Here is a 57671-nt window from a genome sequence, read left to right on the forward strand (position 1 = left end):
CCGCGCGGCTCGCGTCGCTGCCCGTTGCGGACGCACCCGTCTGGGACGTGCGCGCGTCCGACGGCACGATCCGCGGCGTCTTGTTGCGATGGGCGCGCACGGCGGGCTGGCAGCTCGTCTGGGATGCGCCGGTCGATTTCAGCATCGACGCGCAGGCGACGCTGCGCGGCTCGTTCGAGGACGCGCTGCAAGTGCTCGTCGCGAGCCTCGGCCGCACGGCGACGCCGATCCAGGCGATTCTCTATCAAGGCAATCACGTGTTGCGCGTCGTCGCGCAGGGAGCGGGCTGATGCGCGTCTTTTTCGTTATTTCATTACTGGCCGCCGCGCTGCTGAGCGGCTGCACCGGGCTGCGCAGCGACATCGAGCGGGACGTGCGACGCGATTCGGATGAATCCGGCGCGCTCCTCAAGCGCGCCGCAGACGGCGACAACAGCGTGTACGCGCTGTCGCCTGTCGTCGTCGACAACGGGCTGTGGGTGTCGGCGGGCGCCGTGAAACTGGAGCGCCGCGAACAGCTCCCCGCGCTATTCGGCGAGCCGGCGTCGTTCGACCGCGCGGTTTCTTCGTTATCCGAATTCGCCGAGCAGATCACGCGGCTCACGCAGGTTCCGACGCAGGTCGCCGCGAGCGCGCAGCAGGCGGCCGCGCGTTCGCAGCAAGGCGGCGGCGCGGAGAGCGTCGCGCGCGGCGCACCCGCGTTCCTCGACGCGGCGGGCGCTCGCTCGGTGCCGCCGCTGCCGCCCGGCATGCCGGGCGGCGGGCCGTCCGGCGGCGGCAAGGCGGGCAGCGGCGCGGACGGCGGCGGCGCCGGCACGTCGTTCGCGCCGGCGCGCATCCTGTACACGGGCGGCACGCTGCGCGGCCTGCTCGACGCGGCCTGTGCGCGCTTCGGCGTATTCTGGAAATACGAGCAGGGGACGATCCGCTTCTTCTTCACCGATACCCGCACGTTCCAGGTCAGCGCGATACCCGGCGACTCGTCGCTGAACGCGTCGGTGGTGAGCGGCGCGACGAGCGACGGCACGTCGGGCGGCTCGCAGTCCGGCGGCTCGGGCGGCGGCGCGGGCGGCTCGGGCTCCGGCACGACGGGCCTCACCGCGAACAATACGGCGAACACCGCGGTGAATTCGCAGCTGTCCGTGTTCAACGGGCTGCAGAGCGCGATCCAGTCGATGCTGTCGCGCTACGGCAGCTCGGTCGCGTCGCCCGCGACCGGCTCGATCTCGGTGACCGATACGCCCGACGTGATCGAGCGCGTCGCCGAGTTCATGGCGCAGCAGAACCGCTCGCTGTCGCGGCAGGTGATGCTCAACGTGACGGTGCTCAGCGTGTCGCTGAAGGCGGGCGACGCATACGGGATCGACTGGAGCCTCGTCTACAAGACGGTGTCGGCGCAATTCGGGATCTCCAACCCGTTCATGCCGGCCGCGGTGACGCCCGGCGACCTGTCCGCGACGGTGCTCAGCCCGACGAGCCGCTTCAACGGCACCAAGCTGCTGATTCGCGCGTTGTCGCAGCAGGGGACGGTGCGGCGCAAGACGTCGGCGTCGGTCACCACGCTCAACAACCAGCCGGTGCCCGTGCAGGTCGCGACGCAGACGGGCTATCTCGCGTCGGTGTCGACGACGAACACCGCGAACGTCGGCTCGTCGACCGCGCTTACGCCGGGCACGGTGACGACGGGCTTCAACATGACGCTGTTGCCGCACGTGCTCGACGACGGCACCGTGATGCTGCAGTTCTCGACGAACATCTCGTCGCTGCTCCAGCTGAAGGAAGTGTCGAGCGGCACGGGCCGCGGCGCGACGCGGATCCAGACGCCCGACGTCGACATGCGCAACTCCCTGCAGCGGGTCGCGATGAAGTCGGGCGAGACGCTCGTCATCAGCGGCTACGAGGGCACGAACGATTCGCTCGACGAGCGCGGCATCGGCACGCCGAAGATGTTCGCGCTCGGCGGCGGCTACGAGGCGCAACGCTCGCGCGAGGTGATCGTGATCCTGATCACGCCCGTTACGCAGCGCGGCGGCGCCTGACGGAGCCGGCAATGAGCGCGCAGGTGATTCAAATCGGCCGCCAGCGTTTCGTCGGCGGCTTGTTCTGGCAGTCGCTGTCGAGGCGCAACGAGCTGCGTGCCGAAGCGGTCGAACTCGCGAAGAAGCTGAAGTTCGACCTGATGGTGCTGCGGATCGATCGCGGCGGCGCGGCGGCGGGCTATGCGAACACGCGCGACGGCTTCGCGCCCGGGCATCTGTCGCTCGGCGCGATGGTGTCGCGCGCGATCGCGCTCGAAGGCGCGTTCTACAACGGCCGCCGGCAGCCCGCGCCGAACTGGCTCGGCGCGTTCGCGCTGCCCGACGGACGCTGGGCGTACTTCGCGGTGCGCGATCACGCGTTCATGCCGAACGGCGACTGGGTCGGCACTCGCGAAGAAGCGTTGGAACGGCTGCATACCGATTACGCGTGGGGCGGCTGGAACGTCGTGATCGGCGAGCTGGAGCTCGAGAAGCAGGGCTTCCAGAATTTTCAGCCGAAGCGGCTCGACGATCTGCTGCCGCGCCGCGGCGGCCGGCCGCGTACCGAGCGCGGGTGGGCGTTGCGGCCCATCGAGCGGCGCTTGTCGCCGCGCGCCGCGCTGGCCGCCGCGGCGCTCGTGTGCGTCGCGGGCGGCGGTGCGTTCGCCTATTGGCATCATCGCGCGAAGGTCGAGGACGAGCAACGCGAGGCGGCGCTCGAACGCGTGCGCGCGGAGCTCGCCGCGCGGCAGGCGAAGCGCGGCCCCGTCGTTCCGCCGTGGGCGGCGCTGCCCGACGCGGTCGGGTTCGCGCGCGCATGCGCGACGCGCTTCGGCCGGCTCGCGCCGGGCGGCTGGCGGCTCGATCGCTACGAATGCACACCGGACGCGGCGCACTACACGTGGGCGCGCAACGGCTCGAACGTGCGCTACCTGCTCGCCGCGGAGCCCGACGCGATCGTCGACACCGACGGCGAACGCGCGACGCTCGAGGTGCCGCTCGCCGCGCCGACGGCGGGGGACACGCCGCTCGTCGACGATTCGGTTGTCAGGACGCAACTTCTGTCGCGGCTCCAATGGCTCGATGCCGTGGCTAAACTGGACCCGCTGCTTCCCGATCAGGCGGCGCGGGCCCCGCTCGCGAATCTCGCGCAGCAGGCGGCCGCCGCGGTCGGGTGGCGCGCGTACCGGCTGAACGCGAGCCTCGGCGGCGTCGCGCCGCCCGAGTTCGTGCGCGCGATCGACGTGCCGGGGCTACGCGTGCAGCGCCTCGCTTACCAGAACAATCAGTGGACTCTCGAAGGAGTGCTCTATGCGAAATAGTCGCGTCCGATGGATGTGCGCACTTGGCCTGACGGTGCTCGCCGGCGCCGTGCGCGCGGCGGGGCCGGTGTCGTCCGGCGACGACGGCGCGACCGCCGCGCGGCTCACGCAGTTGCAAAGCGAGACGGTGCTACTGCAGGCGCAGTTGAAGAAGCTCGAGACCGAGCAACAGGTTGCCGAGCGATCCGCGCAGCTCGCGCGCGTGCGCGGCGGCGCGCCGGCCGGGCAGTTCGCGGTGACGGCGATCGAAGGCGTCGGCAAGCGCGCGTTCGCGACGCTGCGGATGAACGGCGGCGCCGAATTCGAAGTGCAGCGCGGCGACGCGCTGCCGGACGGTGGACGCGTCGTCGCGATCGAGCCGCGTGCGGTCGTCGTGTCGAATCGCGGGCGCACCACGAGGCTGTCGACGGCGTCGCCGTCGTACGCCGGCAATCCGCCGCTGCCGGCCGACCCGGCCGCGCTGCCGCCGATGCTGCCCGCACTGCCGGCGAGCGGATCATGAGCCACGCCGCGCAACGACCCGACGCGCCGCCCGTGCGCGCGGCGCTGCCCGCCGGCGGCGATGCCGCGCCGCCGCGCGGCCCGCGCGCCGTCAGCGAAGCGGGCGACTTTGCCGCGAGCGTCGAGGAACGCAAGTTCGTCTGCCTGTTCGACGACGGGCGTCTCCTGATTGCCGACGGCCACGAGATGAATCCGTTCGTGCTGTCGTATCGCGCGCGGCTCGACCGGATGGGCCGGCCGTACCGGCCGACGCCCGCGACGCTGATGCAGGTGCGCGAGGCGTACCGGCAGAACGCCGCGGGCGGCGGCGAGCGGCTCGATCACACGGTGATGCAGGTGCTCGCGAAGGAGTTGATCGGCCGCGCGTGCCGCGATCGCGCATCGGACATCCATATCCGCGTGCGCCGCTTCAGCACCGAGGTCTACTTCCGGATCCACAACGAGCTCATGCGCGTGAACGAGCACACGCGCGAGCACGGCGAGCGGCTGCTTGCGACGCTGTACGGCGCGATGACGACCGTGTCGGACAACAGCTACCGGCCGAGCGAACGCCAGGACGCGAGCATCGGCGATCGCGACAAGCTGCCGGACGATCTGTACGGCGTGCGGATCGCGACGACGCCGACCAACGAAGGCAGCCTGATGGTGCTGCGGCTCCTGTACAACGATGCGGGCGACGCGACCGATCTCGCGGCGCTCGGCTTCGCGCCCGAGCACGTCGCGGCGTTCCGTGCGCTGCGCGCACAGCCGCACGGGATGAACATCATCAGTGGCCCGACGGGTTCCGGCAAATCGACGACGCTGCAGCGGATGCTCGCCGCGCAGATCGACGAGTCGGGCGGCAGCCGGCACGTGATCACGGTCGAGGACCCGATCGAATATCCGATCGACGGCGCGGTACAGACGCCCGTCGCGAACGCGCCGACCGAGGATGCGCGCGCGCTCGCGTTCGCGGCGGCGATCACGAACGCGATGCGGCTCGATCCGGACACGATCATGATCGGCGAGGTCCGCGACCGCGCGTCCGGGCAGACGGCGCTGCGCGCGTCGATGACGGGCCACCAGGTGTGGACGACGGTGCACGCGAACAGCGCGCTCGCGATCGCCGACCGCCTGATCGATCTCGGCCTGCACGCGCGGATGGTCACCGATCACACGGTGATCTCCGGGCTCATCAGCCAGCGTCTCGTGAAGCTGCTGTGTCCGCATTGCAAGCTGCGGCTCGTGGATCATCCGGACCGGATCGAGCCGGGCCTGTTCGCGCGGCTGCGGCTCGCGCTCGACAGCCGGATGCACGACGTGTGCATCGCGGGCGACGGCTGCGAGCACTGCCGCACGGTCGGCACGATCGGCCGCACCGTCGTCGCCGAAGTGATCCTGCCCGATGCGCGGCTGTTCGAATTCCTGCGCGACGGCGACAAGGTCGGCGCGCTCGAGTACTGGACCGGCACGCGCGGCGGGATGACGCTTGGCGAGCACGCGCTGCGCAAGGTTGCGGCGGGGCTCGTCGATCCGCGAGGCGTCGAGCGCGTCGTCGGCACGCTCGCCCCGGTTGCGGGCGAAGCGCGACAGCAACTGTCGCTCGTCGGATTCAGCTATGGCACTTGAGCTGAATCGCCGCTGGGCGAGGTTCTGCCTGAATGCCGACGAGCGGCTGCGCGTCTATCGGAAGATCGCGAAGATGCTCGGCAACGGGCTGCCGCTTCTCAAGGTGCTGGAGGAGCTCGAATGGCGCGCGTCGCGCGAGGGGCACAAGCCGCGCGAGCCGCTCGCGATCGTGCTGTCCGACTGGCGGCTCGCCGTGCAGAACGGCCGGATGCTGTCGGAGGCGATGGAGGCATGGGTGCCCGCGACGGAGCAGATGATCGTCGCGGCGGGCGAGCAGGCGGGGCGCATCGAGGACGCGCTCGTGTCGGTCGCCGCAATCGTGCAGTCGGGCCGCAAGATCCGCAGCGCGGTCACGGGCGGCGTCGCGTATCCGGTCGGGCTCGTCGTGATGGTGATCGGCTATCTGTATCTGTTCGGCACGCACGTGATCCCGAAGTTCGCGCAGATCGCCGATCCGGCGCACTGGCGTGGCGCCGCTCGCTCGCTGTACCTGATGTCGCTGTTCGTGCAGGGCTGGATGCTCGTCGTCGTCGCGGCGCTTGTCGCGGTGCTCGCCGCGCTCGCGTGGTCGCTGTCGCGCTGGCGCGGGCCGCTGCGCATCTACGCGGATCGCGTGCCGCCGTATTCGATCTACCGGCTCGTCACGGGCAGCGGCTTCCTGATCGCGTTCGCGGCGCTGCAGGCGTCGGGCGTCACGGTCGAGCGGGCGCTGCTCAAGATCGGCGCGGTCGCGGAGCCGTGGCTGCGCGAGCGGATCGACGACACGCTGGTCGGCGTGAAGTCGGGCCTCAACGCCGGCGAGGCGCTGCTCAACGCCGGTTATCAGTTTCCGTCGCGCGAGATCGTCGAGGATTTGTGCATCTATGCCGAATACGGCGGGTTCGACGCGGCGCTCAAGATGCTCGCCGACGAATGGCTCGAAGAGGGCGTCGCGCGGATTACCGCGCAGATGCGCGTGCTGAACGGCGTCGCGATCGTCGCGCTCGCGATGGTGATCGGCTGGCTCGTGACGGGTTTCTTCGGCATCCAGCAGGAAATCGCCACGATGACGCGCGCGATGCATTGACGTCGCGCATTTTCAATTCAGGAGAACACACTATGAAACCACTCGCCATCCCTCCCGCCTATCGACACCTACCGGCGTTCTGCCGGAGGCACCGCAAGGAGCGCGGTGCGTCGCTGCTCGAAAGCATCGCGTATCTCGGCGTCGCGGCGATCGTGATCGTCGGCGCGATCGCGCTGCTCGGGTCGGCGTTTTCGAGCGCGAATACGAATCGGCTGACTGAAGATCTGAATGCGATTCAGACGGGCACCAAAAAGCTTTACATGGGGCAGGTGAACAACTACGGCTCGGATTCGATGAACGCGAATTTGAGTGCGGCGAAGGTGTTTCCGGGGACGCTGACACAGGACGGCAACGGCGGTGTTTCGAATACGTGGGGAGGGACCGTGACTGTGACCGGTGCGGGCCAGACTTTCACAGTCGCTTACACGCGGGTGCCGAGAGAAGTCTGCGTCAACACGTTGACGGCCGGCGGAAACTGGAAATCGGCGAAGATTGGCGAAAAGTCCGTCGATTATCCGGTCTCGCCGAACACTGCGACGGGCGCTTGCACCGACAACGCCACCATTGTCTGGACGTCGAACTGACACCACCAGACTCATTCGCCATCACCCACGTCATTCATGTACGCCCTCGCCGCCGCACTGGCCTTCGCGTCGATCGCCGCTGTCTATGCGACGCTGCAAGACCCGTCCGCCATTTCCGCGCTGCAACCGGCGCGCACCGCGCAAGCGCTTGCCGAAAACCTCGCCATCTACCGGCAGGCGACGCTTGACTACGCACGCGTGCATCCCGGCACGCGCGGCGCGGTGCCGAATACGCGGCTGCCGTTTCCGGCGTGGTATCCGGGCGCGAACCCGCTATGGCGCAACTACGTCATGGACGGCACCGTGGTCGCGTATGCGTCGGCGGCGCCGTCCGTCAACATCACCGGCGAAATCGCGACGCTCGCCGACGGTTCGCTGTTCGCGGGCGTCGCGTATCGCAATGCGGTCGTGCGCCCCGGCAACGCGAATCCGAACGCGCCGGTGAGCGGCGTGCCGCTGCCCGCCGGGTTGCAGATTGCGAACGGCATGCCGGTCTGGATGGGGCAAGCGTACTGATGCATTTCAAGTCTTCCCGTCGCCGCGCGCGCGGCATCGCGCTGATCGAGGTGCTCGGCGCGCTGGCGATCGCCGCAGTGATGCTCGCCGGCATCGCGATGATGATCGATTCGTCGCTGGACGACGTGCGTGCGGAGCAGGCCGCGCAATACCAGGCGCAGGTGACGGCCGCCGCCACGCGGGCGTTGAAGCGCGATTACGATGCCTGGCTGCAGCGCGCGAACCAGCAGACGCCCATCGTGATGAAGCTCGCCGATCTGCAGGCGACGAATGATCTGCCTGCAGCGCTTCGGCCGACGAATGCATACGGCCAGAACACGTGCGTACTCGTCAAGCGGAGCGCGCTCGGCACCGGGCTCGACGCGCTGGTCGTGACGACCGGCGGCGAGACGATCGGCGACAAGGAACTCGGGCTCGTCGCCGCGAGTGCGGGGCCGGGCGGCGGTTCGATCAGCAGGGCGCTTCCGAATGAGGCGCGCGGCGCATTCGACGCGTGGCGGATGCCGCTCGGCACGTTTCTCGGCGGCAGTTCGCCAACCTGCGGTCCGAACGGCGCCACGCCGCCGAATGCGGGACACCTCGCGAACGAGATCTTCTTCAACGGCCCGGGCCAGCAGATCAACAGCGATTACCTGTACCGCGTCGGCGTCGGCGGCCATCCGGAGGCGAACGCGATGCAGGTGCCGATCTGGCTCACGCACACGTTCACGGACGGCAACCCCGACGCGGCGAACTGCGGAACGGCCGGCAACTTCACGAACGGCAAGCTTGGCGCGGACGCATTCGGCAATCTTCTGAGCTGCAAGAGCGGCGTGTGGCGCGGCGCTGGCGGCCACTGGAAGGATCCTGTCGAAAAAACCAACGATCTCCCCACCGATGCATCGAACGAGAAAGGCGACGTGCGCCTCACGCTCGACACATTCCGCGCCTATGCGTGGACGGGCGCCGCCTGGCAGGCGCTTGCGGTCGATCGGAACGACAACCTGATCGTGCCCGGCGTCGTTTCCGCGAACCAGTACGAGATCACCGGGCGTGTCGTCGTCAACACGCCGTGCGCGCCCGACGCAGATCGTCCAACTGCCGGCCTCATATCGATGGGCCAGGACGGACAAGTGCTGTCATGCCAGGACGGCAAGTGGCTGCCGCAGTCAGGGATCAAGATCGGCGGCACCGACACGGCATGCGCGATCCTGATGGAGACGCCTGGCGCGAGCGATTTTTCGTGCGGGTTCACCTACCGTGGCGGGTATCCGAATCCGCCGCTCATCACCTACGAACGGGACGGCACGTACACGTACACGATCGAGCGGCCGGTGAAGCTCACCAACAACGGGCTGATCGCGGTGAGCGCATACATGCACATGAGCTATGCGACCTGCGACCTGAAGGGGCGGGAAGGGCAGATGCGCCTGGTCGTCGAAGTCATCGACCGTCAGGGCGACAAGGTGATCGCGCACAACGAGGCGCAGTCGCCGAAATTGCGCGAAGACGCCGCGACGATCAACGTCACGCTGAACGTGGCCGCCGAGCCGCGCGGCGGATACACGGTCAGGCTTTCGAGCAAATGGGCGACGTACGACGGCTATGCGAAGACGCCGTGGACGTCCTCCTATTGCGGCGGCGGCCAGACCTTCCTCCAGACGCCGCTCGCAACCGGCTGGACCATCAATTCGTTCTATTGAACGGACCTTCGCCGCGCGCGGCCGCCGCCGCGCCCGGATGCGGTTAACTGCACGGGTCTCCCATTCGCGGCGCGCGCCTGTCCGACCGACGGCCGCGCGTCCTCACCGGACGGACCCATGAAGGCCACGATTTCCATTTTGCTGTCCCTGATGTGCTCGCTCGCGAGCCTTTCCGCCGATGCCGCGCCGATCCGCTGGCGCAGCACCGAAATCCAGTACGCGGCGGAAGGCAAGGACGTGAAGGACGTGCTGCGCGACCTCTCCGCGAGCCAGAACATCGCGGCGAACGTCGCGCCCGGCGTAAGCGGCGCCGTCAGCGGCAAGATGAAGATGTCGCCGCAGCGCTTCCTCGACACGCTCTCCGCGTCGTTCGGCTTCGTCTGGTACTACGACGGCACCGTGCTGTACGTGACGCCCGCGAGCGACATGAAGAGCACGCTCGTCAAGCTCGATCACGCGAACATGGGCGACCTGCGGGATCTGCTCGAGCAGATGAAGGTCGCCGATCCGCGCTATCCGGTCACCTACAACGCGCAGCAGCGCACCGCGCTCGTCGCGGGGCCGCCGCGTTACGTCGAGCTCGTGACGAGCGTCGCCGCGCGGCTCGACGAAAATTCCGCGCGCACGGGCGGCACGACGATCCGCGTGTTCTCGCTGAAGCACGCGTGGGCCGCCGACCGCGACGTCAACGTCGACGGCAAGACGGTGACGATGCCGGGCGTCGCGTCGTTGCTGAACCGGATGTATCACCCGGGCGACGGCAAGCACGCAGCGCAGACGACGGTCGGCAAGCCGATCAGCCGCGCCGTGCCGATGACGGATCTCGGCGGCGGGCGCGGCGGCGTGCCGCAATTGCCGCCGCTGCCGCCGTACATGCAGGGCGCGCAGCCGGGCGATGGCGCGGGCATGCCGGTCGGCGGCCTCGGCGGTCAGGGCGCCGATCCGCGTCCGAGCGGCATGGTTGCCGCCGCGATCGCCAATCCGGGCGCGGCGCGCATGGGGGGCGCCGGCTGGCCCGACGCGAGCGGCGGTGCGAACGGCGTACCGGTGGGCGCGAGCGAGTCGACCGACCTGCCGGTGATCCAGGCGGATCCGCGCACGAACTCGATTCTCGTGCGCGACGTGCCGGAACACATGGCGCAGTATCCGGACCTCATCGCGCTCCTCGACGTGAAGCCGCGCTTGATCGAGATCGAGGCGCGCATCATCCAGATCGACGAAGGCGCGCTCAAGCAGATCGGCGTCGACTGGCGCGCGCACAACAGCCATATCGATCTGCAGACGGGCACGGGGCTCACGTCGCAGAACTCGTATGCGAACGGTTCGCTGAATCCGACATTCGGTTCGATCACGCTGCCCGGCAACGATTCGGTTGGCCTGCCGGCGAGCCCGCTCGGTTTGTCGCTGACGGCCGTGCTCGGCGACGCGGGCCGCTATCTGCTCGCGCGGATCAACGCGCTCGAATCGTCGAACCAGGCGCGCACCGACGCGAGCCCGAAAGTCACGACGCTCGACAACGTCGAAGCGGTGATGGACAACAAGAAGCAGTTTTTCGTGCGCGTCGCGGGCTACACGTCGGCCGACCTGTACAGCATCTCGACGGGCGTGTCGCTGCGCGTGCTGCCGATGGTCGTCGAAGAGGGCGGGCACACGCAGATCAAGCTCGACGTGCGGATCGTCGACGGCGAGCTGTCGCAGCAAACGGTCGACAACATTCCGGTGATCGTATCGAACGAGATCAACACGCAGGCGTTCATCGAGCAGGGGCAGGCGTTGCTGATCGCCGGCTACAAGGTGGATGCGCGCTCGAGCACGCAATCGGGCATACCGGTGCTGTCGAAGCTGCCGCTCGTCGGCGCGCTGTTCCGCTCGACCGACAGGCAGGACGGCCATAGTGAGCGGCTCTTTCTCGTGACGCCGCGTGTGATCGAGCCTTGAACGGGCGGCGGCCGGCTGCTTCGTGGCGGTCGGCGAGCGTGCGCGTGGGCGGGGTGCCGGCGCGCAATGCGTTCACCGGTCGTTCTGCCGGACCGTCAGGTCCAGTCGTTCGGCCACACGTCCATGGGGCCTATGTCTTTCATCAAGCGCCAGGGGCTGACTTGGGTTGGTAAGCAGGATTGCGCAACCCGATTGGACGCAAGTGCGCTATCTGGCGATGGACGAATTTGCCCTTCACAAGGGCCATCGCCATGCGACAGTGGTCGTCGATCCGATCGGCCGCCAGGTGCTCTGGATCGGCCCCCGACGTTCGCGCGAAACGGCTCGAACCTTCTTCGAACAGTGGCCTGAGGGCGTTGCCGAGCGCATCGAAGCGGTCGCGATCGACATGACCGCGGCCTGTGAGCTGGAGATCAAGGAACACTGCCCGCAAGCGGAAATCGTCGTCGATCTGTACCACGTCGTGGCCAAATACGGTCGCGAGGTGATCGACCGGGTGCGGGTGGATCAGGCCAATCAACTCCGACATGACAAGCCGGCCCGGAAGGTTCCGAAGTCCAGTCGCTGGCTGTCGCTGCGTAACCGCCACAACTTGAAGCCCGAGCAGGTCGTACTCCTGAAGGAGTTGCTGGCCGCCAATCAATCGCTGTTATGTGTCTACGTGCTGCGCGACGGATTCAAGCGGCTCTGGTTCTATCGGAAGCCAGCCTGGGCGGAGAAGGCTTGGAGTCAATGGTTCGAACCAGCTCGGCAAAGCGGGATTGTTGCCCTGCAAAAATTCGCCGAGCGCTTGCAGGGTTACTGGCACGGCATCGTGGCCCGTTGCCGCCATCCGCTCAATACTGAAAACACCATCAAGGTCATCAAGCGTCGAGCCCATGGGTCTCGCGACGAGGAGTACTTCTTCCTCAAGATCCGCACCGCGTTCCCCGGAATTCCGCGTTGAACCAAGAATATTCTTGGCGAGATCGACTCCTACGGTCACGATCCAGTTCATCGGCGAAACAGCGAAGAGATTAACAAAATGCGGGGCGGGTCAAGAGGCCCCGACTCATTTTGTCAGTGCTTTTGAGCATTTCTGCGATGGGATCACTCTGAAATAAATTAGAAAGGTATGCTTAACGATTGTTGACTGTCGGTCAATTTTGCGGGTGATACGCTCCGCTCGGTAAAACTATCAAACCGCGAAAGGTTGTGTTGGCGTTGGGCCGACGCAACCGAACAATAAGCCTACGCAGGGGCGGAGATCATGCGTCACAAGACAACGCAATGGGCCGGGGTCGCACGCATTGCGCAGCACAAGCTGGCACGCGAATCAGCGTGTACGGCTTATCGCTTTGCTGGTCCGGCGTGTGCCGATGTCACGCGACCCGTGTGGATGCGTTGTATTGCCGCGGTGATGATTGCCGTGATGTATTTCGCGCCGGCCGTGTTCTTGGCCGACGAAGTGGCCCATGCCGCACCGATCGTCGATCCGCACGCGCCGATCCCATTCCAGCCAACCGTCACGCAAAGCTCGGCCGGGGTCCCGGTTATCAATATTCCAGCGCCAAACGCACAGGGCATTTCCGCGTCACAGTTCCAGAGCCTTTCGGCAGGTCCCGCTGGCCTGATCTTCAATAACAGCCTTTACTCGGGGACTTCGCTGATCGGCGGGCAGGTCGGCGCGAACCCGAATCTCGCTGGGCGTACTGCCTCGGTCATCCTCGCGCAGGTCACCTCCACCGGCAGTCAGTACGCGTCCGTGCTGGGCGGGCCCTTGGAAATTTTTGGCAATTCTGCATCCCTGATCATTGCCAATCCGAACGGCATCAGCGTGCCGGGCGGCACGGCGCTGACCAACATTTCCAACCTCACGCTGACCACGGGCACGCCGCAGTTCCTCACCGGGGTGGGTGGCACGCCGACGAGTTTTGCAAATGCGGGTGCCGTCGCGTACAACGTGAGCGGCGGAAACATCACGATCGACGGGCCGCCGGGCAACGACGGCACGCCGGGCGCGGGTATCGCCGGTACGGTGGGGAACCTGGACGTCATCGCACAAACCATCAACGTGAATGCGCCGCTGAATGCCAATCAGCGCGTGAACATCATTACCGGCAACCAACTCGTCTCGCCCACCGCATCCGGATCGACCGGCGTCACCTACGGTACCGCGTCGAACGGCCTGCCGAACAACGCGACGGCCATCCCGACGGCGAACGGGTTGGCGATCGACGCGAGCCAGTACGGCTCCGTGACGAGCGGTCAGATCTACATCATTCAGAACGCCGCCGGGCTCGGCGCGAACATGCAGGGCCCGCTGTCCGCGACGGCCGGCAATGTAGTCGTTCAAGCCAACGGCGACGTATCCGTCGGTCAAACGTTTGCCAGCCAGAACGTGAACCTGGCCAGCGCAGGCAACACGACGTTAGCAGGGACGGGCCTCGCGAATCAGAACTACACGGTGACGGCGAGCGGCGACATCAGCGCACCGGGCGCAGTGTCGGCCGGGCAGAACGTCACGATGACGGCCGGCGGCAACCTGAGCGCCGCATCGGTGTCGGCGAACGGAAACGCATCGCTCAATGCCGGCAATTCGATGACGGTGGGCGCGGTGTCGGGCCAGAATCTCGCGCTGACGACCGGCACCGGCGACTTGACCGTCAATTCGTCGTTGAGCGCGCCGGGGACGATTGCAGCGAGCGCCGGGCGAGACCTGACCGTGAACGGCGCGGTGCAGGGCGGTAGCACGGTGGCGCTCGCGGGCGCCCGCAATGCGACCGTCAACGGGTCGGTGTCCTCGGTGGGCGATGCGAGCGTGACGGCGACGTCGGGTTCGGCCGCGGTCAACGGCAACCTGCAATCGAACGGTGCGGCTACCGTCACGGCGGGCCAGAACGCCACGATCGGCGGTACGGTGCAGGCGCAGGGGCCGGTAACGATCGCTGCGCAAAGCGGCTCGATTACCGGGCAAGGCAATGTCGCGTCGTCGCAGGGCGCCGTCAGCCTGAATGCCGGCCAGGCGATCGCGCTGAACGGCGCGGTGCAGAGCGGCAGCACGGTCAATGCGACGGCCGGCACGAACGCGAGTTTCGGCGGCACGGTGTCCGCGCCGGGCGCAGTCACGATCCAGGCAGGACAAGATACGACGCTTGGCGGAAACGTGACGAGCGGTGGGGCCTTGAACGTAACGTCGGGCGGCAACACCAGCGTGCAGGGCACGGCCGCGTCGGTCGGCAACATGACGCTCGCGGCCAACGGCGGCACCTTAAGCACGACGGGCAACGTGGTGTCGCTCGGGACATTGAACGCGAGCGGATCGCACGGCGTGAGCCTGGGCGGGACGGTCTACAGTGCCGGCAATGCGTCGATCGGGTCGAGCGCGGGCAGCGTATCGGTGGCCGGCGCGGTGTCGACGCCGGGCACGGTCAACATCAATGCCGGGCAGGACGCGACGGTCGCCGGTACCCTCCAGAGCGGTCAGACCGCGACGATCACCGCCGCGCGCGATGCGAATTTGAACGGCGGCCTCGAGGTCGACGGCACGGGCAACGCGAGCGTGACGGCGGGCCGCAACATCAATGGCACAGGTGCGATCAACGTCGCGAACGACACGTCGCTCAATGCCGGCAACAATGTCACCGTCTCCGGCGCGATCCAGACCGGCAACAACCTGAGTGCAATCGCTGGCCAGAACCTGGCACTCGGCGCGACCACGGCGGTCGGCACCAGCACGCTGACGGCGACGAACGGCAGCGCGATGCTCGCGGGCGATGCGCTCTCGGGCGGTGCGACCACGATCACGGCCGGTACGGACGTGAACACGCAGGGCAAGGTGACGAGCCTGGGCGATCTCGCAGTCAACGCGAAGGCAGGCAATCTCACCGCTGCCGGCCCGGTGTCGACGGCGGGCAACGCGAGCCTGAATGCCGGGCAGAACCTGACGCTGAACAGCCAAACGACCGCGTCGAAGAATGCCAACCTCACGGCGACGGACATCACGACGCAAGGGCTGGCGGTTGGCGGCAATCTGACCGCGACGGCCGCGAACACTCTCGACACGTCGGCTGGGCAGTTGAACCAAACTTTCAACGCGAGCGCCCCGGCGCTGTCGGTCGGCGGCAACGCGACCCTGTCGGGCGCGAACGTGACGACGGCGAACGCGGTGGTCGGCGGCACGACGCAGATCACTGGCACGCAAAGCCTGACGACGGGCGGTACCGCCGCGTTCAAGGGCGATGCGACGCTCGCTGGCGGCACGATCGATAACGTCGGTACGCAGATGGCGGCCGGCAACCTGAACGTGTCAGGGTCGACCGTCTCGAATTCGGGCAGCCTGTCGTCGCTGCAGACCGCGAACGTCACGGCGACGAACCTCAATAACTCGGGAACGATCTACGCGCCGACGACCAACCTCACTGTTTCCGGTGCGACGACCAACTCGGGCGGATTGCTGGCGACGAACGCGCTGAACCTGACGACCGGTAGCTTGAGCAACGGGAACGGGCTCATTTTCTCGGGCGACGTCAACCATCCGACCGCCGCCGTCGGCAACACGACCGTGACCGTCACGGGCGGCAATGGGTCGTTCGACAACACGAACGGCAAGATACTCGCGCAAAACGTCGCGACGCTGAACCTGCCGAACCAGACGCTCGACCCATCGGCAGCCAGCTATGGAACGGTCAACGGCGGCAACGGACTGAACCTCTCCGCACAGTCGGTGAACAATGCCGGGACGTGGACGTTGCCGGGAACGGCCGTCACGGTTTCGGCGGCCAACGGCATCAACAACGCCGGCACGATCAACCAAGGCACGGGCTCGCTGACCCTGAACGGTGCGGTCGGCAACTCGGGAACCGTCAACGGCAACGACCTGACGATCAACGGGTCGCTGGCGAACCAGGCCAGTGGCACGGTGACGGCGAACGACGCGTTCACATTGAACGGTTCGGGGTCCAATGCCGGCACCGTCCAGGCGGCGAACACGCTGACGATCTCCGGGACGAGTTATGACAACTCGAACGGCACGACGCGGGCCGGAAACAGCAGCAGTGCGGCGGGCAGCGGCAACTTGAGCGTGAACCTGTCCGGCAATCTGGACAATGGCGGCGGCACGTTGACCGCAACCAACGACGTGTCGATCACGGCGGCCGCCGTCAACAACTCAGCGGCTTCGTCGACGACGAACACGACGACCACCACGAAGACCATCCTCAACACGCCGCTCTTGATGTCGACCGTGATCGGCACCGAGACCGTTTACGGGATCACCGACATCGGGCCGGACGGCGGTTACCTGACGCTGGTGTCGACGACGGTGCCGGCGACGCTCGGCGGTGTGCTGTCAGTGACGGGCATCGTGCCGCCGCTGACCAGCGGATGGTCCGATGGCGCGAACTATACCAACATCGGGGTCGGCTACATCGGCGTGAGTGGGCCGCAGTCCGCGCCGGTCGCGACCTCGGGCACGGTCCAGTACGTGCAGGTGCCGACGCTGGTCGGCTACAACAGCCACGACACGCCGATGTCGAGCAACCTCTGGTACGTGCAGGGCGGCTCGGTGCCGACCAACGATGGCGACGGTACGGTCTATCCGGTCACGACGCTGACGATTCCGACCGTGACGGAAACGACCACGACGACGGGTGCCGTCGCCGGCAATTCGGTGATCGCGGCCGGCCATGACCTGAATCTCACCGCGAACAGTCTCAATAACCAGAGCGGGACCGTCAGCGCCGGGCATGACGTCAACCTGAACGTGCAGTCGCTGTCGAACGGTGGCTCGTCCGCGAGCTCGACGGTCACCGATACGGTCGACACCGCGTCGCTGACGGCTTTCATGAACGGGCTGCTGTCGATGCAGAAGTCGGGCGGCGGCGTATCCGTCTGGGGCAGCGGCAACGCGGGCGGGGCGTATGGCTGCACGAACGGCGGGGGGGACAACGGACAGTTCTGTGCGGCCGGCCCGTCGACGCCGCCGACCTCGTTCACGTTCGACTCGCCCAGCGCTGTGACCGTGCAGTCGGTCACGTCATCGACGACGGTACAAGGGGCGACCGGCCAGATCGTCGCCGGTCACGACCTGAACCTGTCCGGCGGCAATCTGACCAACGCCGGGACGCTCGCCGCGGCGAACGACGTTCATATCAACGCGTCGAGTTTCACGAACCAGGGCACGAACATCGGCACGATGACGACCACGGCCGGTTGCGCCTCGGGCTACAGCGCGGGTTGCTCGTCGTTGTCGACGACGAATCCGAACTCGCAGACGTATGCGTACCAGCAGACCAACGCCACCGTGACGGCTGGCAACGACGTCGTGATTGCCGCGGGCTCGGTTTCGAATACCTACGGCAATCTGGTGGCGGGGCGCAACGTCGTGATCGGCGGAGCCGGCACGACGGCATCCGATACGTCGAGCGCGCCGATCGCGCTCACGCAGGCAGGCAGCGCGACGAACACCTCGGGTGCGATCGAGGCAGGCAACGACGTCAGTATCAGTGCCGCGACGCTGACCAACACGATCGCGGCGCCGGTGCAGATCCACCAGAACTACGGCAGTGCAACGCCCTATACGGGCTGCACGTACAACTGCGAGGCGTATGTCGACGTGCAGTCGGCGAGCCCCGCGACGATCACGGCGAACCACAACGTCAACCTGACCGCCGGGACCTTTGGCAATACCGGGAGCCTCGTCACGGCGTTGAACAACGTGACGATCAACGCGAGCGGCAGTGCGGCGAGCGATAACCAGTACCTGTACGCGTACTGGAGCAGCGGCTTCACGCGCTACGGGACACCGTATGCGACGTGGGGATGTGCGAACAACCCTTCGTTGTGCGCGCAGTTGTACGGCAGTGCGTACAGTGCGAGCGCGCCGCAGGATCCCGCCGGCCTCCCGGATGCGGTGGGGCTGCCGGATTTCGTGCCGGGCACGATTCAGGCGGGCAACACGCTGGCCGTGAATTCGCCGACGCTCACCAACACCGGCAACGTGATCGGGCAGACCGTGAACCTGACGGGGGCGACGCTCGTGAACGGGCTGACGAATCCGAACGTCTATACGCCGCCGCCGGCCGTGTCGGGGCAGGTGATTTCGCTCGGGCCGCCGGCCGTGCCGTCGACTGCGCAGACGACCGTCAACAGCGCGGGCCTCGTGACGACGCTCGCCGGCCAGCCGACCTCGGTGACGGGCGCGGCGGGGCTGCCATCGAACACGCCGATCGGCGTGCAGACCGTGGGCAAGCCGGTCGCGCCCACCGTGCCGACGTCGAACGCACCCAACGGCACGACCGTCAAGACGATTTCGGGCGAGACGGTGCAGGTGTCGTATCTGACGAACAATCCGGCGGCGGATGTGGTGGGTTCGTTGTCGCCGGCGGCACTGATTGCTGCATTGCCGGCCAACCTGCAGCCGGGCAGTGTGCCGTTCTACTACGACCCGTACACGCAGGCGCAGCAGGTCGAACAGGCGGCGCTCGAGGCGACCGGCAAGAGCAGCTTCTATAGCACGCCGAGCGCGACCGACAGCACCAGTCAGGCATCGATCAACAACCAGGATACGGCGGCGCTGTACGGTGCGGCGCTGCAATACGCGGAGCAGCACAACGTCGCGCTGGGCACGCAACTGAGCCAGGCGCAACTTGCGCAGATCAACGCGCCGATGCTGTGGTATGTCGAGCAGACGGTGCCCGAGCCGGGGTGCACGGCAACCGGCAACGGCGCGTGCCCGACCGTGCAGGCGTTGATGCCCGAGGTGCTGTTGCCGCAGAACTACGCGGTGGTGAACGCGGACGGCGAGATTACTGGGACGAATGTCGCGCTGAACTACGCGAACAGCATCCTGAACACGGGTTCCGTGTCGGCGCAGAACCTCACGGTCAACACCGGCACGCTGACCGACGAGCAGCGCTCGACCAACGTCGGCACCATCTACAACCAGGTCGACGAAGGCGTGCTGCAAACCACCGGGACGGTGGTGCAGCAGGGCGGGTTCATGACCGCCATGAATCTGAGCCTGAACGCGCAGGCGATCGACCAGATCGACGGGGCGCTGCAAGTAGCCAACGCGGACGGCAGCGAAAACACGGCCGCGACCGCCGCGATGCTGGCGAACCTGAAGAGCCAGCTCGGCGGTAACTTCGTGCAGTCGAGCGTCAGCAACAACCTGCAGACGACCCTGATCGCCGACGACACGGGGTTCGATCCGCTGTCGATCATCGGGATGGTGGCAGCGGTGGTGCTCTCCGTCGAACTGGGTCCGGAGATGTTCGCGTTCTACAACGGCCTGATCGATCCGATCATGCTGGCCGCGACGAGCCCGTTGCTGGGCGTGCTCGGGAGTGCGGCGGCCACGGCATTGGCCGCTGGCACGACGGCGTTGGCGGCCACTGCGGCGGATCAGTTGATCTCGACAGGCAGTCTCAACCTGAAGACGACGTTCGAGACGGCCGGCGTGACGGCGTTGACGGCGGGCTTGACGCAGGGGCTGCTGGGGCCGACCGGTATCGCGAACCTCGGTAACGGCATCACACAGGGCACACCAGCCGCAACGTTGGCCAATCTCGGCAACACGGCGGAAAACATCGTTGGGCAAAGCCTGATCGGTGCCGGCGTGCAGAACCTGATCGAGGGCGGCAGCTTTGGCACGGCGCTGTTGAACAACGTGGTCAACGATGCCGAAGCGGTTGCAAATAACGCGATCGGTGCAACAAGCGATGCGCTGTCGCCGACGAACATCGCGGAGCACGCGGCGCTCGGCTGTGCAGCGGGTGCAGCAATCGGAACGGGGTGCAGCTCGTCGGCGGTGGGCGGTGCAGTTGGTGCCGTCACGTCCGGTGCGCTGGTGAATGCGGCAGGCGGCTCGAATTCGCTAAGCGATTCGCAACGGGCTGCCATTGCGGGCGCGACGACCTTAGCCGGCGGAGTTGCGGCCGGCGCGCTGGGGTTGAACGGCACGGCGGCAGCCAGCGCAGCCCAAAGCGAAGCGATCAACAATGGCTTGTCGTTCAAGTCGATCGGCAACAACCCGGAGCATAGTGCAGCAAGCGCTGGGGAACAGGAGGCGTTTCAAGATGAAGGGGCGAAATTTACGGTTTCGCCGCTCACCGGGCAGGAGCAGGTTCAGGATAGCGAGGATCAACAGTCGGGCGCGAACATCGGGCAGACGGCAGGGCAAGCCACGGGAGCGGGCGTTGCCGCTGCGGTGAATCCGGGCGTGATGGGTGGTGGAGCCCCAAACACGGCGGCTGTTCATACTGCGGCTCAGAATCTCGGTGTCAACCTAAATGCGGTTACAGTCAACAGCAACGGCGTCGCGCAGGTCACAATTGGCCTCACCAATTCGATGAGCTTCACGGACGTTCAGACGTTGGTGAACTATGCGGGGTCTTTGGGGGCAACGTCTGTTGAGGTAAATTCAGGATATCTTGCCAACCCGAAGCTTGATGGACTTCTGCAGAATTTCGCACAGAGCGGAAGATCACTTTACGGCGGGACCGTCACAATGAATCCCGGGTCTTCCGGTGATTACATCATCACGTTTCCGGTAGGAAAGAAATGAAAAAGTCAAACTGGTACGAAAATAGGATCCTGTGGCGGGCCGGAAAGCTTCATCTGGAGACCTATGCGTGGCGGCATTTCCTGCTATCGAACGAGCAGCCCGCGAGAAAAGTCATGGAGGCGGTCGGAGGGTACGGTGTTCCGCTCTTTATTTTCTGGTTGAACGATGATGTGTGGACGCTGCTTACCAATCAGTTTTTGGTTGGGAAGCTTGATGGGAGGCTGTCTTCGGTTGATCTCGATAAGCTAGAGGAAGTATCGACAGTAAACGATAAGGACTTGCCGCCGGATGAGTTAAAGCGACGTGCAGAGATCATCAGCGCGGGGGCGGAGCGGAAACATTTCTGGACGCCGGCCGGGGACGTCCATTTCTCCCTTAGAAACATTCTCGGGATGTTTCCGATAAACGTTCCGTAGTCGTTTTGTCAATCTGGACGTGGTCGCTGTAATTTGTTGCCACAAACAGCAGTGGATTGAACGTGGAGAATCTGCAACTATCCCAGACTGTGCAAACTCACCTTGCCACAAACACGGCAGTATCGGGAACAAGAGGCAGCGGGGTTTGCTTGGCTCCCTATAAGTAGGATATTGATATTGGGCGACAAATTATGAAAGTTTACGATGCCATCATTTGGATTGATGGGCCGGATAAACCGGGTCGACGGGTTACTTTGGTTGCGGAAAACTTGGATGAGGCAAAAGAAAGGTTAGAGGCTGAATATGGAAAGGATTGCGAATACACACTAAAAAGCGAAGAGGATGCGGCGAAGCGACGGTAATATGCATTCCATTACAAACAAGTCGGCGTGAGCGGCTTGTGTGTAATGGAATGGGTGAAGTATCGACAGTGATCAACGATGGCCATCCGCAAGAAGATTTGAAACGGCGCGCTGAATACATTTGTGTGGGGGCGGATAAAAATGTTTTTTGACGCCAGCTGGTACTGCCCATTTTTCTCTCAGAAATACTCTTGGGATGTTTTAAATTAATTTTCCGAAATCATGTCCATGAAGGGCGATGAAATTGGTTTTTCGGTGCCGGATTTTTTCCCTGATATGGCGGGATTATGCGAATTAAACAAATCCCTTTATGCCTGCTGTTGTTATGGGCGAGCTTGGGTGTCCCGGCACGTGCTGCAGGTATTGTTCCGAGTGGCGGTACGGCGACGTCCGTGTCGACCAGCACAAACGGCCACCAGACCGTCAACATCGCGCCGGCCATCGGTGGCGTCTCGAACAACACCTATTCGTCATTCAACGTGTCGTCGGCCGGCGCGGACCTGAACAATGCGGGCGTGAACGCGCGCACGATCGTCAATCAGGTGACGAGCACGAACCCGTCGCTGATCCAGGGGGCGATCGGTGTGCTCGGCCCGCGCGCGAACGTGATCCTGGCCAATCCGAACGGCATCACGGTCGATGGCGGCAGCTTCGTGAATGCGGGCCACGTCGTGCTGTCGACCGGTCAGGTCAGCTTCGACGACTTGACGCTCGCGCCCGGCGTGCTCCAGCGCAATGTGCTGCTGAACACGAATCAAGGCGCGATCACGATCGGCCAAGGCGGCTTGGCCGGCGACATCGTCAATCTCGACCTGATCGCCAAGCAACTCAACGTCAACGGCCCGGTCACGAACAGCTTCACGAGCTCGACGAGCGGCATCCGCGCGATCGTAGGCAGCGGCACCGCCACCTACGATACGAGCTTCTCGCCGTCGGATAACGGCCACGACTGGCTGATCGGCGCGACGTCATCCGGCGCGACCAGCAAGGGTATCGCGGTGGATATCACGGCGGCCGGCGGCCTCACCGCCGGCCGCGTGCAGCTGATCGTCACCGACCAGGGGGCGGGCGTACACAGCCTCGGCGCGCTCTACGCGAACGCCGGCGACGTCGTCGTGACGAGCAACGGAGACATCACGGTGGCGGATGGCTCGATCAAGGCGAACCACGACGTCCAGCTGTCGACCACCGGTGCGGTGTCGTTGCAGGGCGCGCAAGTCACCGCGGCGAACGACGTATCGATCGCCGCGCACGGCATTGTGCTGACCGATGACGCAACCGGCCCTTCAACCGTGACGGCTCAGACAGGGGTGGTGAACCTGACGAGCACCGCCGACATTTCGAACACCGGTAGCGTGATTCAGGCCGGCGAAACGCTGCAGAACGGCACCACGACCGGCGGCAACGTGACGCTCACGGCTGCCGGCAATATCACGAACGATTCGAGTGCCTCGAACCTCGGCATCGTGTTCGCCGCGAACGGGGCGGCCTCGCTGAACGCACAAGGCAATATCACCAACGACAACGCGCGCATCCTGTCGAACCTGGGCGTCACGCTGACGGCGCAGGGCGACGTGTCGAACCAGATCGACCATTCTGGCGGCGTCAACGGCGGCCAGCCGGCCGCGTATTCGGATACCGGAGGCAGTTTCCTGTTCTTCACGCATTCGACGAGCGGCGTGAACGTCGACTACGGGACGGTGAATCACCCAGACCAGCTCGCCTATATCGCCGCGACGGCTGGCCCGGTGTCGATTTCGGGCCGCAACGTGTCGAACACGGGCGGCGTCATCCAGGCGAATGCCGGCGATATCACGATCACAGCGCAGAACGCGTTCACGAATGCGGCGGTGTTCTCGGGCCAGGCGAGCTACGTGCAAAGCTGCTGGATCTTCTGCCACGCGAGCGCGTCGAGCACGGTCACGCCATACGGCGGCACGATTCAGGCCAGTAGCGATCCTCAAACACACGTAGGGGGCGACATCGCGATTCAGGCCGGCAAGACCGCGAGCGACATCGGCGGCACCGTCTACGCGACGGGCAACCTGAACGTTGCCGCACCGATCACCTACGCAACCGGCGTGACCGGCTACTCGGCGATCAACCAGGATCACGGCTTCAAGGCATTTTTCGGCAGTACATGGGCGGAGCTGATCGCCTTCGACGTCGGCGGCGGCTTCACAGCGGACGGCCTGGTCCGCCTGACCGGCGACGCGGTGATCGATGGGGGCTATCTGTCGGGCGGCAAGGGCGTGTCGGTCGCCGGGACGACGACCACGCTGCGCGCGCCGTCGCGCACGCCGGTCGAGATTGGCCAGCATCTGGGCCTCACGACCTACTGGTGGCGCTGACATGAAACGGTCGATCCTGAGCATCCTGTTGCTGGTTGCGTTCGCGCTCGGATGCGCACTCGTGTTCGTGCTGTCGACAGCGCCGCCTCCCTGCTTCGAAGCGCCAGCCAAGGCGCACTCGACGCCCCGCGCCTGCGAGGAATGACGATGCGCGTATCGCTCAAGATTTTGCTGGGTGCGATTCCCGCCGTCGCGATGTTGCATGCACCGGCGTTCGCACAGACCGCGCCGCTTCCCGCGGCCCGTCCAATCCAGGATCCGGCGCAGCAACTGATCGAGCAGCAGCGCGAACAGGCCCGCCAGCGTCAACTCTCGCAGCCGCCAGCGTCGATCACGATTGCGCCGACCTCGGAAACGACCCTCGATATCCCACCCGGCACGCCGATCGATGCGATTGTCGAGTCTGGCCCGACGTTTGCGGTCAAACAGATCGTGCTGCGCACGCCGGACGGCAAGCCGTTCGTGCCGCCGGGCGGCGTATCGCGCACAACACTGGAAGAGACGCTCGCTCCATTCATCGGCCACGAGCTCGGTGCGCACCGGATCAACGTGCTGCTCAAGCGCCTGACCGATGTATTCGTCGGCGCAGGCTTGGTGACGACGCGCGCGCTGCTCGGCCCGCAAAACCTGGCCACCGGCACGCTGACGGTGACGATCCAGCTCGGCCGGATCGCCGATTTTGTGGTCAACGGCAAGCCGATTCATCGGCTGAAGGCAGGGGAGGCGTCCGCCGGCGGCGGCTGGCTGACCGACGCCGGCTACGAGAACGCGTTTCCGGCATCGCCCGGCGATCCGTTACGGCTGTCGGACATCGATCAGGGCGTCGCGCAGATCAACCGTTTGCGGCGCAATCAGGCGCAGGTCCAGATCCTGCCGGGCCAGGCCGCCGGCGACTCGATCGTCGAAATCGACAACAGGCCGGGCGATCGCACCTACGCGACGCTCGGCGTCGACAACTACGGCAGTTCGGCAACCGGCGTGACACGCTACCGCGCCGGCATCGAAGCGGACAACCTGATCGGCTTGCAGGAGTCGTTGAGCCTGAACTACATCGACAGCCAGGACAGCAACGCGCTGGTCGGCTCGATCGCCGTGCCGTTCGGCCGCCACACGTTCAGCTATACGGTGTCCGATTCCGAGTACCAGCAGGTGGTCGGCACGACCGCGCTGCTGTACGGCCGCACGCTGTCGCATATTTTCGGGTGGAACTACACGGTCGACCGCACCCTCGCGGACGTCGTGAACCTCGACGCAACATTGTCGTGGCGGCGCACCGACCGCGTCGTGAACGGCATCGACCTCGACCCGCAGCGTCTCGCGGTGCTGCGCGCGGGCGTGAACTGGCTGCATAAGTTCGCACTGAACGACGCGGCCGGCAACGTGACGCTCGACGCAGGCGTGTCGCAGGGGCTGCCGTGGCTCGAAGCGGACCACGATGCGCCCAATATCGATGAAACCGACGCACACAGCCAGTTCACGAAGCTCGATGCGACAGTGATCTATGCGTTGCCGCTGCCAAAGCTCGGCGCGGTGCAGTTCGCTTACCGCGGCGCGCTCGGCGGGCAGTGGGCCAATGTAGCGCTCTACGGCTCGGAGCAGCTCTATCTCGGCGGAATGGATACGATCCGCGGCTTTCGGTCGGGCGAGATTGCCGGCGACCGCGGCGTCTACGCACGCAACGAACTGGCATGGGTGAACGTACCGGCGTGGCATGACGCGCGCGTCGAGCCGTATGTGTTTCTCGACGCGGGCAAGGCGAACCTGATCGCGGTGCCGGGATTTCCGACGCTGGCCGGCGTCGGTGCTGGACTACGCGCGCAATGGCAATGGCACGGCAAGCAGCTGTCGGGCGAACTGCTCGCCGGGCGCCAGCTGTGCCGGCCGACATCGCTCGGCTCGAAAGCGACGCTGGTGCTCGGCACCGCGAACCTGGCGTTTTGAAGTGCAATGGGCAACGTGCCGTCCCGTGTTGACCCGGGCGGGACGGATTGGGCGGTGGGCCTTCGCTCATCGCCGCTTATTTATTCAGTGGGAAGACGATTCATGCAACAGACTTTCAATCGAATCCTGATCGCGACGGCGATCGCATGGCAACTGACGGTACCAGCGAAGGCGCAAACCGCAGCCGCGCCAGCGACTACTACGGTCGCAACCGTCAACGGGACACCGATTACGAATGCCGAAGTCGATGCCGTGTTGCAGGCGTCGAAGCAGCCGAACAGCCCTCAGATCCGGCAGGCGATCAAGAATCAGCTGATCGCGCGCGTGCTGATCCAGCAGGCGGCCGAGAAGGCGAATTACGCGAGCAAGCCCGAGGTGCGGGCCGCGATGCAGGCGGCGAAGGCCAATGCGGAGACGCAGCTGTTCCTGCGCGACAACGTGAAGCCGGCGCCCGTGACCGATGCGGACGTCAAGGCACGCTACGACGAGATTGTCGCGTCGCTCGGCAAGGACGAATACAAACCGCGCCTGATCGTTGTCAAGGATGTCGCGACGGCCGCAACCGTGCTGAGCGAACTGAAAGCTGGCAAACCGTTCGACAGCCTCGCGCGACAGTACAGCATCGCCCCGAGCCGCGATGCCGGCGGAGCGCTGCCGTGGGTGAGTTTCAAGACGCCGGCGGCGGAGGGCAAGACGTCCGGATTGCCGGTTGCGATCGCCCAGGTGCTCGAGAAGCTGCCGGTCGGCGCTGTGACGCCCGACTCCGTTCCGGTCGACGGCGCGCGGGCGATTGTGAAACTCGACGCGAAGCGGCCGACGCAGGTGCCGGCGTTCAACGCCGTCAAGACGACGATTCAGCAGCAGTTGCAGGCGCTGGCGCTTGAGAAGGCCAGCGCGGACTTCGTCGGCGGCTTGCTGAAGAATGCGACCATTCAGCAATAGAGCACGCGCATGATCAAGGAGACGGGCATGGAGGCCCGGATTCCGGACGCGCAGCGCGTATTGCACCGGAACCGATGTCGCCCATCGAGCAGGCGTTCCTCGCCAAGGTGGGTCGTAGCGGCGTGTCGGATACGGCCTTCAAATTCGCGCTGATGGTCGTGCCGATGCTCGGCTTCGTGTCTTGGCAGACGCTGTTTCTGGGAGACGTCGCAAAGCGTGTCGGTCTATCGCGACAAGAGGTGGCTATCGCTGCAAGCGAGCTGGTGGCCATCGGCGCATTCGAACGGCGCCACTCAAGGTTTGCCGCGCGCAAGTTACAGTCGCCGCTTCTACGGGCGACATGGATTCTCGAGGGACGGACAGCGACTCTCCAAGAAGCGCCGTTTATAGGCGGGCGTCTCTACTTGATCGCATACCCTTGATCTTGATGCAGATCATTCTTGGAGGCAGAACGCCAGGCCTTGTCACGCTTATCTTGGTCCACGCCGGTAGCCGTATCGAAATCAAGAGGATCCCGAACGGTTCAATGACTTGGAGGTCAGTTCGCCCGATCCGGCGGCGGCAAGGCGGGCGGGGTCACGCGGGCGCGCCCGGCGCTCACGCGTACGCGTCGATCAGCGTATCGAGATTGCGCAGCGCACGCGCCGTGAGCGGCGCGAATTCCGCCGATTGAAACAGCGGGACCTGCGCGCGCAGATGTTCGAGCGCCTGCCTGCGGCCCGCGCGGAACGCCGCGGATGGTGCATCGGGATCCTGCGCCCACTCGCGTGCAATCGCGCGGTCGTATTCGCGCAGCCGGTCGGGCGCGGCCGCGAGGATCGCCAGATCGGCGTCGAGAAAAATCCGCCCGGCGCGCTGCAGGTCCGGGTCGGACGCGAACGTATCGGGCAGCCGGTGCGACTTCGTCGCGAGCACGAGATCGTGCGCAACGCGCACGTGCGATGCATGCGCATGCAACCACGATTCGCCGCAGTGTGCGTTCGTGACCTGCACGAGCCATTGTGCGCTGCGTGCTTCGTTGTCCGCATAATCGGGCAGCGTCGTCGCGTACACGAAGTCGTGCGCCCATACCGCGAGCTCGATCGCGGGCCACAGCGGTTCCGCGCGATACGGCGCGAGATGCGCGAACAGCTCGGCCAGGTGCGCGAGCGTGTGGTAGTAGCGTTGCGGCTCGCCATACGCGCGCTCGACGAGCGGCCAGACGGCGGTCGTGCCGAAGCAGGCGTCGCAGGCGTCGCTCAGTGTGCGTGCAAGGTCGGGGGCGAGGTCGTTCATGGGCGGCAATCGGCTCGGGCTGGCGATGCGCGCAGCATAGCAAACGCGGCCGCCGCTACACGTTGACGACGCCGCGCCCGAGTTCGATCACGCGCCCGCCGACGCCGATTTCACCGGCTGCGCTGACCGACAACCGCAGCAGGCAAGGCCGGCCGACAGCTTCACCCTGCGCGACCTGAAACGCGGCAGGCAGGTCGCGCTTCATCGCAAGCAGCCACCCGCCCAGATTCGCGCACGCAGACCCCGTGCCCGGATCTTCCGAGACGCTGCCCTGCTTCACGAAGAAGTAGCGCGACACCACCGTCCCCGGGCGCTCGGCATCGAACGCGAACACATAGGCGGTCTTGCGGCCGAGGCTGCTGGTCGGCCAGAGGCCGAGACATGCGCTGTCGGGCTGCGCGCGGCGTACGGCGGCGGGATCCTTGAGCGCGACCCGCAACTGGTCGGCGCCGGTGTCGACCCAGATCGGCGGTGCGAGCAGATCGTCTTCCGTCAATCCCAGCACGGCCGCCATCCGGGCGTCGGGCAACTCGCACGGCGCCGTCTTCGGCATGCCTGCGTGCGGCGCGGTGAACGTCCACACGTCGTCGCGCGCGTTGACGTCGACCACGCCGGCCTTGAATTCGAGCGCAAGATCGTTGCCCGTACCCAGCAGGTCGCGCACGACATGCGCGGTGCCGAGCGTCGGATGGCCCGCAAAGGCCATCTCATGGCCCGGCGTGAAGATGCGAACCCGCGCATGCGCACGCTCCGACGGCAGCACGAAGGTCGTTTCGGACAGGTTGAACTGCACCGCGAGTGCCCGCATGGTCGCGTCGTCCATCCCGCGCGCATCTTCGAATACGCAAAGCGGGTTGCCGCCGAACGTGGATTCGGCGAAGACATTCAGCAGGCGGAAGGCATAGGCGGTCATGGGAGGATTACCGTACCTGGGGAGGAGCGCGCGGCTCGATGCACCGGCAGCCGCGCAGCGTCGCATGGGTCAGCTCGGCTTGTCGAGCGGCGCGAGCATCGCCTGCATGTCGGGATGCTTCAGGATCTTCCTGTACTCCGCCGGACTCATTGCGTCGATCAATACGCGCCCGCTCACGTCCGCCTTGATGTACTCGACCGCGAGCAGCGCGATGACCGGATTGGTCGTCAAGGTGGCGTGATCGGGTGACTGATCGCCGAATTCCGCCACGACTGCCTCGGTGTTGTCCGCTACCGCGACGGCGAGCCGGCGGCCGGACAGCCTGAGCCGCGCGCTGGCGCCGCATTTGGCCATGTCGTAGTGGCGCGGCCCGTTGAGCGTGCGATTGCCGTAGATCGCCACGTGCGTGTCGACGCCCCGCGCCGCGGCAGCCTCGAGCAGCGGCCCGAGATCGTCGATCTCTTCGTCCCAGACACCCGCGAAGATCTGCGTTTTCGCATTGACGATGACGCGCGCGAATGCGCTGGCGATCGCTTCCCGCCCGCTCAACGACCAGACGAGCCCCGGCTCCTGTTGAACCGGCAGCCGATCGAGCGCGCCCGCGGCCAGTTCGAGATCCGCATTGAAGCGCGCGCGCAAGTCCTCGAGCAACGACCGGTGGGGCACGGCCGCATAGCGGACGGGTTCCGACCGGTTCACGAGCACCGCACCGCGCGTTTCCAGGCGACCCAGGGTTTCGTAGATCTTCGATGGCGGCATGCCGGCGCGCCGGCCGACTTCCGCGCCCGTCAGCGCGGCCTGCCCGACGAGGGCCGCGTAGGCCTGCGCCTCGTACTGGGTGAATCCGAGCCGGATCAACGACGTGATCAGCTCCGTGTTCTCGCTCATGTGTCTCGGCTCCTGCGCCCACGACGACCTGCGTGGGATTCCTTGATTAACTACTGGAGTAGTATACAATCGCTCGAAAGTACTACCCAAGTAGTAAGCGATGTTCGTCAACCTGACTGGAGGGATCTTCAAGATGCGTAAACGGATCAGCACCGGCTCCCCGTGGGAGCCCAAGGTCGGCTACTCGCGCGCCGTGGTCGTCGACAACACCATCTACATTTCGGGGACGGCCGGCAAAGGCGCGGACGTGTACGCGCAGACACGCGATGCGCTGGCGACGATCGACCGTGTGCTGGCGGACAGCGGGTTCTCGTTGTCGGACGTTGTCCAGAGCCGCCTGGTGGTAGCGGACTTCGACAACTGGGAAGCCGCGGCGCGTGCACATGGAGAAATCTACGGCGATATCCGGCCGGCGTTTTCGCTCGTGCATGCGCTTCCGTTCGTCGATCCGGAGATCCTGGTGGAAGTCGAGGCGATCGCGGTCAGGGCCGCTGCGTGACCGTCGCCGGCAACCGCGCGCCGCTGTCGCGCACCGTGACGGCGGTGCTGGCACTGGCGGCCGGCGTGGCGATCGCGAACGGCTATGCGTTGCAGCCGTCGCTGTCGGCCATCGCGAGCGAGTTCGGCGTGGCTGCGTCGCGCATGGCGGCGCTCTCGTCCGTGACGATGCTCGGTTACCTGGTCGGTCTTGCATGGCTGGTGCCGCTGGTCGACCGGTTCAGTCCGCGCGTGCTTGTCTCGACGCAGATGGGCGTGCTCGCGTGGTTGCTGGCGTGCGCGTCGTGGTCGCCCGGGCCGCTCGCGCTCGACGCCGGCTTCTTGCTGGTGGGCGCGGCGACGACGGTGGCGGCGCAATGCAGCGCCGTCGCCGGCAAACATGCGGATCCGCAGCGGCGTGGCGTGGCGATGGGGGCCGTGTCGGCGGGCATTTCCGCCGGGATCCTGCTGAGCCGTTTCGTGGGCGGCGTGCTGTCGCAATGGTGCGGATGGCGCGGCGCATTGCTCGCGCTGGCCGGGTGCGTTGCGCTGGCCGCCATCGGCTGTGCCGCGCTGTTGCCCGGCGGCCGGCCGGAAGGGCTGCCCGGCCGGGCGAACGCGCTCGGTGCCGTTGCGCGGCTGCTGCGCGATAGCGCGCAATTGAGGCGCCGGACCGGCGCCGGCATGCTCTGGTTCTTCGCGTTCAACCTGGTCTGGGTGGGGCTCGCGCTTCGCCTGGCCGAGCCGCCGTATCGCCTCGGCGCCGCGGCGATCGGTGCGTACAGTCTCGCGGGCGTGCTGGGTCTCGGCGTGACGCGCGTGGCCGGAAAACTCGCCGATCGATTCGGCGATCGCGCGGTTATCCGCGGCGGGCTCTTCGTGGCGGCCGTGTCGAGCTTGCTGCTTGCCGTTGCGCTCGGTCATCCCGGATGGCTGGGCGTGGGGCTGGCGATGTTCGATGCCGGTTGCTTTGCCGCGCAGGTCGCGAACCAGACGCGCGTGGTCGCGATTCAGCCGGCCCGGGCCGGCGCATTGAGCGCAGCGTACCTGACGCTTTACTACGCGGCCGGTGCCGGCGGCGCGGCGGCGGCGGGGTTGCTCAACGCGCGGGTCGGGTGGGGCGCGATGATGGTCGTGACGGCTGCGACAATCGCGGCGGCCGGGTTGATCGGCACCGCGTCGACCCGCATCGACGCGCGGGGCGAGCCGACCTCCGCCGCTTGAGGGCGAACCCGACCTGCGTGCGCGCACGATCGAATTGGCAATTCATTTTTCGTGCATGATCGGCATGAACCGTTGATCGACGGCGATCCGGTTCCGGCATTCGACCCTCCGCAACGCTGGCGGATAGTTTCGTGCTGGAACAGGGATTCACGCTCCCGCGCGGGTCATGCGCGATCGCCTGCGAACACGGGCTCATCGAATTGGCCACCACGACGCCGTGCCCATGCAACACGTGTCGGGCTCCGTGTCGTTCGGCGCGTGCCGGTTGCCGCACGCAGGAGGAAGACATGGAACCCGACGGAAGCGCCTCGAACGCCAGCGGCGGGCGGGTCGGCGCGCATGCGGAAACCGGCTCGCCGCAGGCGCTGCTGGACGCGATCGTCCGCGGCGTGGAACGCTGCGGCATCCCGGCCGGCACCGATTGGCCGACAGCGAAGCAACTCCTCGCGGACAACGACAGGCAGTGGAAATTCTCGGCGGTGCTGGTCGCGATCGTCGCGCGGCGCGAGCCGACGATCCTGCTGACCAAGCGCGCGTCGGATCTCAGCGAATACTCGTCGCATGTGAGTTTCCCGGGCGGACGCCCGGCCGAGTCCGACCGCGATATCGGCGCGACGGCATTGCGCGAGGCGTTCGAGGAAATCCACCTCGCGCCGGGCGCGGTTCGCGTGGCCGGCAGCTTGCCGATCCACAAAACCAGAAAGCGCAATCACGCGATCTTCCCGGTGATCGGCATCGTGCCGGACACGGCGACATGGGAGGCGGCGCCCGCGGAAGTCGCGGAGATCTTCGAGTTTCCGTTCTCCGCGCTGCTGAATCCGGATCTGCCGCGGCAATACACGGACGGCGAACGCAAGGGTGCGTGGTACTGGGCGGAGCAGGCGCAGGACATCTGGGGCGTGACGGCCTTCATCCTGAATTCGCTCGCCGGGCTGGTGCGCGCCGCCGCACGCTGACGGCATGCGTGACGGCATGCGGACGGCGAAGTGTCGACGCACCTCAATGCGACGACACGAACGCCGCATCCTCGAATGCCGCCGGAATGGCGAAGCTTGCGCGCATGCGCTGCGCTTCCTTCGCCGGCGTCAGGCCGAACAGGCGCTTGAATTCGCGGCTGAACTGCGACGGGCTCCCGTAACCGACCGCGTAGCCGGCTGCTTCCGCCGTCAGATCCTCGCGCACCATCAGCAAGCGCGCCTGATGCAGCCGTGTCGATTTCAGGTACTGCATCGGCGAGACCTGCGTGATCGCCTTGAAGTGGCTGTGAAAGCTCGGCACGCTCATGCCTGCTTCGTTGGCCAGTTGCGGCACGTCGAGCGGTTGCGCGTAATCGGCGTGGATCACGCGCAGCGACCGGCCGATCCGGCCGAACTGCCCGCGCATCGCCAGCGCGCTGCGCATCGCGCTGCCCTGCGCGCCGGTGAGCACGCGGAAATACAGCTCGCGCAGCAATGCCGGGCCGAGCACCGCGGCGTCGAGCGGCCGGTGCATCGCCTCGACGAAACGCAGCACCGACGCGTGCATCGTTGCATCCATCGGCGTCGACATCATGCTCCTGGGCGCCTGCACCGGCTCCGCCGTGCCTGCGCGGTCGATCTGCGCCGCGAGTTCGGCGGCCATCGTGAAATCGAGGTGCAGGTACAGCGCGAGCAGCGGGCGCTCGGGCGTGGCGTCGGTTTCCATGCTGAACGGCACCGGCACGGACACCGCCAGGTAGTGGTGTTCGTCGTACAGGTAGCATTCGCCGCCGAAGTAGCCGCGCTTGCGGCCCTGGCACACGATCACGATGCCCGGGTCGTACAGCACCGGCGTGCGCGACAGCGCGCGGTTCGAGCGCAGGATGCGCACGCCCGGCAGCGCCGTCAGGTTGTAGCCTTCGTCGGGCGCCAGCGCGCGCAGCAGCGCCACCAGGCGCTTCCGGTCGCGCGGCGGCAGCGACGGGGCTCGGGCGGAAGCGGGATCGGCGCTCATAGTTTTGTGCAAGAAAATCAGCGGAATCGGGCTTATTCGACGTGGTTCGCCAGACTAGTATGCACGCTCCAATCGACATTCGGGAGACGCTCACATGGCATCCGGCAATCTCATCCTCATCACCGGCGTCAGCAGCGGCCTTGGCCGCGCGCTCGCGCAGGAGGCGCTCGCGGCGGGTCACACGGTGGTCGGCACCGTGCGAGGCGCGCAGGCGGCGCGGGATTTCGACGCGCTGTCCGCGCGGGCATTCGCGCGGGTGCTCGACGTGACCGACTTCGATCGCATCGACGGCGTCGTGGCGGAAATCGAGGCGAACGTCGGGCCCGTCGACGTGCTGGTGAACAACGCCGGCTACGGGCACGAAGGGATCATGGAAGAAGCGCCGCTCGCGGAGCTGCGCCGACAGTTCGACGTGAACGTGTTCGGCGCGGTCGCGATGATGAAGGCGGTCGTGCCGTACATGCGCGAGCGGCGGCGCGGCCGCATCCTGAACATCACGTCGATGGGCGGCCACATCACGATGCCGGGCATCGCTTACTACTGCGGCAGCAAGTTCGCGCTGGAAGGCATTTCCGAAACCGTCGGCAAGGAGCTCGCGCCGTTCGGCATCGCCGTGACGGCCGTGGCGCCGGGTTCGTTCCGCACCGACTGGGCCGGCCGCTCGATGCTGCGCACGCCGCGCTCGATCGCGGATTACGACGCGATCTTCGACCCGATTCGCCAGGCGCGCGAGGAGAAGAGCGGCAAGCAGCCGGGCGATCCCGCGAAAGCGGCGCGGGCGATGCTCGCGGCGATCGCGGCGGAGCATCCGCCCGCGCATTTACTGCTCGGCAGCGATGCGCTGCGGCTCGTGCGCGGCAAGCTGGCGGCGCTGGACGAAGAAATCCGGGCGTGGGAGGCCGTCACGGTGTCGACGGACGGTTGACGCGCGGCGCCGCACGATCGTTCGCCCGTCGCGGGTTCGTCCACGTCGGCGAAATCGTCGACGCTCGTTTGCATCGAGGCATCATCGTTTAACCAACCTGTCCGATAATGGCTGCCGGCCACTGCGCCGAGTTCATCCACCTTACAGGAGTCCATCGCGATGCCAACCGTCACAACGAAGGATCACGTCGAGATTTTCTACAAGGACTGGGGCCCGAAGGACGCGCAGCCCATCGTCTTCCATCATGGCTGGCCGTTGTCCGCGGACGACTGGGACGCGCAGATGCTGTTCTTCGTTCAGAAGGGCTATCGCGTCGTGGCGCACGATCGTCGTGGCCACGGCCGGTCGGCACAGGTGTCGGACGGCCATGACATGGATCACTACGCGGCAGACGCATTCGCGGTGGTCGAAGCGCTCGACCTGCGCAATGCGGTGCACATCGGTCACTCGACCGGCGGCGGCGAAGTGGCGCGCTATGTCGCGAAGCACGGCGAGCCGGCCGGCCGCGTCGCGAAGGCGGTGCTGGTCAGCGCGGTGCCGCCGCTGATGCTGAAAACCGAATCGAACCCCGAAGGCTTGCCGCTCGAGGTGTTCGACGGTTTCCGGAAAGCGCTCGCCGACAATCGCGCGCAGTTTTTCCTCGATGTGCCGAGCGGCCCGTTCTACGGGTTCAACCGCGAAGGCGCAACCGTGCATCAGGGCGTGATCCGCAACTGGTGGCGGCAGGGGATGGAAGGCAGCGCCAAGGCGCATTACGACGGCGTCAAGGCGTTTTCGGAAACGGACCAGACCGAAGACCTGAAGTCGATCACCGTCCCGACGCTCGTGCTGCATGGCGAAGACGACCAGATCGTGCCGATCGCGGATGCCGCGCTGAAGTCGATCAAGCTGCTGAAGAACGGCACGCTGAAGACGTACCCGGGCTACTCGCACGGGATGCTGACGGTCAACGCGGACGTCCTCAACGCCGACCTGCTGGCTTTCGTGCAGGCGTAATGTCGTCGGTGGGTGCCGGCGCCCGCCCGCTTCGGCGGGCCGCGTCGTGATCGATCGCTGGTGATCCGGTCGTACCGTCGGAGCGGCGGCCGGATCGCCGGCCGCCCGTTTCAGCCCGAACCGTTGAAGCAGCCACCCGGATGCGTGAGGCACGGCGTCCGGCTCTCGATTCCCCACTCCCGACGATCGCGTGCAGTTCGCGCACCCGCGCGGCGTTGCCCGAGCCATCCGGCCGGGCGACGTGATGCGCGTTGCCGATGCCGGCAGCAGTCGTCCGACTGCGGCATGGGGCGACCGTCTCCCGTATCTTTTGCCACGTAGATACCAATTAGTATACTTTTTCGACTGACGGAAAATAGGGCCCAACCTGGGCGATCCGGTACGCATGGACAAGTGGTCGAGCGGTATCCCGGGAATATTTTGGAAATACTTGGTTTTTAATTTCATATTCTGTATTCTCGTCCTCGGATTCGAATGGCGGGCTTTCGAGGAATTGGCGTTCCACTCCCATGGTAGTCAAGATTCACGGCGGTTTCGCGTCAGATAAACCGGCGCCTATGATTCGTCTCCCTCACTTCGAATCAAACTACATATCAGACAAGAAATAAGAAGGGAATGACCATGATAGAGGAGCAATACCAGAGGGAAGTTTTTGTCGATATTCCGGCATTGCCGATGCCGCTGCTGACTTCGCTGTCGCTTTCGATAGACGATGCGGTATCTGTGCTGATTGACGACGAAATGCTCGAAGAGCAGGTCGAAATGCACCCGGAGTGGGAGGAGAGCTTTCTGAAGCGGGTCCGCGAAGCGCTTGACCGTGCTTTCGTGGAACGCGATGCCGACGACATGAAGGCGGTACATCGAGCCCTGTTCCTGCTTTATGAGCTGCATGTCGTCGACGGCACGTCGTCGCGTGCGGTCAATCAGTTCAATCCGTCGTTGACACGCGTGCGCCGGTGCATCGAGCGGGCATGGATCGACCATGAAAAGCGCCACCTGGGTAACCGGATCGTCGGTGAACTCGACGGCAACGCATTGAAGCAAGCGCTGAAGGATCTCTGGGCGTCTCATCCGGTTGCATCGCATCCGCTGTTCGATTATCTGGAGAAGGACGCATCGCTCGATCAGATCGTCGCGTTCTTCAAGAGCGACAGCGCGCTGAACATTCGCTTCTTCGACTTGCTGCTTTATTCGATGATCGGGTCGCGGGAAGGCGTGCGGCGTGAACTCGCGCAGAACTTCTGGGACGAATCGGGGCGTGGGGAAGGGGCCCGCAGTCACGTGAGCCTGTTCCGGAACCTGCTGAACGTCGTCGGGGCAGGCAACGGGCGAGACAATCATGTGGGCGAGCTCGGATGGCAGGGGCTCGCGGGTTACAACCTCTTCATGCTGGCATGCGTGAACCGGCAGCACTATTTCAAGCTGCTAGGCATCATGGCAATGACGGAACTGCTCGATCCGTCGCAGTACGAGAAGCTGGCGCGAGGATGCCGGCGCGTCGGACTTGGGCGTGATGCCGAACTGGACTATTACGACGAACACGTCACGATCGACGTGATTCATGGCGAGGGGTGGTTGTCGAACGTGATCGTCCCGATCATCGAAGAGACACCCACGGTGGCCGGAGATATCCTGCTGGGTGCGTCTTTGAGAATGGCGACCTGCCACGACTACTATGACGCGCTGCTGGCGCGACTCGTCGGCATGCGCGAATAAGGATGGGCGCCTGGCGATCAGGCCTTCTTTCGCGTGCCTGCGCTCGGGGCCGCGGACGCCTGCGACGCGGTCGACAGCAAGCGCTCCGTTGCTTGCCAGGCATCGTCGGCCGCGTGTTCCTGGTCGCCGACCACGGCTGACAGTGTCGCGCCGTCGAGCAACATCACGATTTGCCGTGCCGTCGGTTCGATCATGGCCGGCGGCACGAGATCGAGGAGGAGGCTCTGGATGAACAGGCGCAGCTGGATCTTTTGCGTTGTCGAGATCCGGATGATTTCGCCCGATTCGGAATGAAATTCGGAAAGCGCGCTGGTGAACATGCAACCGCTGAAGTCGCGTGCCTTGAACCAGCGATCGTGCCACGCAAACACTTCCTTGAGCCGCTCGATCGGCGTGCTCCGGGTGGCGACCGAGCTTGAAATCGAGGTCAGCGCGCTGTGCGCTCGCTGAGTCAGGACCTCTGAAATCAGATCGTTCTTGGTCGGAAAATTCCGGAACAAGGTCATTTTCGCCACACCGGCTTCTTCGATGATCCGGTCGGTTCCAACTGCGTGGTAGCCGTGTTGCGTAAACAATCGTGTCGCCGTATCGACGATCGCCTGACGTTTGGAATTCGTGGCCATGCGATGCATTCCTCAACCTAGTCGTCCGCGGATTATAGCCGGGCGGGGCCGAGCGTTGGGACATTGATCCGGAACGGATGCCGACGCAACCATTCTGAAAGGAACGGCGCCCGGCCGGCGCGTGCGGTCGAGACAACGTCGGCTTACCCGGCCACTGCCGTCCCTTGCAGGAACGGTTCGACATGGCCGATGGCCCGCGCGATGTATTCGTCGATTTCGCCGACAGGGACGACGTAGCGAAGCGCGCGCGCTGCTGCGTCGACACCTTCGAGGCGGGCGATGATCCACGTGGCGAGATAGTGCGACGCCAGGCAGCCGCCGGCGGTCGCGACGTTTCCGCGTGCGAAGAACGGCTGGTTCAGCGTGTTGACGCCGGCATCCTGCACCCACGGGCTCGTGATCAGGTCGGTACAGGCCGGCACGCCGGACAGATGACCCAGCTTCGCCAGGATGAGCGTGCCGGAGCACTGCGCGGCCAGCAATTGGCGCGACGGATCGAAGCGCAGTTCGTCCATCAAGGCCGGATCGGCGACGATGTCGCGCGTTTGCACACCGCTTCCGACGATGACCGCGTCTGCGGTGCGGGCCTCTTCAAGGGAGGACTGGATGTCGACGACCACGCCGTTCATCGATCGGGCCCGCGCGGCGGGGCCGGCAAGCGATACGTGCCAGTCGGGACGCGGGACGCGGCTGAGGATGGAAAGCGCTATGAATGAATCGAGTTCGTTGAACCCGTCGAAGGTGAGAATCGCGATTCGCATGATGTGTCTCCCGGATCGAATTCGAGAAATGGCGCTCGTCAGTATGGCGTGTACGGGAGGAATTTGCCGCTCATCACGATCTGGACGCGGTCGCCGCCGGGGTGCTTTTCGCGCTGCAGATCCATCCTGAAGTCGATGGCGCTCATGATGCCGTCTCCGAATTCCTCGTGGATCAGCGCCTTGAACGTCGTACCGTACACGTTGACGAGCTCGTGGAAGCGATAGATCAGCGGATCGCTCGGGATGGCCGCTTCCAGCGAGCCCCGGCAGGGCGTGACCGTCAACCACTTCGCTTCCTCCTCGGTCAGGCCGAAGAGGTCCGCGACGATCGCGGCCTGTCGGGCATTCAGGGTCATCTGTCCCAGGCATGCAGCCGTGGCGCATTCCTTGCTGAGACCGATCCTCGTCGCGACATCCGACCATTTGATACCCGACGATACTTTCGCGGCGACGATCTTTTCGGTAATTTCGAGACGATTCATGGCAATTCCGGCAGGGTGGTTGGCTCGACTTCAGTGCGCGGCTTGCTTGCGCGCGTACACGGAGACGTGTTTGCGGCTGGACGCGGAAAATGGCGTGCCCGACCAGTCCTCGAAGCGCTGCGCGAGGCAGAGTCCTGCTTCGCCGGCGAGTGCGTCGATTTCCTCCGGATCCAGGTAGTGCATCACGCATGGCAGGAAACGGATGCCGTTTTCCGGGCTGAGCAGCACTTCCTGGATCGTCCAGATCTTTTGTTCCGCGTTGTTGACGGACGTGAAGAGCGAAATCTGCGCATCGTCGACGGAGCGCACGGAAACGCCGGATTTCGCCGGGAAATAGCCGGGGTTGGGGCCGTCCGGCAAATAGGCGTCCGGAATCGGCACGAAGGTTTCGATCACGAACTCCCCGTCATCCGTGAGCGCATTGGCCACGCTTTTGAAGCAGTTCAGTTGCGCGGTTCGCGAGGGCAGCAGGAACACGAAATTGAACACGGCGAAGACGAGGCCGAAACGCTCGGCTCCGCACGTGAAATCAGCTGCGTCGGCCTTCATCGTGGCGATCGGTAGCCCGTCGCTGCGTTGCTCGAGCGCGTCGAGCATCTTCTGTGACGAGTCGATTCCCAGCACCGGAACGCCGGCCTCGCTCAGCGGAATGGCGATGCGGCCGGTACCGGCGCCCAGTTCGAGCGCGCGCCGCGACCGGGCCTTGCTTCGCAGGAATTCGATCTGACCGGGGTAAGGGGGGAAACCGGCGTAGACGCGGTCGTACTCGGTCGAGAAGCGGTCGCCATAGGTATCGATCTCGTAGGTGCTCATGGTTGGTTCCGGTGATGATGATGGAGTGTTCGACATCAAAGCGCCTGCAACGCGGTGGCGAGACGGTCGATTTCCGCGCCGGAGTGATTCGCGCGAATGGCCAGTCGCAGCAGGCGATTGGCGCCGTTGTAGTTTTCGATATACGGCACGAAGATTTCGTGATCCAGCAGATGGCGATGCACGGCTTGTGCGTCCTTGCCCCGGAAGGTCTTGAGCGCGAGAATCGGCCGCAACGGCTGGTCGCTGGCAGCGAGATCCGGCACACGATCGCGCAGGTGCTGGATGTTGGCGCTCAGCGCGCGCCACAGGTCGCCGTTTCCGCACAATGCGAGCGCCTGGGCGATGCCGTAGCAAATGGCCGGCGGCAGCGGTGTGGCGCACCGGAAGGCAGAGGAGTGGCCGACGATCCGGTCGATGATTGACGCGGCGCCCGCGACGAATCCGCCGTGCAATCCGACGACCTTGCTGAGGCTGCTCGTGATGATGACGTTCGGGGCGGCGCTGCGGTCCGCGCCGTCGCCCGGGAGTCCGAAACCGTGCGATTGGTCCAGCAACAGGTATCCACGGCGAACGAGCCCGCGCAATTCGTGGATGGGTGCCCGGTCGCCCGTTATCGGGTCCACGGCATCGACGTAGATGCAGTAGGCGGCTTGTCCGCGTTCGTATTCCGGCAGGGCCGCGCACATCGACGCGTAGTCGTCGAAGGTCGTGAGCGGGGCGGTGCCGGTGCCGTCGAGAAAGCTCGGGTGGGCGTTGCCGACGCACAGGAACCGGTCGCAGATGCCCGAAAGCGCCTGGACCGCCGCGACATTGGCCAGATATCCGCTCGGTAGCAGCAACGCCCGAGCGGTTCGCGTGTATCTCGCGAGCGATGCCTCGACTTCCAGATGCACCGCCGATGTTCCGGACGTCAGTCGCGCTGCGCCGGCACTGATGCCATAGGTCTCGATCGCGTCAATGACGGCTCGCTTGACGCGGTTGTGTTGCGACAGGCCCAGGTAATCGCAGCCGCCGAAATACGTGTTGCCGTTGCGCAGGTGCTCGTGGTCGCGGCAGGCGATGGTCATGTGTTCCTCTCCAGTGTCGGGACGGGCCTTGGTTGATGGTTCACCAAATAGACGGAAAGCAGCACGAGTAACGAGCCGGCGACCATTCGCCCGGATACCCGTTCCCCGAAGAACATGAAGCCCCAGCATGCGGAAAATGCCGGTGCGAGGAACGTGATCGTCAGCGCGCGGGTTGCGCCGATGGCCAGCACGAGGCGGAAATAGAGCAGATAGGCGATCGCACTGTTCACGAGGGCGAGCATCACGAGGTTGACGATCACGGCAGCGGGAATCGGCGCGACCGGCAGGCTGGCGGCCGCGAACGGCACCATCAGCAGCCCCGCGAGAAACTGCGTGCCGCCGGAGATGGCGGTGGCGGAAAGGCCGGAGGCACGGCGGCGCACGTAGATGCCGGCGAGCGCGTAGCTGAGCGCGCCTGCGATACACGCCAGGGATCCTTTCAGGAAATCCGTGCCGGCCTGATTGCGGAGCCCGGTTTCACAGATGATGGCGACGCCCGCCAGCCCGAACAACAGCCCGACGCTGCCGGGCCACGCGAACTTTTCCTGCAGGATCAATGCGGATATCACCGCGCCGAACATCGGCGCGGTGGCATTCAGTATCGCTAAATAGGCGACGGGCAGGTAGCGCGCGGCGTAGGAGTAGAGAAAGAACGGCAGTGCGAAGTTGAGGCAGCCGATGACGAGATACGGGACGAAGTTCGCGCGCCAGTCGATCCGGATGCCGCTGGCCATCGAGTAGGCGATGACGCATCCGCCGCCCAGCAATGCGCGGATGTCGGCGGTGAAGATCGGGGACAGCGTCTGTGACACCGATCGCGTAAACAGAAAGGACAGGCTCGAGATCGCCGACAGGACGACGAGCGGAAGCCAGTAGGTGTTCCTCATTTTCAAAACGATATCCAGGGTTGAACGCTCGGGGGCGCGACGATTGCCGCCGCGCCACCCCGTATGGCCGGGTACTCGCCTACCGGTTTGCCTTGCGCATCGCGATGCATGCCAGCGTGGCCAGCGCGGCACCGACGATGACGGCCGCGGACAGGATCAATGCACGCGACGGGCCGATGTGGTCGCCGAGGAAGCCGAGCACGACCACGGGGACGCTGAAGCCGAAATAGGCAAACAGAAAGAACCCGGCGCTGGCGCGCGCTTTGTCTTCAGGCGGGGCGAGGCTCAGTGTCGCGGACAGGCCGCCGAGGTAAGTCAGCCCGTAGCATGCGACGCCTGCGATCGCCGATCCCGCCAGCGTCACCGCCGCATTGGCGTGAATCACTCCCGCGACCGTCATCACGTAGCCGAGCGGCGCCAGGATGAGCCCGATCGAGACGGCCGCCCGCGGTGACAGGCGCCTGCCGATCCAGACGCCGATCAGGCCGGGGCAGATGATCAGGAAATCGACCATGCCGGACCAGCGTTCAAGGCCGATCTTCGCGAGCTGCAGCGGAACGACGGCGATGATCGCGCCGCTGGCGGCCCACGCGGTCGCAATGGCGATGCCGTAGACGAAGCCGCCGGCGGGAAACGTCGGCAACCGGAGCCAGCGCGCCGATGCACGCGCCGGACCGGTTTCGCGCATCAGGACGAGCAGGACGATGCCGGCGAACGCGACTGGCAGGTAGACGAGATAGGTGGTCGGCACATCCGTCACCGTTTGGGGCGGCCAGATCGACGTCAGCAACGGGCCGAGGCCGAACCCGAGAGACGTGCTGGCCGTGACCACCGACGCGCCGAAAGTCGCGGGGGCATCCGTCGGCAGTTGCTCGGTCACGAAGGCCGTCCCGGCGCCGGACATCAGGCCGACGGCCATCCCGAGCAGGAACCGGGAGACCGCGACGGCGCCCAATGTCGGTTCGACGATGAGCACGACGGTGGCGCACATGGCCAGTGCCAGCGCGGCACACAGCGGCGGCTTGCGGCCGATCCTGTCCGACAGTCCGCCCAGCAGGATGAGCATCGGAACGAGGCCGCCGACGTAGCAGGCGAAGGCCGCTGCGGCGAAACCGGCGCCATAGCTGCCGGCAGAGGCGTAGAGGCCGTAGAGCGGCGCCTGCAGGTTGACCGCTCCCGAGATGAGGAACAGGCAGAACGCTGTGCCGACGATACCGATCGGGATGCGCTTCGGCGTGCTGGACGCGCCTTTGACAGTGGTTTGCGACATGAACAAGAATTCCTGCGAACGTGTTGGGGTGCACCGGCCGCGCCCTGACGGCCATTGCGCCGTCATCGGCGCGGCTTCGTCCGGTACCGGCTGGTGCGGGTCAAGCCTTGTTGAAGACGAACGGACATTTGTCCGTTCGCTCGACGTTGTCCTCCGCGATCTCGTACTGCCACCACTCGATGCCGCCCGCACCATACGAAGCGAGTTGAGGAGAATGCGGCGTGCCGTCGTAGCGGAGGATGCGATTGCGGATATTGGCGCGGACGCGGCGGCCAGGGGGCGTGTCGCCGGCGACGATGTCGAAGCGCTCGCGCGGGTTGATGACGAAGATAAAGTGATCGCCCAGATTGCGACTGCGGCGCACGCGATGTGCCGGGTGACTCATGTTGCAGAAGATCGGCATCCCGTTGAAGCACATGGACCACGACGAGGCGTCCGGATTCTTGCCGACGCCTTCCGGCCAGGGCGCCGGATCGATCTCGTGAAGTTTCTGGAGCACGTTCCAGCCGAACGCGTGATAGTCTTCCAGCGATCCCGAATCGATGAGGTTCAGTGAAAACGCCACGATGAGCGGGTACGCCGTGGCCAGGTTGCCGTCCCACGAACCGGAGATGTCCACGTACTCCGTCAGGCCCGCCGCGAGGCGGCCGAAACCGGCTTCGTCGAGCGTGTCGACGAAGATGAATCGCAGCAATCCTTTCTGGAACGCGTTCCTGGAGAACACGCACGGAAAGTCACCGGACTCGCTCAGCCGGGCCCGGATGTCGGCGAGCACGGATCGATGCCAGTCCTTTCCGGTTTCGGCGACCTGGTCCTGTGTGACGAACGGTCCGGGAAGCGGGCATCCGCTGGATGTCGCCGGGGTGGATTCTTCCGTAGCGAGAGACGAATGGCTCATTCAGTCTTTCCTTTCACGATGATTGGTTGATGGTTCTTGTGTCGTGACGATCGGGTGAATCAAACGCGGTGCTGCAATACGGGAGACAATCGGGCAGGGCGCGCACGGCAGCCGCGCGTCGGGCGGCCCAGCCCGACTGCGCCCTGCGACATGTCGATCAGCCGGCCTGCGGCAGGCTATATACGTCGCTGTTGCTGGCCGCGCGGCGGTCGGCATGCCGTGCGAACGACCCTTCGATCAGGACGGAATCCGGATCGCGAGACGCGATCATCGTCAGGAATCCTCTACTTCCGGTGGTGATCGCGGATCCGGTCTCGTCGCGGAACAGGCAGATGTCGGCCTTCATGCCGGGCCGCAACGTGCCTGTGTCGTATACCTTCAGTGCGGCGGCGGCGGACACGGTGATTGCGTCGACGATCCGGTTCAGGACCGGGGCGGGACTGTCGTCGAGGCCGGACGGCAACAGCAGTTTCGGCGAGAGACGGACCTCGTCCGCGCCGGAAGACGTACCGCTTAGCCCCGACAAGGCCAGCTTGCCGTGCTGCAGCTGCGGGCCGTACTCGCGCCAGATCGCATTGAAGCTGGCGTTCGGCGTCATGGCGACCGCGACCGAACACATGGCGGCCGCGAGCGCCGCACGGTCGCTGCGTGCGAGGCGGGACAACGCGAACAACGTCACCGACTCCCGGAGCAACTGCAGGTAGGCGAGGAGGTTGATTTCCGAGCGGCAGAATCGCTCGCGGAACGCACCCGCGCCTTCCGGTGTCGACGCGATCCGGATGCCGAAGCGCGTCCCGGCTACGTGCGACAGCGACACGAATTCGAGCAGCGACGACGCGGACAGCAGGTCCTGGCAGGCAACGACGGGGAAAACCGGTCGCGAGACGGCCGTCGGGAGTGCCGGCTTGCAGATGGCGATTCCGAGCACATCGGACTGTGCTGTTTCGCCGGTGTCGGACCATCGGTGCGTTGCCCGCGGCGAGCGACTCGGGATGCCGGTAGTCGTGATGCATCGTGCGAGGCTGACGGATCGCGCGCCACCCGCGTCCCGGCCGCCGCAGTCGACGTCGATCACGCCGGGCGTGCATACCAGCATCGATCCGTTGAACCCGATTCGCTGCCGGGACGTGCCGGGTGGAACGATGCCGGTGATCCAGCGGCCGGCGATCTCCAGATCGCGGCGTTCGAACGAATGGGTCAGGCTGTTGAAGCAGACGGTCTCTCTGATCACCCACGGCTGAGTGCGTGGCGGATTCCATGCGGTGGTCGTCATTGAAGGATCCTGAATGGAGGCTTGTCGTTGTTGGCGAGCTGGCCCGGCCCACGGCCCGGTCGGGCCGGGCCGGCAGTTGCGGCGTTCCGCGCGGCAGTCGTTCCCGGGGTCAATGCGCGCCCGACGCCTTGTGCCGGGCCCGGATGGCCAGCGTGGCGCACAGGCAGACGGCGACGGCGGAAAGCAGCGTCTTGTCATTGACGCTTTCGTGAAGCAGGAGGAACGACCACGCGATCGTGCAGATCGGCTGCAACAGCAGGATCTGTCCGACCCGTGCGACGCCTCCCCTGGCGAGGCCTGCATTCCATGGGATGAAGCCGAGAAACGAACTGAATGCGCCGATATACAGAAGCCCGGCGCACGCCTTCAAGTCGGGATGCAGGCCACGGGTCGCGGCCAGCCAGGCAACGAGTACCGCAACAGGTGGCGCGCCGAGCACCAGCGCCCATGCCTGCACACGCATCGGGCCGAACTGGCGGGCGAGCAGCGCACCTTCCGCGTATCCGAGGCTGCCGAGCGCCACCGCGATGCACGCATACAGATCCCCCAGGCCGATGCCGCCGCTTCGCTGGCTATCGAAACTGAATAGCGCCGTGACGGCGGCGCCGGCCGCGGAAAACAGCCAGAATCGCGGCGACATGCGCTCGCGTGCGCGGAGCGCGCCTGCCAGCGCCGTTGCGAACGGCATGGTTCCGAAGATCACCGCGGCATGTGCCGCGGACGAATAGTGCACGGCCAACGCCGAAAAGACCGGAAAGCCGAAAATGTTGCCGGCGACGACGATCGGCAACCGTGTCATCGCTGATCTCGGCGGCAGCCCGCCGCGCGACAACAGGAGTGCGACGAGCGCGAACGGGAGCGCGACGAGCGACCGCCCGAGCCCCACGATCAGCGCATCGACCGAGGTGACTGCCAGTTTCGTCGCCGGCAGGGTCAGGCTGAAACACAGCATGCCTGCGATGCCGAGCCAGATGCCGCTTCCGGCCGATGCTCCGGCCGATGCGACAGCGGGTTGAGCGACGGGAAGAGTCTTGGACACGATAGCCTCGGCCGATGCGATGGATGGGGAGTGGGGGGGCCCGCGCGATTACCGGGCCGTCTTGCGATAAAGCGAGCCGTCACTCCAGATCAGGTCGATGCGCCCCCATTGCATCGCGGAGGCGACATCCGGGAAGAAGCCGCGACCGTTGTAGTTCGCACTCGTATTGCAGAGAACCGGAACGCCGCTGAGCGAGAAATACTCGCGGAGGATCTCTTCGAGGACGGGGTCGTCGTCCGTGCTGACGGTTTGCAGACGAGCGGTGCCGTCGAGGTGCAGGACGGCCGGAATTTTTTCGACCCAGTTCTCGCGGACGTAGTGGTCGAACAGCATGTGCGGATCTGGCGTGCCCGGATCGAAGATGTGCGGCGCTTCCTCGGTGAGACAAAGCGGTGCGACGGGGCGGAAGTGCTCGCGATCCTTGACTTCATTCAGGAGCGTCTTCATGGCCGGGTCGGTTGCCGCAGCGATGATGCTGCGGCCGCCGAGCGCGCGCGGGCCGAGCTCGGCGCGGCCGTTGAGCATCACGACTGGCTTGCCTTCGGTATGCAGGATGGCCGCGAGCGCCTTCGGCGTGCACGGCGTCACTTGCCAACCGTCCGGAATCGACGTGGTCGGCACGAGCGCGGGTCCGAGGCGAGGGTGCCAGTTCAGTTCGGTGATCTTGCGCATCTGCATGAGGTGCGTCGCTGCCGTGCCGAGTGCGGATCCCGAGTCGTTCGGAAACGGCGGAACCCATACCTCGTTGAACAGGGGATGGGCGCGCAACGCGCTGTTCCACTTGATATTCAGCGCGCAGCCGCCGGCAAAGCACAGATTCCATTTGCCGTTGCCCTTCCATTCCACGATCCTGCCCGTCACCTGGCTGACGAGCAGCTCCTCGAGGAATTCATGGACGGAGGCAAGCACGTCCTCGTCCCGAACCTTCAGGCCGTCGAGTGCCTTCGCGACATCCAGGAAGAACTTGTGGACATGCTTCATCGAAGGTTCGACCGACGTGCCCCATCCGCCGACCGTTCGCAGATACTGCCGGACCTCTTCGGAATTCGCGGAGAAATTGACCGTATACAGTTCGGCGAGCAGGCGCACGACGGCAGGGTCGGCCTTGCCGAGCGCGATATAGGCCATCAGCTTCCCGGCAACCGAGAGGTCGCTCGCGGTGCCGGCCTGCTCCGACTTCTTGTACGGGCCGAAGTGGTGTGCGGCGGTTGCGTAGAAGTGGCCGATCAGCGGAAATACCGGTCCCCCTGCCTCGATCAGGTTGCTGGCCGGATCGAAGTGATAGAGACGGGGAAACATGCCGCCGTCCCAGACGACACCGAAAGCCGGCTCGGCGCGCTTGGCGAACGCGCTGGTCATGTACGTGCCGATCAGGTGCCCCGCGACATGCAGATAGCTGGTGAACGCCTTGCGTTTGCCCGCGATCGTGAATTCGCCCGAATACGCCTGCCGGAACAGCGAGCCGTCGCCTTCGTGATAAGGGGCGAGCGTGAGCGTCTGCTCGACGCTGCCGTCTGAGACGGTCGCGGTTCCGCTCTCCATGCCGTCCCATCCATCGATCACCCATTCGTCGATATCGTCGACCTGGTAGCCGAAATCGCCGAGGATCCTGACGACGGAATCCAAGCTCTTGATGGAGCTGTATCGAGGGCTGTTGTCCAGCTTTTCGATCTCGACGCTGAAGACGAGTCGATCATCGTCGAGGAGCGCCACCGCGCCATCGTGCGTAAGCTTAAGACCGCAAATCAGCATATCTAGTCTCTGGGTTAGTGTTTCAGTACGTTCCGGGGAACGCGTGACGTGATACCGCTCAACAAATCGTTTGCTATCGTCGACGCACAGGCAGCAACGCGTTCGACGGGCAGTTCCTTGCCCCACAGAACGACGGGGCTACCCACGCCGGCGTGGGGAATGTCGGTGATGTCCACGAGCAGCATGTCCATGCATACGCGGCCGATCAGCGCGGCGCGCCTGCCGTCGACGACGACAGGCGTGCCCGGCCGGGCTTGCCTCGGATAGCCGTCTGCATAACCGCATGCGATCACGCCGACTCGCATCTGCGACGTGCAGATCGTTTCGTTTCCGTACCCGATGCGTTGCCCCGGGAGGCACTCCCGAACGGCGATCAGCTCGCTGGTCAGGTTCATCACCGGCTTCAGGCCGATTTCCGGCGCGCTGGTGGTGGCGAACGGGCTGACGCCGTAGAGCATGATTCCCGGGCGGATGTATTCGCGGAACAGGCTCATGCCTCTCAGGATTCCTGCCGAATTCGATATCGAAACGTGCTTCCCGGCGATCGCCAGCTTCCGGAAGCGATCGTATTGCTCGGCCGTGAACGGGTCGGTGGGCGTGTCGGCGTTGGACAGGTGGCTCATGACACCGGTCACCTCGACGCCAGCGGCCTCCAGCCGTGCGATCGTGTGCTCGGCTTCGTCCCCCGAGAACCCCAGGCGGTTCATGCCGGTGTCGAGCTTGATCCACACCCGGGTCGTTCTCGCCGGGCTGCCCAGCATCCATTCGACCTGCTCGTGGGAGTGCAGGACGGGAGAGAACTGCTGGCCGGCGATGACGTCGACCTCGGCCCTCGAGAAAGGGCCTTCGAGCAGGACGATCGGTTTCCCGGTCGCCTCGCGCAGCGAAACCGCTTCGTCGATCGACGAAACCGCAAACGCATCGATGCCGTCGAACGCATCGATGACATCCTTGATGCCATGACCGTACGCATTCGCCTTGACGACGGCCATGATGCTGCCCTGGTCGACTTTCTGTTTCGCGAGATGAATATTCGAGCGCAATGCGTGCCAATCGATATTGGCGACAAGTGGTCGAGTCATGCGGATGCTCTCGTGGTGGCGAGATGGGATTGAAGGCCGGCGCCAGTGCAGGCAACGCACCGCCGGCGCCGGATCAGGTCTGACTGGACGACCGGCGGTGCGTCGTCGGCAGGTGGCCTACGACGCGAAGAGCCGGCAACGCGTCGTGTTTCCTTCGGCAGCTGCGGGCAGGCGCCGCGGCGACAGAACCGGTCGACCCGCCGTCAGGGACCGGAACATGACTGTCGAAGCCAGGATCGCCAGGATCGGTTCGATGCACTGCGTGTACGACAGGAACGAGATTTCGATACTCATTTCACATTGCTCGCATTGATTTGCACATCTATCTGACGGCGACCGGCAGGGGTGTTGCATGGAGACGCGGACGTGGATGGCATCCGGAACATGGGGCAACCCATGTTCTTCGCCACCGTTCCCCATTGACCAGGCACCCGCTCCCGGTAGGAAGCGGGCAAGACATCCGGATGCCTCAACGGGTTCGTTCGCAGGCCATCATTAAAAAGATACTGGTAAGTATCATTTCGATGGATCATGGATCACGCGATCGAGCTTGTCAATTCTAATTTTGAGATAAATGCGATCAATACTTTCGCATCGGTGTCACGTCGCCATGCTCGAGAAGTCGTCAGATTGTTGACTTAAATTTGTGCAATTGTGGCTAATTAATCAAAAAATGCGTTCAATGCGACGATGAATGCGGCGTGGGTGCGTGGATGGAAGGTCTGAGGCCGGAGAACGAGGTGCCGATCGAGGTAAAACGGACATTGCAGGCCGAATGAGGGAATACCCTACTAATCTTAAAGATACTGATTGGTATCATCGTGTCTCGACTTGGCGCGCGGATACGGTGGAGGCGACGCCTCCTGAATACCGGATTTGCGATCCGGCAATGCAGATGCCGTAGCGGGCACGGAAATGCTGCGACGTATCCAGGCGGCGCGCTGTTGATGCAATGGATCTGGCGCAGATCCGGTCTTGTTTTTTTGTCGCGGAGCGTGGCGGGCGTGCCTGTTGCAGGCGCGATAGCGCGTTGCCGTTTCAGTGTTTCGTGATCAGCCGGATTTGCACGGTGCCGGCTGCGCGATACGCCAAGCAGAATCCGAAGTTTCAGCGTCTCCAACAGGGCCATTGAAGAAACCGCTTATGCCACTTTACGACAATATCCTCGACACGATTGGCCGTACCCCCATCGTCAAGCTGCATCGGCTTCCACCGAAACACGTCAAGCTTTACGTCAAAGTCGAATCGTTCAATCCGGGCGGTTCCGTCAAGGATCGTCTTGCGCTCGCCGTGGTGCTCGATGCGGAAGCCAAGGGGCTGCTCAAGCCGGGCGACACCATCGTCGAATGCACGTCCGGCAATGTCGGGATCGCGCTGGCGATGGTCGCCGCCGCGCGCGGCTACAAGTTCGTTGCGGTGATGGCGGACTCGTACTCGGTCGAGCGGCGCAAGCTGATGCGGGCGTACGGTGGCAAGGTGATTCTGTTTCCCGCGGCCGAGGGGTCCAGCGGCGGAAACCGGATCGCCGATGCGCTTGCGGAGAAGCACGGCTGGTTCAGGGCGAGGCAGTTCGATAATCCGGCCAATCCCGCCTATCACCGCGAAACCACCGCATCGGAGATTCTCGGCGATTTCGCCGGGAAGAAGCTGGATTACTTCGTGACGGGGTTCGGTACCACGGGAACGCTCACCGGGGTGGGCCAGATGCTCAAGCGCGCGCGTCCCGAAGTGCGTGTCATTGCTGCGGAGCCCGCCAATGCGGCCGTATTGTCCGGCGGGGCGTGGAACCTTCATCAGATCTCGGGATGGGCCCCGAACTTCGTACCCAGCGTGCTCGACCGCAGCGTGATCGATGAACTGGTTCTTGCCGACGAGGTGGAAGGGCGCGATACCGCGCGCCGCCTGGCGGCCGAAGAAGGCATCTTCGTGGGGCTCTCCGCCGGTGCCACGGTGGCCACGGCGCTTCGGGTCGCGCAAAGCGCTCCGGAGGGCGCGGTACTGCTCGCGATGCTGCCGGATACCGGCGAACGATACCTGTCGACCTTCCTGCTCGAAGGCGTGAACGAAGGCTCGGATGACGAATGGTTGGCGTCGCTGGATCGCTGATCGCCGCAGTCACGATAACCGGGGAACACCCCCGAACATTGGGCTACACGCATGCGCGAATTCATTTCACCTGCGACCCGCTTCGTCAATCTTCCTGCCCACTTCCGCATGCATCGCGGCGGATCGATCCTGGGCGGGCGGATTGCGTACGAATGTTGGGGCAAGCCGAACAAGGCGAGAAGCAATGTCATCCTTATCCTCACCGGCCTGTCGCCGAGTGCGCACGCGGCAGCGAATGCGTACGACCGGTCGGCGGGCTGGTGGGAGGGGATGCTGGGGCCAGGCAAGGCGATCGATACCGATCGATGGCACGTCATCTGCGTGAACTCGTTGGGCAGTTGCAAGGGCTCGACCGGGCCGGCTTCGGTCGACCCGCGTACGGGCAAGATCTACCGCCTGGAGTTTCCGGATCTGTGCGTGGAGGATATCGCGGACGCCGCTGCCTATACCGTGCGCTCGCTCGGGATTGAGCGTCTGGCCTGCGTGATCGGCAACTCGATGGGCGGCATGAGTGCGCTGTCGCTGCTCGCCCGGCATCCGGATCTGGCACGCAGCCACATCAATATTTCCGGAGCGGCGTGCGCATTGCCGTTCTCGATCTCCGTTCGATCGCTGCAGCGTGAAGCGATCCGGCTCGACCCGTGCTGGAACCAGGGGGGCTACGACGACGCGAACTATCCCGAGAGCGGGATGGCGATCGCGCGCAAGCTCGGGGTCATCAGCTATCGCTCGGCACTCGAGTGGGAATGCAGGTTCGGCCGCGTGCGTCTCGACGAGGGCGACGATACCGACGCGGATCCGTTCGGTGTGGAGTTCGAGGTGGAGCGATACCTTGAGCGGCATGCGCAGCGCTTCGTCCGCGATTATGACCCGAACTGCTACCTGTATCTGAGCCGCAGTATGGACTGGTTCGATCTCGGCGATTCGTGCGGTTACAGCGTCGAGGAAGCGCTATCGCAACTGCAGCTCGACAAGGCGCTGGTGATCGGCGTTCAGACCGACATCCTGTTTCCGTTGCGGCAGCAGCGGCAGATCTTCGAGGGCCTGCGGGACGGCGGGACCGATGCCGTGTTCATGCCGCTCGACTCGCCGCAGGGTCACGATGCATTCCTGGTCGACATCGACCGTTTTGGCGTGGCGGTAGGGGAGTTCCTTGCTTCACTGGAACTGCGGTCGGACCGTCGCGCAAGCGTCAGGGCCATCGCTTGAGCGGTCGAGCGTCGGTTTGCCAATCGATCGAAGCATTTCGGCATGCAAAATTATATTGGGTAGCGCGATATGTCAAACCAGTTTTCCAGGATTGCCCTCGTCACGGGCGCAACGCGTGGCATCGGGCTTGAGACGGCCCGTCAACTTGGTGCGAAGGGCGTCCGCGTGCTGCTCGCAGGCCGTGATCGCGGCAGGGCCGATGAAGCGGCACGCCGGCTGCGCGACGCAGGACATGATGTTGTCGGGTGCCAGCTCGACGTGACCGATGCGACCAGCGTCACGCATGCGGCGGCGGCCGTCGAGCGCGAATATGGCCGACTCGACATCCTGGTCAATAACGCCGGAATCCGGATCGAGGAGTACGGCAAGCAACCATCGGAGCAGCCGCTGCATCAGTGGCGCGAAACGTTCGAGACCAATCTGTTCGGTATCGTCGCGGTCACGCAGGCGTTTCTGCCGCTGATCCGGAAGTCCGCGGCGGGCCGCATCGTCAACGTGTCGAGCCTTCTTGCGTCGCTGGGCACGCACAGCGATCCGGATTCGTATGCGTACAGCGAGAAATTCAAGTCGCTTCCGGCCTACAGCGCGTCGAAGAGTGCGGTCAATTCGTGGACGGTACACCTGGCCTTCGAGCTGCGTGACACACCGGTCAAGGTCAACGCGGTGCATCCCGGCTATACCCGGACCGACATGAACGATGGCGATGGCGCGATCGAGGTGGAGGCCGGCGCGAGCACCAGTGTCGCGATGGCGCTGATCGATCAGGACGGGCCGAGTGGACGGTACGTTCACATGGGAGAGCCGGTGCCCTGGTAGCCGATGCGCGTCGTCGAACGCCCGTCGTGTCGCGCGGAAAGCGCGATGCGGGCGGCCCTGGGCGCCGCCCCGGTCGAATCCGGGACGGTTTGCCGCGATCACACTTGCCAAGGAAAATTCGTTGCTTCCACACACATTACGTTTCAGCAAGATGCATGGTGCAGGCAACGATTTTGTCGTGCTCGACCTGCGAGGCGCCGAGGCGCCGTCACCTGAATTGTGCCGCATGCTGGCCGATCGCCATCGAGGCATCGGCTGCGACCTGATTCTCGGAGTCGAGGCGCCCCGCAGCGAGACAGCCGCGGCGTCGTTCCGCATCTGGACCGGAGAAGGCTTGCCGTCGACGCTGTGCGGAAACGGCGCCCGCTGCGTTGCCGCCTGGGCCGTCCGTGCCGGCCTCGCGCGAGGGCCGCGTTTCGCGCTCGACAGTCCGAGCGGAACGCACGAGATCGACGTACTGGGCGAGCGGACATTCCGCGTCACGCTGGGCGTCCCGCGATTCGAGCCGGAACAGGTCCCGATGCTGGGATTCGGGGGCGAGCAATCGTGGTACGACATGGCGTTCGAGGACGGAACGCGCGTCCGGTTCGCGGGGGCATCGATGGGCAACCCGCATGCCGTGATCGAGGTCGATGACATCGAGGCGGCGCCCGTGGACCGGATCGGCCGGCTGCTGCAGGGCTCGGACAGGTTCCCGCAGTCCGTCAACGTGGGGTTCGTGGAAATCGTGTCGCGCGATCTCGTTCGCCTGCGCGTGTACGAATTCGGCGCGGGAGAAACCCTCGCATGCGGCAGCGGTGCGTGTGCGGCCGCCGCGGTACTGATGCGCATGGGACGTATCGATCGACAGGCGTGCGTCTCGATGCCCGGCGGCGATCTTCATGTCGCATGGCCGAGCCCGACCGAGCCAGTCACGATGACCGGACCTGCCGCATTCGTTTTCGAAGGCCATCTCGACACGTAGGGCGCCGCGGTTCAAGCGCGGCCGCGCCGCGCGTCGTTGCGCCCGTCAACTCAACACTGGAATCGATTCATGAAGAATCTTGCGCTGGCAACGTCGATCACCGACCTTCCGAACGACGACGACATGCCCTTGCTGCTGGCCGCCTGCCGCGCCCTCGATCTGGACGCCACGGTCTGCGCATGGGACGACCCGTCGATCGACTGGTCACGCTACGCCTATGTCGTCTTGCGGTCGACGTGGGATTACACGGAACGTCGGGACGAATTCATTGCGTGGTGCGAGCGCGTCGCGGCGGTCACGAACCTCGTGAACCCGCTGTCAGTGGCACGCTGGGCAACCGACAAGCACTATCTGGCCGATCTCGCGTCGCGCGGCGTCCCGGTCGTGCCGAGCCGCTTCGTCGAACCGGGCGGGTCGGCGGCAGAGGCGCTGCAGGCGTTCGTGCGCGCCTATCCGCATGTGGATGAGTTCGTCGTCAAGCCGACGATCGGTTCGTACTCGAAGAACGTCAAGCGTTATGCAAAGGCATTGATGCCGGAGGCGGTCGAGCATGTCGAGAGGCTGCTCGCCGAAGGGCGCAGCGTGATCCTGCAACCTTACCTCGCATCGGTCGATCGTCGCGGCGAGACCGACATGGTTTTCTACAACCACGAGTACAGCCATGCGATCCGCAAGGGTGCACTGCTCATGCCGGACGGCACGGTCAACGGACCGACGCCCGAGTTCCGGTCGGCCCGCGTGGCCGACGACGACGAGCAGGCTGTCGCGCGCGAGATTCTCGACGCGACGGTGGCATGCCTGGGGCTCGATCGTCCGCTCCTCTACGCCCGCGTCGACCTGATCCGCGACGACGACGGCAAGCCGATGCTGCTGGAACTGGACATTTGCGAACCGTCGCTTTCCCTGCCTTTCGCCGAAGGTGGGGCCATCCGGTTTGCCCGGGTGCTGGAAGCGTTGCTGAAATCCTGAATCCGAACCATTCGCAGTTCAATCACTTTTCGAGGGCATGAGCCATGAAAGTCGATCTAATCGTTTCCCAGGGGCGTGTGGCCGACAAGACCGCACGGACGATCGTAGGGGCCGCACGCACCGCGCAGGCATTCGAGCGTCGTTACGGTATCGGAAGCCAATCCATCGGGCAGCCGTCGCCGCCCGCTGTCGACGACTGGCGCGTCAGCCTGCCGCAGGCGAATGAAACGCTCGCCGGGCTGTCGCACGCGATCGACGCGAGCATCAAGCGAGGCAACCGTCCGGTGCTGGTGTCGAACACCTGCTCCGCCAGCCTCGCGTCGCTGCCGGTCGCGGCACGTCACCACCCGGACGCGGTCGTCCTGTGGATCGACGCGCACGGTGACTTCAATACGCCGGAGACGACCGGTACGGGCTACCTCGGCGGCATGGTGCTGGCTGGTGCATGCGGGCTGTGGGAAAGCGGTCACGGCGCCGGCCTGCGCCCCGAGCAGGTCGTGCTGGTCGGGGCACGCGATATCGACGATGCAGAGCGCGAATTGCTGCGACGGGCGGGCGTCCGGATCATCCCGCCGGCCGAGGCTACGCCGCAGGCAGTGCTGGCCGCCGTCGACGGCGCGCCGGTCTGGATTCATGTCGACTGGGACGTGCTCGAGCCGGGTTACGTACCGGCCGACTATGCGGTGCCGGACGGCCTGCTGCCGGCGCAGCTCCGCGCGATCTTTGCGGCGATTCCGGCAGAGCAGCTCGCAGGGTTCGAGGTGGCGGAATTCAACGCGCCGCTCGACCAGGCCAGCAGCGACGCTGCGCTGTCGATCATCGTCGACACGTTTGCTCCGTTGTTCGAATCGGCTCGCGAGCAATCGGTACCGGCCTGACGATCGCATCGGACCGGACTGAATCATCAAGATATCCCATTTCTCATCGCTGGAATTGTTCAAATGAAGCAGGAAAAACGAATCGAAATGCGCCAGATGACGATGCTTGGCGCTGCGGCGATCCTCGCGGCGGTCGCCGCGGCGGACGCGATGGCGGATCAGGTCGTGAAGATCGGCAGCGTCGAACCGCTGACGGGCGGCATCGCGCATCTGGGCAAGGACAATGAAAACGGCGCGCGCCTCGCTGTCGAGGAGGTCAACGCGAAGGGGCTCGTCATCGGTGGGCAGAAGATCACGCTGCAACTCGATGCACAGGACGACGCGGCCGACCCGCGTCAGGCCACGCAGATCGCGCAGAAGCTCGTCGACGACAAGGTCGTCGCGGTGGTCGGCCACCTGAACTCCGGCACGTCGATTCCGGCGTCGAGAATCTACAGCGACGCCGGCGTCGTGCAGATCACGCCTTCGGCGACCAACCCCGCATACACGTTGCAGGGCTTCAAGACGACTTATCGGGTCGTGGCGACCGATGCACAGCAGGGGCCCGCGCTTGCCAACTACGCGCAGTCGAAGGGTTTCAAGAGCGTTGCCGTGGTCGACGATTCGACCGCGTACGGCCAGAGTCTCGCGAACGAATTCGAGAAGAAGGCGAAGACGCTGGGCCTGAAGGTCGTGTCGCACGATGCGACGAACGACAAGGCGGTCGACTTCCGCGCGATCCTGACCAAGATCAAGGGTGAGAATCCGGACGCGATCATGTACGGCGGGATGGACGCGACGGGCGGCCCGTTCGCCAAGCAGGCAAGGCAGCTCGGTCTGCGCGCGAAGATCGTCGCAGGCGACGGCGTGTGTACCGAGCAACTGTCCGAGCTCGCGGGTGAGGCGGCGGCCAACGTCGTGTGTTCGCAGGCTGGCGCATCGCTCGAAAAGATGCCGGGCGGCGCGGCCTTCCTGACCAAGTATCAGAATCGATTCGGCCAGCCGATCAAGTTCGATGCGCCGTTTGCCTACGACGCCGTATACATCATCGTCGATGCGATGAAACGCGCCAATTCCACCGCTCCGGCGAAGATCCTCGCCGCGATGCCGGCAACGAACTATGCGGGCGTGATCGGCACGACGGCCTTCGACTCGAAGGGTGACCTGAAGCACGGCGTGATCTCGTTGTACGGCTATCGAAGCGGCAAGAAGGTGTTTCTCGACGAAGTCAAGATGTAACGCAAGCCGGGGAGCCGGCGGCGACGCAGGTCGCGGCCGGCTCCGGACTCCAAGAAAATCGGCCGGCGCCGGGCAAGGCACCGAGCCGGCCAGTTACACGCACGAGGGTTCATACACTTTGCCGAGCCTGAGAGTTGTTGCCGTCGCGGCGCCCGAGTCGCCGGGCAGCGGGAAAGGCGAGTCCACACTGAGCAGCCGGGATCCGGCGAGCCTGTACAACGCGTGCAGGCTCGCCGCGGCGCGTACGGAAGACGCATCGTCGGCCTGGGCCGACAGCAACTGGCGCGGCTCGCGCGCCTTGCGGCGCGCAACCTGCATGCTGATGGAATCGGCCGACGAACTGCCGCGGTTCGAGGCATTGCTGAAGCAGGAGCGGCCGAATTTCG

Annotated in this window: 48 protein-coding genes and 1 pseudogene (2 of these 49 cut by a window edge); 33 read left to right on the forward strand and 16 right to left on the reverse strand. The window is 65.2% G+C overall.

Annotation, left to right across the window (positions count from 1 at the left end):
• The 19 genes and pseudogenes from HWX36_RS10435 to HWX36_RS10525 form a co-directional block, all read left to right on the forward strand.
• Window positions 1–290, forward strand: partial view of a toxin co-regulated pilus biosynthesis Q family protein gene (locus HWX36_RS10435; protein WP_175952017.1) — the 3' portion only. It extends 214 nt beyond the left edge of the window; 290 of the gene's 504 nt are visible here — the last part of the coding sequence; its start codon lies off the left edge, out of view; it ends in the stop codon at window positions 288–290.
• Window positions 290–2038, forward strand: a complete 1749-nt coding sequence (locus tag HWX36_RS10440; RefSeq protein WP_175952018.1) for a PilN family type IVB pilus formation outer membrane protein — start codon at window positions 290–292, stop codon at window positions 2036–2038. Before HWX36_RS10435 ends, HWX36_RS10440 begins: the two co-directional genes overlap by 1 nt.
• An 11-nt stretch (window positions 2039–2049) precedes the next feature.
• The gene (gene pilO2, locus HWX36_RS10445) at window positions 2050–3339 is read left to right on the forward strand and encodes a type 4b pilus protein PilO2 (protein ID WP_175952019.1); all 1290 of its coding nucleotides are present in this window, start codon (window positions 2050–2052) and stop codon (window positions 3337–3339) included.
• 13 nt (window positions 3340–3352) lie between these two features.
• Window positions 3353–3841, forward strand: coding sequence for a type IV pilus biogenesis protein PilP (gene pilP, locus HWX36_RS10450; protein ID WP_175952181.1), 489 nt, complete (start codon window positions 3353–3355; stop codon window positions 3839–3841).
• A complete protein-coding gene (locus HWX36_RS10455) occupies window positions 3838–5448 on the forward strand; it encodes an ATPase, T2SS/T4P/T4SS family (protein ID WP_175952020.1) in 1611 nt (536 codons plus the stop codon). Before pilP ends, HWX36_RS10455 begins: the two co-directional genes overlap by 4 nt.
• Window positions 5438–6514 (forward strand): type II secretion system F family protein, encoded by a 1077-nt coding sequence (locus HWX36_RS10460; RefSeq protein ID WP_175952021.1) that lies wholly within the window; start codon window positions 5438–5440, stop codon window positions 6512–6514. Before HWX36_RS10455 ends, HWX36_RS10460 begins: the two co-directional genes overlap by 11 nt.
• Before the next feature lie 32 nt (window positions 6515–6546).
• Window positions 6547–7098 (forward strand): type 4 pilus major pilin, encoded by a 552-nt coding sequence (locus HWX36_RS10465; protein WP_175952022.1) that lies wholly within the window; start codon window positions 6547–6549, stop codon window positions 7096–7098.
• Between the two features lie 36 nt (window positions 7099–7134).
• On the forward strand, window positions 7135–7614 hold the full coding sequence (pilM, locus tag HWX36_RS10470; protein WP_175952023.1) for a type IV pilus biogenesis protein PilM: 480 nt from the start codon (window positions 7135–7137) through the stop codon (window positions 7612–7614).
• Window positions 7614–9296 carry a shufflon system plasmid conjugative transfer pilus tip adhesin PilV gene (pilV, locus tag HWX36_RS10475; protein ID WP_175952024.1) on the forward strand — a complete coding sequence of 561 codons (1683 nt, stop codon included), beginning with the start codon at window positions 7614–7616 and terminating at the stop codon, window positions 9294–9296. Before pilM ends, pilV begins: the two co-directional genes overlap by 1 nt.
• Window positions 9297–9413: 117 nt before the next feature.
• Window positions 9414–11234 carry a type III secretion system outer membrane ring subunit SctC gene (gene sctC, locus HWX36_RS10480; protein ID WP_175952025.1) on the forward strand — a complete coding sequence of 607 codons (1821 nt, stop codon included), beginning with the start codon at window positions 9414–9416 and terminating at the stop codon, window positions 11232–11234.
• Window positions 11235–11406: 172 nt separating this feature from the next.
• Window positions 11407–12180, forward strand: a pseudogene (locus tag HWX36_RS10485) (ISL3 family transposase); the annotation flags it as partial.
• A gap of 432 nt (window positions 12181–12612) precedes the next feature.
• A complete protein-coding gene (locus tag HWX36_RS10490; RefSeq protein WP_244136368.1) occupies window positions 12613–20781 on the forward strand; it encodes a filamentous hemagglutinin in 8169 nt (2722 codons plus the stop codon).
• On the forward strand, window positions 20778–21197 hold the full coding sequence (locus HWX36_RS10495; protein ID WP_175952026.1) for a hypothetical protein: 420 nt from the start codon (window positions 20778–20780) through the stop codon (window positions 21195–21197). The genes HWX36_RS10490 and HWX36_RS10495 overlap by 4 nt, the downstream gene beginning before the upstream one ends.
• A gap of 191 nt (window positions 21198–21388) precedes the next feature.
• Entirely contained in the window at window positions 21389–21559 is a 171-nt protein-coding gene (locus HWX36_RS10500; RefSeq protein ID WP_175952027.1) for a hypothetical protein, read from the forward strand.
• Between the two features lie 287 nt (window positions 21560–21846).
• Window positions 21847–23910: a filamentous hemagglutinin N-terminal domain-containing protein gene (locus tag HWX36_RS10505; RefSeq protein ID WP_175952028.1), complete on the forward strand. Its 2064-nt coding sequence runs from the start codon at window positions 21847–21849 to the stop codon at window positions 23908–23910.
• A gap of 1 nt (window position 23911) precedes the next feature.
• Window positions 23912–24055 carry a hypothetical protein gene (locus HWX36_RS10510; protein WP_175952029.1) on the forward strand — a complete coding sequence of 48 codons (144 nt, stop codon included), beginning with the start codon at window positions 23912–23914 and terminating at the stop codon, window positions 24053–24055.
• Window positions 24052–25851, forward strand: a complete 1800-nt coding sequence (locus tag HWX36_RS10515) for a ShlB/FhaC/HecB family hemolysin secretion/activation protein (RefSeq protein ID WP_175952030.1) — start codon at window positions 24052–24054, stop codon at window positions 25849–25851. The genes HWX36_RS10510 and HWX36_RS10515 overlap by 4 nt, the downstream gene beginning before the upstream one ends.
• A gap of 102 nt (window positions 25852–25953) precedes the next feature.
• Window positions 25954–26793, forward strand: coding sequence for a peptidylprolyl isomerase (locus HWX36_RS10520; RefSeq protein ID WP_175952031.1), 840 nt, complete (start codon window positions 25954–25956; stop codon window positions 26791–26793).
• 74 nt (window positions 26794–26867) lie between these two features.
• On the forward strand, window positions 26868–27215 hold the full coding sequence (locus tag HWX36_RS10525) for a hypothetical protein (RefSeq protein WP_175952032.1): 348 nt from the start codon (window positions 26868–26870) through the stop codon (window positions 27213–27215).
• A 175-nt stretch (window positions 27216–27390) separates the two neighbouring features.
• On the opposite strand, the gene HWX36_RS10530 is transcribed toward HWX36_RS10525, so the two are convergent.
• The 3 genes from HWX36_RS10530 to HWX36_RS10540 form a co-directional block, all read right to left on the reverse strand.
• Window positions 27391–28068, reverse strand: a complete 678-nt coding sequence (locus HWX36_RS10530; protein WP_175952033.1) for a hypothetical protein — start codon at window positions 28066–28068, stop codon at window positions 27391–27393.
• Window positions 28069–28123: 55 nt separating this feature from the next.
• Window positions 28124–28981 carry a PhzF family phenazine biosynthesis protein gene (locus HWX36_RS10535; RefSeq protein WP_175952034.1) on the reverse strand — a complete coding sequence of 286 codons (858 nt, stop codon included), beginning with the start codon at window positions 28979–28981 and terminating at the stop codon, window positions 28124–28126.
• A 69-nt stretch (window positions 28982–29050) separates the two neighbouring features.
• Window positions 29051–29869, reverse strand: a complete 819-nt coding sequence (locus tag HWX36_RS10540; protein WP_175952035.1) for a TrmB family transcriptional regulator — start codon at window positions 29867–29869, stop codon at window positions 29051–29053.
• Window positions 29870–30002: 133 nt separating this feature from the next.
• Here HWX36_RS10540 and HWX36_RS10545 point away from each other — a divergent pair, with 133 nt between their 5' ends.
• The 3 genes from HWX36_RS10545 to HWX36_RS10555 all read left to right on the forward strand — a co-directional run bounded on the left by HWX36_RS10545 (window position 30003) and on the right by HWX36_RS10555 (window position 32526).
• Window positions 30003–30368, forward strand: a complete 366-nt coding sequence (locus tag HWX36_RS10545) for a RidA family protein (RefSeq protein WP_175034245.1) — start codon at window positions 30003–30005, stop codon at window positions 30366–30368.
• Complete coding sequence (locus tag HWX36_RS10550) at window positions 30365–31570, forward strand: MFS transporter (RefSeq protein ID WP_175952036.1); 1206 nt, start codon at window positions 30365–30367, stop codon at window positions 31568–31570. Before HWX36_RS10545 ends, HWX36_RS10550 begins: the two co-directional genes overlap by 4 nt.
• Window positions 31571–31857: 287 nt before the next feature.
• Window positions 31858–32526, forward strand: a complete 669-nt coding sequence (locus HWX36_RS10555) for a CoA pyrophosphatase (protein ID WP_175952037.1) — start codon at window positions 31858–31860, stop codon at window positions 32524–32526.
• 43 nt (window positions 32527–32569) lie between these two features.
• On the opposite strand, the gene HWX36_RS10560 is transcribed toward HWX36_RS10555, so the two are convergent.
• Window positions 32570–33541, reverse strand: coding sequence for an AraC family transcriptional regulator (locus tag HWX36_RS10560; protein WP_175952038.1), 972 nt, complete (start codon window positions 33539–33541; stop codon window positions 32570–32572).
• A 94-nt stretch (window positions 33542–33635) separates the two neighbouring features.
• Between HWX36_RS10560 and HWX36_RS10565 the strand changes: the two genes are divergently transcribed.
• The 3 genes from HWX36_RS10565 to HWX36_RS10575 all read left to right on the forward strand — a co-directional run bounded on the left by HWX36_RS10565 (window position 33636) and on the right by HWX36_RS10575 (window position 37178).
• On the forward strand, window positions 33636–34466 hold the full coding sequence (locus HWX36_RS10565) for an oxidoreductase (protein WP_175952039.1): 831 nt from the start codon (window positions 33636–33638) through the stop codon (window positions 34464–34466).
• A gap of 159 nt (window positions 34467–34625) precedes the next feature.
• The gene (locus HWX36_RS10570) at window positions 34626–35462 is read left to right on the forward strand and encodes an alpha/beta hydrolase (RefSeq protein WP_175952040.1); all 837 of its coding nucleotides are present in this window, start codon (window positions 34626–34628) and stop codon (window positions 35460–35462) included.
• A gap of 615 nt (window positions 35463–36077) precedes the next feature.
• Window positions 36078–37178, forward strand: coding sequence for an iron-containing redox enzyme family protein (locus HWX36_RS10575; protein WP_244136369.1), 1101 nt, complete (start codon window positions 36078–36080; stop codon window positions 37176–37178).
• Window positions 37179–37195: 17 nt separating this feature from the next.
• On the opposite strand, the gene HWX36_RS10580 is transcribed toward HWX36_RS10575, so the two are convergent.
• The 12 genes from HWX36_RS10580 to alr all read right to left on the reverse strand — a co-directional run bounded on the left by HWX36_RS10580 (window position 37196) and on the right by alr (window position 49125).
• Window positions 37196–37801, reverse strand: a complete 606-nt coding sequence (locus HWX36_RS10580; RefSeq protein ID WP_175952041.1) for a TetR/AcrR family transcriptional regulator — start codon at window positions 37799–37801, stop codon at window positions 37196–37198.
• A gap of 143 nt (window positions 37802–37944) precedes the next feature.
• Window positions 37945–38562, reverse strand: a complete 618-nt coding sequence (locus tag HWX36_RS10585) for a DJ-1/PfpI family protein (protein WP_175952042.1) — start codon at window positions 38560–38562, stop codon at window positions 37945–37947.
• A gap of 38 nt (window positions 38563–38600) precedes the next feature.
• The gene (gene cynS, locus HWX36_RS10590) at window positions 38601–39044 is read right to left on the reverse strand and encodes a cyanase (RefSeq protein ID WP_175952043.1); all 444 of its coding nucleotides are present in this window, start codon (window positions 39042–39044) and stop codon (window positions 38601–38603) included.
• A gap of 30 nt (window positions 39045–39074) precedes the next feature.
• The gene (locus HWX36_RS10595) at window positions 39075–39857 is read right to left on the reverse strand and encodes a class I SAM-dependent methyltransferase (protein ID WP_175952044.1); all 783 of its coding nucleotides are present in this window, start codon (window positions 39855–39857) and stop codon (window positions 39075–39077) included.
• Between the two features lie 35 nt (window positions 39858–39892).
• Window positions 39893–40924 carry an aminotransferase class I/II-fold pyridoxal phosphate-dependent enzyme gene (locus HWX36_RS10600; protein WP_175952045.1) on the reverse strand — a complete coding sequence of 344 codons (1032 nt, stop codon included), beginning with the start codon at window positions 40922–40924 and terminating at the stop codon, window positions 39893–39895.
• On the reverse strand, window positions 40921–41811 hold the full coding sequence (locus tag HWX36_RS10605; protein WP_175952046.1) for an EamA family transporter: 891 nt from the start codon (window positions 41809–41811) through the stop codon (window positions 40921–40923). Before HWX36_RS10605 ends, HWX36_RS10600 begins: the two co-directional genes overlap by 4 nt.
• A 79-nt stretch (window positions 41812–41890) precedes the next feature.
• A complete protein-coding gene (locus HWX36_RS10610; protein WP_175952047.1) occupies window positions 41891–43081 on the reverse strand; it encodes an MFS transporter in 1191 nt (396 codons plus the stop codon).
• A gap of 100 nt (window positions 43082–43181) precedes the next feature.
• Window positions 43182–43979 carry a YqcI/YcgG family protein gene (locus HWX36_RS10615; RefSeq protein WP_175952048.1) on the reverse strand — a complete coding sequence of 266 codons (798 nt, stop codon included), beginning with the start codon at window positions 43977–43979 and terminating at the stop codon, window positions 43182–43184.
• Between the two features lie 157 nt (window positions 43980–44136).
• Complete coding sequence (locus HWX36_RS10620) at window positions 44137–45252, reverse strand: hypothetical protein (RefSeq protein WP_175952049.1); 1116 nt, start codon at window positions 45250–45252, stop codon at window positions 44137–44139.
• A 109-nt stretch (window positions 45253–45361) separates the two neighbouring features.
• Window positions 45362–46291: a DMT family transporter gene (locus tag HWX36_RS10625; RefSeq protein ID WP_175952050.1), complete on the reverse strand. Its 930-nt coding sequence runs from the start codon at window positions 46289–46291 to the stop codon at window positions 45362–45364.
• Window positions 46292–46339: 48 nt separating this feature from the next.
• Window positions 46340–48169, reverse strand: coding sequence for a carbamoyltransferase N-terminal domain-containing protein (locus tag HWX36_RS10630; protein WP_244136370.1), 1830 nt, complete (start codon window positions 48167–48169; stop codon window positions 46340–46342).
• Window positions 48058–49125: an alanine racemase gene (alr, locus tag HWX36_RS10635; protein ID WP_175952051.1), complete on the reverse strand. Its 1068-nt coding sequence runs from the start codon at window positions 49123–49125 to the stop codon at window positions 48058–48060. The genes HWX36_RS10630 and alr overlap by 112 nt, the downstream gene beginning before the upstream one ends.
• A 1143-nt stretch (window positions 49126–50268) precedes the next feature.
• Here alr and cysK point away from each other — a divergent pair.
• The 8 genes from cysK to HWX36_RS10675 all read left to right on the forward strand — a co-directional run.
• Entirely contained in the window at window positions 50269–51231 is a 963-nt protein-coding gene (gene cysK, locus HWX36_RS10640; protein WP_175952052.1) for a cysteine synthase A, read from the forward strand.
• A gap of 51 nt (window positions 51232–51282) precedes the next feature.
• Window positions 51283–52440, forward strand: a complete 1158-nt coding sequence (locus tag HWX36_RS10645) for a homoserine O-acetyltransferase (RefSeq protein ID WP_175952053.1) — start codon at window positions 51283–51285, stop codon at window positions 52438–52440.
• A gap of 69 nt (window positions 52441–52509) precedes the next feature.
• Window positions 52510–53256, forward strand: a complete 747-nt coding sequence (locus HWX36_RS10650; protein ID WP_175952054.1) for an SDR family oxidoreductase — start codon at window positions 52510–52512, stop codon at window positions 53254–53256.
• The gene (gene dapF, locus HWX36_RS10655; protein ID WP_208457796.1) at window positions 53216–54220 is read left to right on the forward strand and encodes a diaminopimelate epimerase; all 1005 of its coding nucleotides are present in this window, start codon (window positions 53216–53218) and stop codon (window positions 54218–54220) included. The genes HWX36_RS10650 and dapF overlap by 41 nt, the downstream gene beginning before the upstream one ends.
• Before the next feature lie 69 nt (window positions 54221–54289).
• Window positions 54290–55189, forward strand: a complete 900-nt coding sequence (locus HWX36_RS10660) for a hypothetical protein (RefSeq protein ID WP_175952055.1) — start codon at window positions 54290–54292, stop codon at window positions 55187–55189.
• A gap of 44 nt (window positions 55190–55233) precedes the next feature.
• Window positions 55234–56067, forward strand: a complete 834-nt coding sequence (locus HWX36_RS10665) for an arginase family protein (protein ID WP_175952056.1) — start codon at window positions 55234–55236, stop codon at window positions 56065–56067.
• A 63-nt stretch (window positions 56068–56130) separates the two neighbouring features.
• A complete protein-coding gene (locus tag HWX36_RS10670; RefSeq protein WP_175952057.1) occupies window positions 56131–57285 on the forward strand; it encodes a branched-chain amino acid ABC transporter substrate-binding protein in 1155 nt (384 codons plus the stop codon).
• 118 nt (window positions 57286–57403) lie between these two features.
• On the forward strand, window positions 57404–57671 hold the 5' portion of the coding sequence (locus HWX36_RS10675; protein WP_175952058.1) for a B12-binding domain/radical SAM domain-containing protein. Its footprint extends 1355 nt past the window's final position; 268 of the gene's 1623 nt are visible here — the first part of the coding sequence; its start codon is at window positions 57404–57406; its stop codon lies beyond the right edge, outside the window.

The sequence above is a fragment of the Burkholderia sp. BCC0405 genome (genome assembly GCF_902833075.1).
In the GTDB taxonomy this organism is placed as follows: Bacteria; Pseudomonadota; Gammaproteobacteria; order Burkholderiales; family Burkholderiaceae; genus Burkholderia.

Excerpts from the sequence above, each read along its gene's own strand:
- pilV (WP_175952024.1), top strand. The coding sequence starts at position 7,614 with ATGCATTTCAAGTCTTCCCGTCGCCGCGCGCGCGGCATCGCGCTGATC.
- HWX36_RS10575 (WP_244136369.1), top strand. The coding sequence starts at position 36,078 with ATGACCATGATAGAGGAGCAATACCAGAGGGAAGTTTTTGTCGATATT.
- HWX36_RS10585 (WP_175952042.1), bottom strand. The coding sequence starts at position 38,562 with ATGCGAATCGCGATTCTCACCTTCGACGGGTTCAACGAACTCGATTCA.
- HWX36_RS10495 (WP_175952026.1), top strand. The coding sequence starts at position 20,778 with ATGAAAAAGTCAAACTGGTACGAAAATAGGATCCTGTGGCGGGCCGGA.
- alr (WP_175952051.1), bottom strand. The coding sequence starts at position 49,125 with ATGACTCGACCACTTGTCGCCAATATCGATTGGCACGCATTGCGCTCG.
- HWX36_RS10505 (WP_175952028.1), top strand. The coding sequence starts at position 21,847 with ATGCGAATTAAACAAATCCCTTTATGCCTGCTGTTGTTATGGGCGAGC.
- sctC (WP_175952025.1), top strand. The coding sequence starts at position 9,414 with ATGAAGGCCACGATTTCCATTTTGCTGTCCCTGATGTGCTCGCTCGCG.
- HWX36_RS10665 (WP_175952056.1), top strand. The coding sequence starts at position 55,234 with ATGAAAGTCGATCTAATCGTTTCCCAGGGGCGTGTGGCCGACAAGACC.
- HWX36_RS10595 (WP_175952044.1), bottom strand. The coding sequence starts at position 39,857 with ATGAGCACCTACGAGATCGATACCTATGGCGACCGCTTCTCGACCGAG.
- cynS (WP_175952043.1), bottom strand. The coding sequence starts at position 39,044 with ATGAATCGTCTCGAAATTACCGAAAAGATCGTCGCCGCGAAAGTATCG.
- HWX36_RS10610 (WP_175952047.1), bottom strand. The coding sequence starts at position 43,081 with ATGTCGCAAACCACTGTCAAAGGCGCGTCCAGCACGCCGAAGCGCATC.
- HWX36_RS10660 (WP_175952055.1), top strand. The coding sequence starts at position 54,290 with ATGAAGAATCTTGCGCTGGCAACGTCGATCACCGACCTTCCGAACGAC.
- HWX36_RS10510 (WP_175952029.1), top strand. The coding sequence starts at position 23,912 with ATGAAACGGTCGATCCTGAGCATCCTGTTGCTGGTTGCGTTCGCGCTC.
- pilO2 (WP_175952019.1), top strand. The coding sequence starts at position 2,050 with ATGAGCGCGCAGGTGATTCAAATCGGCCGCCAGCGTTTCGTCGGCGGC.
- HWX36_RS10560 (WP_175952038.1), bottom strand. The coding sequence starts at position 33,541 with ATGAGCGCCGATCCCGCTTCCGCCCGAGCCCCGTCGCTGCCGCCGCGC.
- HWX36_RS10520 (WP_175952031.1), top strand. The coding sequence starts at position 25,954 with ATGCAACAGACTTTCAATCGAATCCTGATCGCGACGGCGATCGCATGG.
- HWX36_RS10500 (WP_175952027.1), top strand. The coding sequence starts at position 21,389 with ATGAAAGTTTACGATGCCATCATTTGGATTGATGGGCCGGATAAACCG.
- HWX36_RS10490 (WP_244136368.1), top strand. The coding sequence starts at position 12,613 with ATGCGTTGTATTGCCGCGGTGATGATTGCCGTGATGTATTTCGCGCCG.
- pilM (WP_175952023.1), top strand. The coding sequence starts at position 7,135 with ATGTACGCCCTCGCCGCCGCACTGGCCTTCGCGTCGATCGCCGCTGTC.
- HWX36_RS10525 (WP_175952032.1), top strand. The coding sequence starts at position 26,868 with ATGTCGCCCATCGAGCAGGCGTTCCTCGCCAAGGTGGGTCGTAGCGGC.
- HWX36_RS10440 (WP_175952018.1), top strand. The coding sequence starts at position 290 with ATGCGCGTCTTTTTCGTTATTTCATTACTGGCCGCCGCGCTGCTGAGC.
- HWX36_RS10535 (WP_175952034.1), bottom strand. The coding sequence starts at position 28,981 with ATGACCGCCTATGCCTTCCGCCTGCTGAATGTCTTCGCCGAATCCACG.
- HWX36_RS10455 (WP_175952020.1), top strand. The coding sequence starts at position 3,838 with ATGAGCCACGCCGCGCAACGACCCGACGCGCCGCCCGTGCGCGCGGCG.
- HWX36_RS10545 (WP_175034245.1), top strand. The coding sequence starts at position 30,003 with ATGCGTAAACGGATCAGCACCGGCTCCCCGTGGGAGCCCAAGGTCGGC.
- HWX36_RS10460 (WP_175952021.1), top strand. The coding sequence starts at position 5,438 with ATGGCACTTGAGCTGAATCGCCGCTGGGCGAGGTTCTGCCTGAATGCC.
- HWX36_RS10570 (WP_175952040.1), top strand. The coding sequence starts at position 34,626 with ATGCCAACCGTCACAACGAAGGATCACGTCGAGATTTTCTACAAGGAC.
- HWX36_RS10540 (WP_175952035.1), bottom strand. The coding sequence starts at position 29,869 with ATGAGCGAGAACACGGAGCTGATCACGTCGTTGATCCGGCTCGGATTC.
- HWX36_RS10465 (WP_175952022.1), top strand. The coding sequence starts at position 6,547 with ATGAAACCACTCGCCATCCCTCCCGCCTATCGACACCTACCGGCGTTC.
- pilP (WP_175952181.1), top strand. The coding sequence starts at position 3,353 with ATGTGCGCACTTGGCCTGACGGTGCTCGCCGGCGCCGTGCGCGCGGCG.
- HWX36_RS10620 (WP_175952049.1), bottom strand. The coding sequence starts at position 45,252 with ATGACGACCACCGCATGGAATCCGCCACGCACTCAGCCGTGGGTGATC.
- HWX36_RS10670 (WP_175952057.1), top strand. The coding sequence starts at position 56,131 with ATGAAGCAGGAAAAACGAATCGAAATGCGCCAGATGACGATGCTTGGC.
- HWX36_RS10600 (WP_175952045.1), bottom strand. The coding sequence starts at position 40,924 with ATGACCATCGCCTGCCGCGACCACGAGCACCTGCGCAACGGCAACACG.
- HWX36_RS10605 (WP_175952046.1), bottom strand. The coding sequence starts at position 41,811 with ATGAGGAACACCTACTGGCTTCCGCTCGTCGTCCTGTCGGCGATCTCG.
- HWX36_RS10530 (WP_175952033.1), bottom strand. The coding sequence starts at position 28,068 with ATGAACGACCTCGCCCCCGACCTTGCACGCACACTGAGCGACGCCTGC.
- HWX36_RS10645 (WP_175952053.1), top strand. The coding sequence starts at position 51,283 with ATGCGCGAATTCATTTCACCTGCGACCCGCTTCGTCAATCTTCCTGCC.
- HWX36_RS10565 (WP_175952039.1), top strand. The coding sequence starts at position 33,636 with ATGGCATCCGGCAATCTCATCCTCATCACCGGCGTCAGCAGCGGCCTT.
- HWX36_RS10580 (WP_175952041.1), bottom strand. The coding sequence starts at position 37,801 with ATGGCCACGAATTCCAAACGTCAGGCGATCGTCGATACGGCGACACGA.
- HWX36_RS10650 (WP_175952054.1), top strand. The coding sequence starts at position 52,510 with ATGTCAAACCAGTTTTCCAGGATTGCCCTCGTCACGGGCGCAACGCGT.
- HWX36_RS10515 (WP_175952030.1), top strand. The coding sequence starts at position 24,052 with ATGACGATGCGCGTATCGCTCAAGATTTTGCTGGGTGCGATTCCCGCC.
- HWX36_RS10615 (WP_175952048.1), bottom strand. The coding sequence starts at position 43,979 with ATGAGCCATTCGTCTCTCGCTACGGAAGAATCCACCCCGGCGACATCC.
- HWX36_RS10555 (WP_175952037.1), top strand. The coding sequence starts at position 31,858 with ATGGAACCCGACGGAAGCGCCTCGAACGCCAGCGGCGGGCGGGTCGGC.
- cysK (WP_175952052.1), top strand. The coding sequence starts at position 50,269 with ATGCCACTTTACGACAATATCCTCGACACGATTGGCCGTACCCCCATC.